This is a genomic window from Lelliottia sp. AC1 (assembly GCF_023278595.1).
In the GTDB taxonomy this organism is placed as follows: domain Bacteria; phylum Pseudomonadota; class Gammaproteobacteria; order Enterobacterales; family Enterobacteriaceae; genus Enterobacter; species Enterobacter nimipressuralis.
This window is the reverse complement of sequence record NZ_CP025699.1, coordinates 4,291,024-4,348,694: the sequence shown is the minus strand read 5'-3', so window position 1 is coordinate 4,348,694 and position 57,671 is coordinate 4,291,024. Positions and strand designations below refer to the sequence as shown.

Here is a 57,671-nt window from a genome sequence, read left to right as displayed (position 1 = left end):
TACAGCAGGGTGAACTCGGTGCCGGTCAGTTCCAGCGTCTGGCCGTCAAAGCTCGCTTCCTGGCGGCCCGGGTTCAGGCTCAGAGAGTCCACTTCTAACGTTGGAGAACTGTTGTCAGTATTCTGCTGCTGCTCGCTCCAGTGGGAACGGCGCAGGATTGCGCGAATACGGGCAACCAGCTCGCGGTCGTTAAACGGCTTGGGTAAATAGTCATCCGCGCCCAGCTCAAGGCCGAGAACGCGATCCAGTTCGCTGCCGCGCGCGGTCAGCATGATTACAGGTGTCTGGTGTGTCTGGCGTAATTCTTTCAGCGTATCAATACCGTTTTTCTTCGGCATCATCACGTCAAGCAAAAGCAAGTCGATGCTGTCATCAAGCAGGCTCAGCGCCTGTTCCCCATCGTGGGCAACCAGCACGTTAAAGCCTTCCATGTCGAGCAACTCTTTTAACAGGGATGTGAGCTCTCGGTCATCATCAACTAACAGGATTTTATTCATTGTTTAAATACCTCCGAGGCAGAAATTACGACATCAAGGCTATCTAATCCATGACTTTACGTTGTTTTACACCCCCTGACGCATGTTTGCAGCCCGAATCGTAAACTAGCTCTCGTTGAATCGCGACACGAAAGATTTTGGGAGCAAGTGATGCGCAAAGTTACCGCTGCCGTCATGGCCTCAACACTGGCGTTTAGTGCTCTTAGCCAGGCTGCTGGAGTCATCACCGGCGATAACGGTCCCTCGGCAGAGGGTATTACGCAGCACAGTGGCCAAAGCAATATGTTTGACGGCATAAGTTTAACCGAACATCAGCGTCAACAGATGCGAGATCTGATGCACAGGGCACGACACGATCGACTCCCTGTTAATGTTAGCGAAATGGAGACAATGCATCGCCTTGTCACCGCAGAAAATTTTGACGAAAGCGCTGTGCGCGCTCAGGCAGAAAAGATGGCGCAGGAACAAGTTGCCCGCCAGGTCGAAATGGCCAGGGTTCGCAACCAGATGTTCCACCTGCTATCGCCCGAGCAGCAAGCGGTTTTGAACGACAAACATCAGCAACGGATGGACCAGTTGCGTGAGGTTGCCCGGATGCAACAAAGCTCTGAGACAAAGTTTTTCAGTAGCAATACCCGTAGTAACCAGTAGACCCTGTTTTCCTTGCCATAGACACCATCCCTGTCTTCCCCCACATGATGTGGGGGTTTTTTTTGCCCTTCATTCAAGTTTGTTAACCGTTTATTCATCCTTTGACTCCTTTTCCATCCGTTATACTAGCGGCATGGCATGACAGGAGTGTTTATGAATCAATCCTATGGCAGGCTGGTAAGCCGTGCCGCAATCGCCGCGACGGTCATGGCGTCGTGTTTGCTGATCATCAAAATTTTTGCGTGGTGGTATACGGGCTCGGTCAGTATTCTGGCGGCACTGGTGGATTCTCTGGTGGATATCGCAGCATCCCTTACCAATCTTCTGGTGGTGCGCTATTCCCTGCAACCAGCGGATGAAGAGCACACGTTTGGCCACGGAAAAGCGGAATCGCTGGCGGCGCTGGCGCAAAGTATGTTTATTTCCGGCTCGGCGCTGTTCCTGTTTTTGACCGGTATCCAGCATCTGGCGTCACCAACGCCGATGAACGATCCGGGCGTTGGGGTTATCGTTACCGTTATCGCACTTATTAGCACAATTGTTCTGGTAACTTTCCAGCGTTGGGTGGTTCGCCGAACGCAAAGTCAGGCAGTACGGGCAGATATGCTTCATTATCAGTCTGATGTTATGATGAATGGCGCGATTCTTATTGCGCTCGGACTGGCGTGGTACGGATGGCATCGTGCCGACGCATTGTTCGCGTTAGGGATTGGGGTTTATATTTTATACAGCGCCTTACGCATGGGTTATGAAGCAGTGCAATCGCTTCTGGACCGCGCGCTGCCCGATGCCGAACGCGCAGAGATCTTTGAAATCGTGACCTCCTGGCCCGGCGTCAGTGGTGCTCACGATCTTCGTACGCGGCAGTCAGGGCCGACCCGCTTTATTCAGATTCATTTAGAAATGGAAGACAATTTACCGCTCGTTCAAGCGCATTTAGTGGCTGAGCAGGTAGAGCAGGCGATTTTGCAGCGTTTCCCGGGTTCGGACGTGATTATTCACCAGGACCCCTGCTCGGTCGTCCCCAGGGAAGGCAAAGGACATTTTGAGCTTTCGTAATTCGTTGTAAAAAAGTGAGCCAGGCCAGCATTTTGTGGATAAATTACCGCCATTGGGTCTGACCTGAATCAATTCAGCTGGAAGTGATTGATATACTATTTGCAGTATTGGTTGGTCGAATAGACGTCTTCCGGCAACAGATTTCATTTTTGCATTCCTAAGTTCAGAGGTAGTCATGATTAAGAAAATCGGTGTGTTGACAAGCGGCGGTGATGCGCCTGGCATGAACGCAGCCATTCGTGGGGTTGTTCGCGCGGCGTTGACGGAAGGTCTGGAAATTTTTGGCGTATATGACGGTTACCTGGGTCTGTACGAAGACCGCATGGTTCAGCTGGATCGCTATAGCGTATCCGACATGATTAACCGTGGCGGTACTTTCCTCGGTTCTGCGCGTTTCCCGGAGTTCCGTGAAGAGCACATCCGTGAAGTGGCTATCGAGAACATGAAAAAACGCGGCCTGGACGCGCTGGTTGTTATCGGCGGTGACGGCTCGTATATGGGTGCAAAACGTCTGACTGAAATGGGCTTCCCTTGCATCGGTCTGCCGGGCACCATCGACAACGACATCAAAGGCACCGACTACACCATCGGCTTCTTTACTGCCCTGGGTACTGTCGTTGAAGCAATTGACCGTCTGCGTGACACCTCTTCATCTCACCAGCGTATCTCTATCGTGGAAGTGATGGGCCGCTACTGTGGCGACCTGACCCTGGCGGCAGCGATTGCGGGCGGCTGCGAGTTCATCGTGGTGCCGGAAGTAGAATTCAGCCGCGAAGACCTGGTTAACGAAATCAAAGCAGGTATCGCGAAAGGGAAGAAACACGCGATCGTTGCTATCACCGAGCACATCTGTGACGTTGACGAGCTGGCGAAATACATCGAAACCGAAACCAAACGCGAAACCCGCGCTACGGTTCTGGGCCACATCCAGCGCGGTGGCTCCCCAGGGCCATACGACCGTATCCTGGCTTCCCGTATGGGCGCGTATGCGATCGATCTGCTGCTGCAGGGCCACGGCGGCCGTTGCGTCGGTATTCAGAACGAGAAACTGGTTCACCATGACATCATCGACGCGATTGAAAACATGAAGCGTCCGTTCAAAGGTGACTGGCTGGACTGCGCGAAAAAGCTGTATTAATCGCAGCTTGATGCCCGGTGGCGCTTCGCTTACCGGGCCTACGGTTCATGCATTTGTAGGCCGGGTAAGGCGAAGCCGCCACCCGGCATGTTTACGCCCACCGATTATTTTTTATTCCACTCCGTTATAGCCAATCTTTTTTTATTCTTTAATCATTGGTTCGCTTTCTGGCACGCTGCATTCATCAAACACAACACAATGAGAGTTGGAAGATGAATAAATGGGGCGTGGGGTTAACGTTATTGCTGGCATCAAGCAGCGTTCTGGCGAAGGATATCCAGCTACTGAACGTGTCGTACGATCCGACGCGTGAGCTTTACGATCAATACAACAAAGCCTTTGCGGCACACTACAAACAAGAAACCGGCGATAACGTGGCGATTCGCCAGTCTCACGGCGGCTCAGGCAAACAGGCGACTTCTGTCATCAACGGCATTGAAGCGGACGTGGTCACTCTGGCGCTGGCCTATGACGTCGATGCCATTGCTGAACGTGGTCGTATTGATAAGAACTGGATCAAACGCCTGCCGGACAACTCTGCGCCGTATACCTCCACCATTGTGTTCCTGGTGCGTAAAGGCAACCCGAAACAGATTCATGACTGGAATGATTTGATCAAACCGGGCGTGTCTGTCATCACCCCGAACCCGAAAAGCTCAGGCGGCGCACGCTGGAACTACCTGGCAGCGTGGGGCTACGCTCTGCATCACAACAACGGCGATCAGGCTAAAGCGCAGGATTTCGTCAAATCCCTGTTTAAAAACGTCGAAGTGCTGGACTCCGGTGCGCGCGGCTCGACCAATACCTTCGTTGAGCGCGGCATTGGCGACGTGCTGATTGCATGGGAAAACGAAGCGCTGCTGGCGACTAACGAGCTGGGCAAAGACAAGTTTGAAATCGTAACCCCGAGCGAATCGATTCTGGCTGAACCGACGGTTTCCATCGTCGACAAAGTGGTCGAGAAGAAAGATACCAAAGCGGTGGCAGAAGCTTACCTGAAGTATCTCTACTCCCCGGAAGGCCAGGAGATCGCCGCGAAGAACTTCTATCGTCCACGCGATGAGGCTGTGGCGAAGAAATATGACAGCGCGTTCCCGAAACTGAAGCTGTTCACCATCGACGAGGAGTTTGGCGGCTGGGCGAAAGCGCAGAAAGAGCACTTCTCTAACGGCGGCACTTTCGACCAGATCAGCAAACGCTAATCAACGCATGACACGATGGCCCGGCGCGAGAAATCCGCCGGGCTTTTTTATTTGGTCATGTTTTTGCGTTACTCTTTCGCCTCTGACGACAACAGGGAACGCGTAATGAAAAAACTGATGGTCTTGATGGCGGTCGCCATTCTCCTCGCCGCAGGCGGCTGGATCTGGATAAAATCCGGCAATCCCGACGCATTACGCCATATCGTTCTCGACCAGTGCCTGCCAAATCAGCTGAATAACCGTCAGCCAGTGCCCTGTGCGCAGGTGAAACCGGACGCCGGTTATGTGGTCTTCAAAGACCGCAACGGGCCGCTACAGTATCTCCTGATGCCCACCTACCGCATCAACGGCACCGAAAGCCCGCTGCTCACCGAGCCGCAAACGCCGAATTTCTTCTGGCTGGCGTGGCAGTCGCGCAATTTTATGAGCATGAAGCGCGGCGCGGATGTGCCTGACAGCGCCGTCTCCCTGACCATCAACTCCCCGACCGGGCGCACGCAAAATCATTTCCACATCCACATCTCCTGCCTGCGCCCCGATGTGCGTGAAAAGCTCAATGCGCATCAGGGGGAAATCAGCACTCAATGGCTGCCTTTCCCGGGTGGGCTGGAAGGGCATGAATATTTGGCGCGACGGGTGACAGAAAATGAGCTGGTGCAGCGCAGCCCGTTTATGATGCTGGCCGACGAACTGCCGCAAGCGCGCGAGCATATGGGCCGCTTTGCGCTGGCGATGGCCCAGCAGTCCGACGGGTCATTTGTGCTGCTGGCAACGGAGCGCAATCTGCTGACGCTTAACCGCGCTTCCGCTGAGGAATTGCAGGATCATCAATGTCATATCCTCCAGTGACCCCACCATAAATAGCGTTTACTCGCGCTGCCTGTCGCCGTAGACTTGCTGAAAAAATCTACAGGAGACAGGTATGTCGCTCTGGTTTGCTCACCCTCTGTTTCTGCCCTCGGCTATCGTTGGCGTCACCATCGTGCTGTGGGCCACCTCGCTCCTGCCGGAATTTATCACCGCGCTGCTGTTCTTCACGGCGGCGATGACTGCCAAAATCGCGCCACCGGACGTCATTTTCGGCGGCTTTGCCTCATCTGCATTTTGGCTGGTGTTCAGCGGCTTTGTGCTTGGCGTCGCGATCCGCAAAACCGGGCTGGCGGACAGGGCCGCGCGGGCGCTCTCGGCGAAACTCACCGACTCGTGGCCGCTGATGGTGGCAAGCGTGGTGTTGCTGAGCTATGCCCTGGCGTTCGTGATGCCATCAAACATGGGGCGCATCGCGCTGCTGATGCCGATTGTGGCGGCGATGGCGAAGCGGGCCAGTATTGCGGACGGCTCGCGGGCGTGGTTTGGCCTGGCCCTGGCGGTCGGATTCGGTACTTTTCAGCTTTCTGCGACCATCCTTCCCGCTAACGTGCCAAATCTGGTGATGAGCGGCGCGGCGGAAGGCTCTTATGGCATTCACCTGAACTATGTGCCTTACCTGCTGCTGCACACGCCGGTGCTCGGCATTCTCAAAGGACTGATTCTGATTGGCCTGATCTGCTGGCTGTTCCCTGGCTCGCCAAAACCCGCGCGGGATCTTGCGCCAGCCGCCCCAATGGGGCGCGATGAGAGGCGCCTGGCGTGGCTGCTGGCGGTAGTGCTGGTGATGTGGGTGACGGAGAGCTGGCACGGCGTAGGCCCGGCCTGGACGGGGCTGGCGGCGTCAGTGATCGTCATGCTGCCGCGCATTGGCTTTATTACCGGTGAAGAGTTTTCGGCCGGGGTGAATATGCGCACCTGTATCTATGTGGCGGGGATTCTGGGGCTGGCGATCACCGTGACGCAAACGGGCATCGGCAGCGCCGTCGGAGAGGCGTTGCTGCGCCTGATGCCGCTCGATGCGGATAAGCCGTTTACCAGTTTTATCGCCCTGACCGGCATCACCACGGCGCTCAATTTCATCATGACCGCCAACGGCGTTCCGGCGCTCTATACCACGCTTGCGCAGAGTTTCTCGGATGCGACGGGTTTCCCGCTGTTGTCGGTGATTATGATTCAGGTGCTGGGGTATTCCACGCCATTACTGCCGTATCAGGCGTCGCCGATTGTGGTGGCAATGGGGCTGGGGAAAGTGCCTGCGAAAGCGGGAATGTTGCTGTGTCTGGCGCTGGCGGTGGCAACCTGGCTGGTGCTACTGCCGCTGGATTATTTGTGGTTCAGCGTGCTGGGACAGCTGTAAAAAAGCCCGGTGGCGACGAGCGCTTACCGGGCCTGGCATTTTGTCGGGCGGATAGCGAAACGCCACCCGTCACAACGGCAATTACGCCTGTTTAGCGGCTTCTGCTGCTTTAACGATCACTGCGAAAGCGTCAGCTTTCAGGGATGCGCCGCCAACCAGTGCGCCGTCGATGTCAGGCTGGGTGAACAGCTCTGCCGCGTTAGATGCGTTGACGGAACCGCCGTACTGGATGATCACTTGCTCAGCCACTTTCGCGTCGGCTTTAGCAATGTGGTCACGGATAAATTTGTGAACAGCCTGTGCCTGCGCTGGGGTGGCAGATTTGCCGGTACCGATCGCCCAGACTGGCTCGTAAGCGATAACCACGCCTTCGAACGCTGCTGCGCCCTGCGTTTTCAGCACGGCGTCGATCTGACGTGCGCAAACTTCTTCCGTTTTGCCTGCTTCGTTTTCGGCTTCAGTTTCACCGATGCACAGAACCGGGGTCAGACCCTGCTCTTTCAGCACAGCGAATTTCTTGGCGATGAACTCGTCGGACTCTTTGTGGTAAGTACGACGCTCAGAGTGGCCGATGATGATGTACTGTGCGCCGATGTCTTTCAGCATTTCTGCAGAGGTTTCACCGGTGAATGCGCCAGACAGGTTAACGTCAACGTTCTGCGCGCCCAGCACGATGTGGCTGCCGTCAGCGGCGTGTTTAGCCAGATCCAGATAGATGTCTGGTGGAGCGATCGCTACCGCACAGCCGGTCACGCCAGCCAGCTCTTTACGCAGATTAGCAATCAGCTCGTTTACCATGTGGCGGCTGCCGTTCAGTTTCCAGTTACCCATCACTAAAGGATGTCGCATTTCAATTCTCCACGCTAAAAAAGCGAATTAAGGATTATGGCCGCCCGTGAGAGCAGCATGGTCTGTGAATCAGTATAGAGATTTTCCCTCGAAAGGCTTTGCTTTTTGTCATTAATTCGCCCCTCCGAGTGCGTCAGATAACGCCAGCTTAATCGGTTCAACAGCGAAGGTCAGTCCCTTTTCGCCGTTATCTGCGACCACATAGCGAATCGCGCCTTCCGTTTCGGCGTAGTAGCGCTTGTTTTTGCCGCTGGTCAGCAGTTTTTGCAGCTTTTGCTGGCTCTGCGCTTTGGTCAGGCTCGGGGTGAAGGCGCGCAAAATGGCGCTCATGTACTCCAGCGCTTTGGCTTTCGCGGCTTTTTGTTCTGGCCCCTGAATCGGCAGCCAGGTGATTTGCATGCTTTTGATTTTCAGCGTGCCGCGCTCCAGCGCCGTGGAGGCGTACAGGTTTTCGTTAATTTTGCTCGCGGCGCGCGTCAGGGTTGGCGTATCCCGCGCGCTGTCGATGGCGCGGAACTCGCCCAGCGCGAGCTTCGGGTTTTCTTTGTTGAAGGCTTCGCGAAACTGGCTGATCGACTGATCAAACGATGGCGCGCCCTGCAGAAGGTAGGGTGCCGTTGCGGGGGCATCGGCGGCGAACAGGGAAAAGCTGGCACTCAGCAGGGTGAAACACAGCCAAAAAGGATAAGCCCAACTTTTCATCAACATTGTCCCTGAACGTAACTGTTCATGATTAAAACGATATCTGGTCTGCTTGTCAAAAAGTCACCACTCCAGGGTAAACTACGCGGCATACGATAATAAGGAACCTTACATGACCATACAGCAGTGGTTGTTTTCATTCAAAGGGCGTATCGGACGCCGTGATTTTTGGATCTGGATTGGCACGTGGATTGTCGCGATGCTGGTGCTTTTCGGCCTCGCCTATAACAACTGGTTAGGCACCCAAACAGCGGCGTTTGCGCTGGTGTGTCTGCTCTGGCCGACGGCGTCGGTTATTGTCAAACGTCTGCACGATCGTGGCCGGTCCGGCCTATGGGCGTTGCTGGTGATTCTGGCGTGGATGCTGCTGGCGGGGAACTGGTCGATGTTGCCGTCAATTCTTCCGTGGGTGGTGGGAAAACTGATCCCGACCGTCATCTTTGTGATGACGATTATCGACCTGGGCGCGTTTGTTGGCACCCAGAGCGAGAATAAATACGGTAAAGACACGCTGGAAGTGAAGTTCCGCTGATTACCAGTAGTGTTCGGCAGTCATATGGCCCGGTCGGCGACGCAAGTGTTTGGTCATCTGCCGGGAGTCTTTCAGCAACTGCTGGGTGTCACGCACCATCTGCGGGTTACCGCACAGCATCACGTGGCTGTTTTCGGTGTTCATCGTCAGGCCGACAGCCGCTTCAAGCTCTCCGCTCTCAATCAGCGCCGGAACGCGTCCGGTCAGCGAACCTTCTGCCGTTTCGCGGCTCACCACGGTCTGGATTTTTAGCTTCCCTTCGTAACGCGTCTCCAGCGCCTGCATCAGCGGGAGATAGCTCAGGTCGGCGGCATACCGCGCGGCATGGACCAGCACGATGTTTTTGAAACGCTCCAGATCTCGCCCGTACTGCAAAATCGACAGATAAGGGCCGATGGCGGTGCCGGTCGCCAGCATCCACAGGGTGTCGCAGTCCGGGATTTCGTCCAGCACAAAGAAACCTGCTGCTTCGCTGACAATCTGAATTTCATCGCCCGGTTTCAGCGCCGCCAGTCGCGGGCTTAATTTGCCGTCTGGCACTGTGACCAGGTAAAACTCCAGATCCGGATTATCAGGCGCATTCACGTAAGAGTAGGCGCGCTGCACGCGCTCGCCGTCAATCTCCAGCCCCAGCTTGGCAAACTGCCCGGCTGTAAATGGGTGAATGGGAGCATGCACGGTGAGGCTAAATAGTGCATCGGTCCAGAATTCTACCTTTGTGACTTTTCCAGTTACCCACTCCGCCATGATGTTCTCCTGAGCTGTTTTCTTACGCTATCTTCCATTCTTGCGAGAGAGATTTCCAGCCTGCTGCGGCTGGAAAGCTCATTAGAACAAATTGTCCTACAGAATGTGCGTCTGTACGTTCGGGTCTTTGCGATCGAGATAGTGAATCGACTGAATGCGGCGGATGGTGCGTGATTTACCGCGAATCAGCAGGGTTTCGGTGGTCGCCATATTGCCCTTGCGGGTGATTCCGTCCAGCAGATCGCCTTTGGTGATACCAGTGGCCGAGAAGATCACGTTATCGCTGCGCGCCATTTCATCCAGACGCAGCACTTTATTGGCTTCGATGCCCATCGCTTTACAGCGCGCCAGTTCGTCTTCACCGATACGACGGTTCTCTGCGTTGTCGCCTTTGACATCGTGACGTGCCAGCAGGCGGCCCTGCATATCGCCATCCAGCGCGCGAATCACGGCGGCTGACACTACGCCTTCCGGTGCGCCGCCGATGCCGTAGAGGACATCCACTTCGCTGTCAGGCATACAGGTCAGAATCGACGCTGCCACGTCGCCATCCGGGATAGCAAACACGCGCACGCCCAGCTGCTGCATATGCGCGATGGTGGCGTCGTGGCGCGGCTTCGCCAGAATAGTGACCGTGAGTTCGCTCAGCGGTTTACCCAGCGCAGCGGCGACGTTACGCAGGTTATCTTCCAGCGGCAGGTTGAGATCGATAGCGCCTTTTGCGCCCGGACCGACAATCAGCTTTTCCATGTACATATCCGGCGCGTTAAGGAAACAGCCTTTGTCGCCGACGGCCAGGACTGCCAGCGCGTTAGCCTGGCCCATGGCGGTCATGCGCGTACCTTCGATCGGGTCGACGGCGATATCCACCGCGTCGCCATTGCCGGTACCGACTTTTTCGCCAATAAAGAGCATCGGCGCTTCGTCGATCTCGCCTTCGCCGATCACGATGGTGCCGTCAATGTTGACCTGGTTGAGCATAATGCGCATCGCGTGGACGGCAGCACCGTCAGCGATATTTTTATCGCCACGGCCTAACCATTTGTAGCCCGCCAGAGCGGCGGCTTCGGTTACGCGGGAAAATTCGATAGCAAGTTCACGTCTCATCAGATACTCATGCAGTCAAAAGGAATTGCACGAAGTTTATCACAGAGTGGGGGAGGGTGCGGTTTGATGCCCTCTCCGGGGGGAGAGGGCAGATAAGGCTTATTCGTCGTGATCTTCCCACGCCAGAGCGCGTTTTACCGCTTTTTTCCAGCCACTGTAGCGAACGTTACGCTCGGTGGTTTCGATGCCTGGGCGGAATTCACGTTCGATCACCGCTTTCTCTTGCAGTTCGTCCAGGTTCTGCCAGAAGCCAACCGCCAGACCGGCCAGATACGCCGCACCCAGCGCCGTCACTTCACGGACTTCCGGGCGCTCAACGCGGGTGCCCAGAATGTCGGACTGGAACTGCATCAGGAAGTTATTCGCAACAGCACCGCCATCCACGCGAAGGGCGTGCAGACGGATGCCGGAGTCAGCCTGCATCGCTTCCAGGACGTCGCGCGTCTGATAGGCGATGGATTCCAGCGTGGCGCGAATGATGTGGTTCGAGTTCACACCACGCGTCAGGCCGAAGATGGCACCACGAGCATACGGGTCCCAGTATGGTGCGCCGAGACCAGTGAACGCGGGCACCACGTACACGCCGTTGGTGTCTTTCACTTTGGTCGCGAAATATTCGGAATCGAACGCGTCGCTGATCAGCTTCATCTCGTCGCGCAGCCACTGAATGGACGCGCCCGCCATGAATACCGCGCCCTCAAGCGCATAGTTCACTTCACCTTTCGGACCGCAGGCGATGGTGGTCAGCAGGCCGTTGTCGGATTTCACCGCTTTCTCGCCGGTGTTCATCAGCATAAAGCAGCCGGTACCGTAGGTGTTTTTCGCCATCCCTTCTTTCACGCACAGCTGGCCAAACAGGGCCGCCTGCTGGTCGCCGGCGATACCGGAGATGGGAATACGCGTGCCGCCTTTACCGCCAATGTTGGTCTGACCGTAAACTTCGGAGGACTTGCGCACGTCCGGCAGCATGGCGCGAGGGATATCCAGCGCGTCCAGCATCTTGTCATCCCACTCAAGGGTGTTGATGTTGAACATCATGGTACGCGAGGCGTTAGTGTAGTCGGTGACGTGTACGCGTCCCTGGGTCATTTTCCAGATAAGCCAGGTGTCCACGGTGCCGAAAAGCAGTTCGCCGCGTTTTGCGCGCTCGCGGGAGCCTTCCACGTGGTCCAGAATCCACTTCACTTTGGTGCCGGAGAAGTACGGGTCCACCACCAGGCCGGTGGCGTTGCGGATGTACTCTTCCATGCCGTCGCGCTTGAGCTTCTCGCAGATCTCCGCTGTGCGGCGGCACTGCCAGACGATGGCGTTGTAAATCGGTTTGCCGGTTTCGCGTTCCCAGACAATCGCCGTTTCACGCTGGTTAGTGATACCAATTGCGGCAATTTCGTCGGAGCTGATGTCGGCTTTCGCCAGCACTTCGACCAGGGTGGAGCTTTGGGTGGCCCAGATTTCCATCGGGTCGTGCTCAACCCAGCCTGGCTTCGGATAAATTTGTTCGAATTCGCGCTGCGACACGCTGACGATATTCGCGTCATGATCCATTACGACAGCGCGGGAGCTGGTAGTGCCCTGGTCGAGCGCAACGATATATTTTTTGTCGGTCATAGTATGTGTCCCGTAGTCAGATTACAGCGAAGCATTTTGTTGTGTGGCAGAGGTCGTTTCCTTCTCTTCTTCCACACAGGTGTCGCACGGTAAGTGGCGACCAATTAATTTACGATAGCCGAATGCACCCAGCGCAGCCCCTACAATCGGGCCAAACAGCGGCACCAGGAAGTAAGGAATATCTTTCCCACCGGTGAAGGCAACGTCGCCCCAGCCAGCGAAGAACGCGAAGGTTTTCGGTCCAAGGTCACGCGCCGGGTTCATCGCAAAGCCGGTCAGCGGCCCCATGGATGCGCCGATTACCGCAATCAGCAGGCCGATCAGCAGCGGTGCCAGCGGGCCACGCGGAATGCCGTTGCCGTCATCGCCCAGCGCCATAATGACGCCCATCAGAATAGCGGTAATCACCATTTCAACCGCGAACGCCTGCACAAAATTGATATGTGGGTTCGGATACGTGGAGAAGATACCGGCCAGATCAAGACTTTCGACGCTGCCGCGCACCATATGATGCGTCTGTTCGAAGTCGATGAAAAGATTGTAATAAAGCCCGTAAACTAACGCCGCTGCGCAAAAGGCGCCGGCAAATTGCGAAATGATGAAAGGGATAACTTTGCGTTTGTCGAAGCACGCGAACAGCCACAGCGCGATGGTCACCGCCGGGTTAAGATGTGCGCCGGAAACCCCTGCGGTCAGGTAGATGGCCATCGCCACACCCAGACCCCAGATAATGCTGATTTCCCACTGGCCAAACGTGGCACCCGCCACTTTCAGTGCAGCGACACAGCCTACCCCGAAGAAAATCAACAACCCGGTACCAAGGAACTCGGCGATGCACTGGCCTTTTAAGGTTGATGTCTGACTCATAATCGGAATCCTGAAGAAAGATGAATGTTATTGTTAGCGCAGCGACTGAGCGGCCACGATGTCCTGTAGACATGGTGTTAATTTATCGTTAACGAGCAAAAACGAGAAATATCGAAATCAAAATGTGTGTGCTGCGTCAATAAAATGAGCGTTATCGCGCCATAAAGCGCATTTTTGCATCATTTTGCAAATGAGAGCTGAATCATTTCATTAACTAAAGTATTAACAATTTAGGGGTATATGCAGCGAACGCACCAGGACCAGGCCGAAAAGTGTTGCAAACCGCAATCTGCGCGGTGTGCCGCTGGACAGGGACGGCGGCGCTCCATACAATCGACAACTATATGTCGTGCGCGTTTTCGTTAAAGCGTCGCCTTGCAATTCAGGAGAGGTATGACCATGTCATTAGAAGTGTTTGAGAAACTGGAATCGAAAGTACAGCAGGCGATTGACACCATCACGCTGCTGCAGATGGAAATTGAAGAGCTGAAAGAGAAAAACAATTCGCTGTCGCAGGAAGTGCAGGCTGCACAACATGGCCGTGAAGAGCTCGAGCGCGAAAACAGCCAGCTGCGTGAGCAGCAGAACGGCTGGCAGGATCGTCTGCAGGCGCTGTTAGGGCGTATGGAAGAAGTTTAATTCCCCGTCCTCTTTCGCGCCGTAGCAGCCTTGCTATCGCGCGAAATCATCAGGGGAAGGGTGACGCAGAAAAGTAGGCCGGGTAAGCGTAAACGCCACCCGGCTTTTTTATTACTCGATATCCAGCGGATCTTCGGAAAGGATAATGCCGGTATTGTCGGCGTAGAGATGGTCGCCAGAGAAGAAGGTTACGCCACCGAAGTTGACGCGCACGTCGCTTTCGCCGATGCCGTCACCCGCCGCGCCGACCGGAATCGCCGCGATGGCCTGGATGCCTAAATCCAGCTCTTCGAGATCGTCCACCTGACGCACCGCGCCATACACCACCAGTCCTTCCCACTCGTTTTGCACGGCGAGACGGGCAAGGTCGGCATCGATTAACGCACGACGCATAGAACCCCCGCCATCGACCAGCAGAATGCGACCACGGCCGTTCTGTTCGAGAAGTTCATACAGCAACCCATTATCCTCGAAACATTTTACCGTGATGATCTGTCCGCCAAACGATGACCGTCCTCCAAAGTTGGAGAACAGCGGTTCCACGACGTTGACATCTTCCTGGTAGATGTCACAAAGCTCGGAAGTATCGTATTTCATAGGTTTAATGTCTGGTTGCTGCGAATGTGTTCAGTATATCGCGCGAAACGCATTGTTGGCAAAATCATCAATTGTTAATTGATATTTGTCAGTTAACCGATCGTCTGGCTTAACACAATTCCGATGACAAACAACAGGTTAGTCAGCAGCGCGCCTTTTACCGTGCGTTCGAGCATCGGCGGCATCGCGGCAGGACTCATCTCGCGCATCACGAAACGGGCCTGTTTAATCAGCAGCGGCGCGGCCAGGACGAACAGCCAGCCCCAGATGCTGTGCAGTGAAATCAGGTTAAACAATGCCAGGCAGACCAGTGCACCCATCAGCAGAGCGGCGTGATAGCGACGCGCGTTGACCGGGCCTAAGCGCACTGCGAGGGTGTTTTTGCCGTTCAGACGGTCGCTGTCGATATCGCGCAGATTATTGATGTTCAACACTGCCGTCGCCAGTAAACCGCAGGCGGTGGCCGGCAGGAAAATGGCCGGAATCAGCGTGTGTGCCTGCAGATACCAGCTCCCCATGACGCTCAGCCAGCCGAAGAACACCAGCACGGAGATATCACCCAAACCAATGTAACCGTAGGGGCGCGTACCCACGGTGTAAGTGATTGCCGCCACGATAGCCAGCCCGCCCAGCACCATAAAGCCGATGAAATCCGCGGTGGTTTTACAGGCCACTGACACCAGCGACAGACCCGACAGACAGATCAGCACCACGGTGATAACCAGCGCGCGCTTCATCTGCGCCTGAGTAATCACCCCTTTTTGCATTCCGCGCAGCGGCCCGATACGGTCGGGTTTGTCACTGCCTTTTACCGCATCGCCATAGTCATTGGCGAGGTTTGAGAGGATTTGCAGCAAACCGGCCGTGATAAGCGCCAGCCCGGCGACCAGCGGATCGAAATACCCCTGCCACCATGCCAGTGCGGAGCCAACGACGATGGCAGCGAATGCCAAAGGTAAGGTCTTAGGACGCAGGCTTTCCAGCCACGCCTGAGTACGGCTGATATCAGTCATAGTATTTAGCCAATAAAAATGGGGGCAGTAGCCCCCATCAATGATGATGAAATTACATTAAGCGCGATTATAGGATAAAACGGCTCAGATCTTCATCTGCCACTAACGCATCCAGATGTTTACTCACATAATCTGCATCAATGGTAATACTCTGACCGTTCAGATCGCTGGCTTCATAAGAGATATCTTCCACCAGACGCTCCAGCACCGTATGCAGACGACGTGCACCGATGTTCTCGGTGGTTTCGTTCACCTGCCACGCGGCCTGTGCGATGCGTTTGATACCGTCTTCGGTGAACTCAATGTTCACGCCTTCGGTCGCCATCAGCGCTTTGTACTGCACGGTAATGGAGGCATTTGGCTCGGTCAGGATGCGCTCGAAATCTTCGGTGGTCAGCGCCTGCAGCTCAACGCGAATTGGCAGACGGCCCTGCAGTTCCGGGATTAAATCGGAAGGCTTAGCCACCTGGAATGCACCAGATGCGATAAACAGGATGTGGTCGGTTTTGACCATGCCATGTTTGGTCGACACGGTGCAGCCCTCAACCAGCGGCAACAGGTCGCGCTGAACGCCTTCGCGGGACACGTCCGGACCGTTGGATTCGCCGCGCTTACAGATTTTGTCGATTTCGTCGATGAACACGATACCGTGCTGTTCAACGGCGTCGATAGCGTCTTGTTTCAGCTCTTCCGGATTCACCAGTTTTGCCGCTTCTTCTTCGATCAGCAGCTTCATCGCGTCTTTGATTTTCAGCTTACGCGGTTTTTGCTTCTGGCCGCCCAGGTTCTGGAACATGGACTGCAGCTGGCTGGTCATCTCTTCCATGCCCGGAGGGGACATGATTTCAACACCCATAGGTGCCGCGGCGAGATCGATTTCAATCTCTTTGTCGTCCAGCTCTCCTTCACGCAGTTTTTTGCGGAAGGACTGGCGCGCCGCAGAAGGCTCAGCCGGTTGCTCGGACTGTCCCCAGTTATTTTTCGCCGGTGGGATCAGCACGTCGAGAATACGCTCTTCCGCCATCTCTTCAGCGCGGTAGCGGTTTTTCTCGATCGACTGAATGCGCACCATTTTAATCGCAGAGTCGGTCAGATCGCGGATGATGGAATCCACTTCTTTCCCCACGTAGCCCACTTCGGTGAACTTAGTGGCTTCGACTTTGATGAACGGCGCGTTGGCGAGTTTCGCCAGACGACGGGCGATTTCGGTTTTACCGACACCGGTCGGGCCGATCATCAGAATGTTTTTTGGCGTCACTTCATGGCGCAGCTCTTCGTCGAGCTGCATGCGGCGCCAGCGGTTACGCAGGGCAATGGCAACGGAGCGTTTCGCGTTATCCTGGCCAATGATGTGCTTGTTCAGCTCGCTGACAATTTCGCGTGGGGTCATTTCAGACATGGGAGATCCTTACGCTTTAGAGTTCAATTCTTCGATGGTATGGAAGTGGTTGGTGTAGATGCAGATATCACCTGCAATACCCAACGCCTTCTCGGCAATTTCGCGGGCGCTCAGTTCGGTATTTTCCAGCAGAGCGCGCGCTGCGGCCTGGGCGTAAGGACCGCCGGAGCCGATAGCAATCAGATCGTTTTCTGGCTGAACGACGTCACCATTACCGGTAATGATCAGCGACGCGTTTTCATCGGCAACGGCCAGCAGCGCTTCAAGTTTGCGCAGCATGCGGTCGGTACGCCAGTCTTTCGCCAGCTCAACGGCGGCTTTGACCAGATGGCCCTGATGCATTTCCAGTTTACGTTCAAACAGTTCAAACAGCGTAAAGGCGTCAGCGGTGCCGCCAGCGAAACCGGCGATCACTTTGTCGTTATACAGACGGCGAACTTTCTTCACGTTGCCTTTCATGACGGTATTACCCAGCGTGGCCTGGCCGTCGCCGGCAATTACCACATGGCCGTTACGGCGTACACTTACAATTGTTGTCACGAGCAGACCCCCTGGTTACAAATTGGGAACAGATACCCCGAGCCTGTGCTCGGGGCTGAATAGAATGATAGATGGGGGGGATTTTGGGGGTTTCAACCCCCGGAAGCGAGTCGAATGCAGTTTGTGTGGCCGGCGATCTTCAGACGGCTAATGGTCCCATCGGCATTATCTTTGCCTTTGACCGGGCCAATGACCACGCGATTCCAGCCGTTATTGGTGGTAATGCGTGAATCAAATCCTTCGAACGCGAGCTGGGCGCGCACGGTTTCGGCCTGCTCGGCACCTTTAAACGAACCGCATTGAACCATCCAGCGGCGCTCATCTTTTTTCTCTGCCGTCTGCTTCGGCGCCTCGGTTGCCTGTGCCACCGGTGCGCTCTGCTGTGGCTGCGCTTTAGGCTGCTGCGCGGCGGTATGCGCAGGCGTTTGCAGCAGATCCTGATACGGCTGAGTCGACGTCGCCGGTTTTTGCGTCTGCGTTTTCGGCGGCTGTTGAACTGGCTGAGTCTGCACCGTACGCGTCTGTTGCTGCGGCTGCTGATACGGTTGTTCCGTCACGCGCGGCTGCGTACGAGGCTGTTGCACTGGCTGCGTTTGCGTCCACTGCTGCTGTTGTTGCTGTTGCACTTGCTGCTGAACCTGGCGCTGACGTTGCAGGGTTTGCTGGCGCTGCTGCGGCGTCTGTTCATTCCACGGTACTTCGTTCAGCTGAGTCGGCTGCTGGCGCATGTCGGCCTGCATCTGGGCCAGCAGCTGGCGTTGTTCGTTGGTCAGCTGATCGGCGTTTTTCACTTCGCCACCGGCGGAAGGCTCAGTGGGCGCACGCACACCCGGCTGACGGCTCTCCAGCTCTTTGATATAGCGCCAGCGCTCTTCCGGTTTTGGCGGCAAACCATTGCCTACGACCTTGTTCCCCTGAAGGGCTTCAGCATCTTCTTTCTTGTGGTGAGTAATAAAGTACAGACCACCGATGAAGGCCACCAGAACGGCGGCAGCAATCGCGACCATTGCTGGCGAGACAGAGGGCAGGCTACGCTGCTTGCTCCGTGAGGTGCTCTTTTTGCGTCGCGAAGGTGCCGGCTGGCCGCGACGTACATAATCTCGTTGTGCCACTATCGTTTCGCTGTATTTATTCGTTCGTCAGCCCGCCATGTTACTTAAGCGGCGGGCCTTTGACCAGATAAGGGAGTCTGAAAGACATTTACTTTAAGTAAGCGCCTGTGTGGAGCCTCGAATGATCAGCTCGCAATCGAGTAAACGCGAGCCGCTGCTGACCGTTTGACCGTGCAGCTGATCGAGAAGCAAGAGCATCGCTTCGCGGCCAATGTCGTAGCGCGGCTGTGCGACCGTCGAGAGCGGCGGATCGCAAAACTCGGAGAGCGAAATGTTATCGAAGCCAATGATCGACAAGTCTTTTGGCACCCGCAGCCCGCGACGTTTGGCATAGGACAACGCGCCCAGCGCCATCACATCGCTGTGACAGAACACGGCGGTTGGCGGCTCTGGTTGCGCGAGTAATTTTTCCAGCGCGAGGCCACCGGCTTCGAGGGTGAAATCGCCACGGGCGATGTAATGTGGATCAACCGTCACACCCGCGCGACGCAGCGCCTGAACGTAACCCTGCAGGCGATAGTGGCACAGCGGCATCTCTTCCGGCCCGGCGATACAGCCAATGCGCTTATGCCCCAGCTCCTGAAGATAATTCACGGCGTTAAAGGCGGCGGTGAGGTTATCGATGTGGACGGTCGGCAGCTCCAGTTCTGGCGCGAACTCGTTCGCCATTACCATCGGCGGCAGATTGCGCTGTTCTTCGATACTGGCATCAAACGGCAGGCGCGAGCCGAGCAGCAGCATGCCGTCGATCTGCTTGGTGATAATCAGGTCAATAAAGGTTTTTTCTTGCTGATTCTGGTGGGCACAATCGCCGATCAGCACCAGATAGCCTTGTTCCGCAGCGGTCACTTCAATGCCACGGATAATTTCGCTGAAGAAGGGATCGCAAATATCCGGCACGATAACCAGAATTGTACGCGATTCGTTACGCTTTACATTACGCCCCATGGCTTGCGGCAAATAGCCCACTTCCAGCGCCGCCTGCTCGACGCGATTGCGCGTCGCCTGAGAGACTTTATCCGGGTTCATTAATGCGCGGGACACCGTTGCCGTGGATACTTTGGCTCTCTGGGCAACGTCTTTCATGGTCGCCGAAGCAACCTCTTTCCTGGACTTCAACGTCTTCTCCTCGCAGGACCACCGAACTTCTGACGCATCCATTTTTACAGATAGTTTGTGGAAGCGGTTACAGAATTTTCATAAAAAGTGTGAGGTGCGTTAAATTTTTCGATCACTCTCGCAGCAATCGTTAACCTTCAATCGGATCGACGTCGAGAACCCACTTCACTTTGCGCGCCTCGGGCAGGGTATTGATCAGCGCCAGCGTGCCGCTGATGACGTGTTGCAGACGTACACGCGACGGGTGCTGGAGCAGAATCTGCCAGCGATAGCGGCCACCGCGTTTAGGGGCCAGCGCCGGGACCGGGCCTAATATCCACAGCTGATTGTCCACCAGCGGGCTGGCCTGCAGCAGATTGCGAAGCTGCTGCAGGAAAAGCGGGGCCTGCTGATTGTTATGATCTTCGGCGCGGATAATCACATGGCTGGTCCACGGCGGCAGCTGCAGGGTCTGACGCTCGGCCAGCGCCTGCTCGGCAAACGCGTCGTAGCCTTTATGCAGCAAGGTTTGCAGCAGCGGATGTTCAGGATGATGGGTTTGCAACACCACTTCGCCCTGTTTTCCGGCACGTCCGGCGCGCCCTGCAACCTGGGTATAGAGCTGGGCAAAGCGCTCGGCGGAACGGAAATCGGCGGAGAACAGTGCGCCATCGACATCCAGCAATGCCACCAGCGTCACGTCCGGGAAGTGATGGCCTTTGGCCAGCATCTGCGTACCAATCAGAATACGCGCGCCGCCGCGATGCACTTCGGCCAACTGTTGTTCAAGTGCCCCTTTACGACTGGTGGTATCGCGATCGATACGCGACAGCGGTACGCCGGGGAAGAACGGCGCGAGCGCCTGTTCAAGCTGCTCGGTACCCAGACCCACAGGCACCATATGCGTGGAGCCGCACGACGGGCACTGGCGCGGCACCGGGCGCTGGCTGTCACAATGGTGGCAGCGCAGATGATGCTGCGCCTGGTGCAGGGTGTAGTAGTGATCGCAGCGCGGGCACTCGGCAATCCAGCCGCAGTCGTGGCACAGCAGCGTCGGCGCGAACCCGCGGCGGTTCAGGAACAGAATCACCTGATTGTCGGCCTGTAAATGCTGACGCATACGGCTGATGAGCGCGGGAGCCAGCCCCGCCTGCACCGGCTGACCTTTTAGATCCAGCACGTGCTGCGTCGCCGGGCGTGCATTTCCCGCGCGGCGCGTCAGACGCAGCATGTGATATTTGCGCTGACGCACGTTGTGCAGCGTTTCCAGCGCAGGGGTTGCTGAGCCAAGAATAATCGGAATCTGCTCGCTGTGCGCCCGATACACCGCCAGATCGCGAGCGTGATAACGCCAGCCTTCCTGCTGCTTATAGGAGCTGTCGTGCTCTTCGTCGATCACGATGACGCCAAGATTTTTAAAGGGTGTAAAAAGCGATGAACGGGTGCCAATCACAATTGCGGCCTCACCGTTTTTGGCTTTCAGCCAGGCGCTGAGGCGCTCGGTGTCGTTTAAACCGGAGTGCAGCACCTCCACCGGGGCGTTAAAGCGTTCGCGAAAACGGGCGATAGTTTGTGGCGTGAGGCCGATTTCCGGCACCATCACCAGCGCCTGTTTGCCCTGAGCGAGCACGTTTTCGAGAATGCTCAGATAGACTTCAGTCTTACCGGACCCGGTGACGCCCGCGAGTAACCAGGCAGAGAAACGGTCGGAGGCGCTATGAATGGCCCCTACGGCGGTGGCCTGCTCGGTGTTAAGACGCAGGCGGTCGCCCGCCACGGAAAACCCGGTGCGCCAGTCCACCAGCGCCGGGGATTCGCTGGCCAGCTCGCACAGACCTTTCTTGCGTAACCCTTGCAGCGCCGCGTCATTAAAATCCAGGTCAGTCACCTGATGACGCCAAATCCTTCCCTGACGCAGCGCGGCAAGCGCCTGCTGCTGTTTAGGAGAGCGCTTAAGGCTGTTGATATCCACGGCCTGGCCCTGCTCGGTGGCAAACCAGTACCACATCGGCGCGTGGCTAGCGCTTTTGCCCTGACGCAGCAGAATCGGCAGGGCGTGGAACAGCACGTCGCCAATCGGGTGATGATAATAATCTGCGGCCCACAGCAGCAGCCGCCAGACACTGGACGAGTAAACCGGCTCGTCGTCCAGAACTTCGACCACGGCTTTCAGTTCATTAAGGGGCAGCTCGCTTTTATCGCTTACTGATACTACGATCCCGACGCGCTGCTGCTTACCAAAGGGCACGCTCACGCGACAGCCCGCTTTGACGCTCATGCTGTCGGGCAGCAGATAGTCAAAGGTGCGGGGAAGCGGAACGGGCAGGGCAACGTGAGCGACGGGCATCGAATCTTCCTGACTTGAAAAGTGGCGCGTTAGTATACACATTAGTTGCTGTAGGCGTGCGGATCAGTTTGCATACGCTGGTTGAATTCTGTATGATTCGCCGCCTTTGGTGTAGGTTTATCCGCATCAAAATAGCTATTACCCGAAGATTTCGCGCTGCTGGAATGCAGCTAACGCAGAAGCGGCGAGGAAGGCTACGGGCAATTATTAACATCGCGTGGTGTCTGGCGTTAGGGCTGGAAGAGCGACGCGGCCTTAACTGAGGTTCTCCCCATGAAAAAAGATATTCACCCGAAATACGATTTTATTACTGCAAACTGCTCTTGCGGTAACGCGATCAAAATCCGCTCTACAGTGGGTCACGATCTGAACCTGGACGTTTGTGGTCAATGCCACCCGTTCTACACTGGTAAGCAGCGTGATGTTGCAACCGGTGGCCGTGTTGACCGCTTCAACAAGCGTTTCAGCATCCCGGGCGCTAAATAAGCTACCCGAAAAAAAAGCGCCGAAAGGCGCTTTTTTTGTGCCTGTAATATCCGTCCTGAATAAATCCGCATTTAATATTTATCTTAAAAATAAATAACCAGGTACTGTTGTATTTAATATATTCGTCTGGTGTATTCTTTAACGGTTAGTGAACTGCATCTTCGTATTCTTTAATTCTTTGCCATTGTTTTTCTTTGTGTGTCAAAAAATAAAAGGTTTCCCTCATTGCGTAAAATTACACTTCGCTCGACATAAATTCTTATTTGCCATTTCATCTGCAATGGCTTTCAGGGCGCGTTTATTTCGAGGGAACTGTTATGAAAATGAAGCAACTGTTATTTGTGCTGCCATTATTATCTTGTGCGGCGCAAGCGGGATACGTTGATTACCGACACGAGTATTATGACGACGGGCGTAACTACGACCGTGTGTACATGTCACATCGCTTTGGCACTGGATTTGGCGTGGCTGTGGAGGCGGTATCTCGCTCCGATGAGAAGCAGTCTAACGACGCGCTTAATAATATGGAAAGTAACAGCAACGAATATACCGCCAGCTATCAGTTCACCTGGCAAAATTTTATCTGGCAACCGGGCGTCGCTGTAGAAATGGGTGACGACATGACCATTTATAAGCCTTATCTGCGCGTGCAATATAATATTAATGACAGCTGGTGGACGGCTTTCCGCTATCGTACAGAATACACCCGCCGTAACGCGGATGGTAAAGATGACCGTATGGTTTATCGCCCGGAAATGTGGCTGGGTTATAATATTGATAACTGGATGTTCGAACTGAACGGAATTTATAAGTTCGCCGACAACGAAGATCTGTATAACAATAAAAAAGAAGATTACGAATATAACTTCCGCGTGGCTTATAACATCGACTCATGGATCCCGTTTATCGAAGTGGGCAACGTCTCTTCAGGCTATAACACGGCCACCAGCGACGATCGCCAGACGCGTCTGCGTGTCGGCCTGGGCTACAACTTCTAAGAAACCATCCCGCTGAGTCACCTCAGCGGGATCACACCGCAGTTAGTATTCCCACGTATCCGGGTCGATACCCAGTTCACGCATGATCACTTTCGCCGCTTCCGGGATTTCATCGCTACGCTCTTTGCGCAGGTCTTCATCGTTCGGCAACGGCTGACCAGTAAACGCATGCAGAAATGCTTCGCACAGCAGTTCGCTGTTGGTCGCGTGACGCAGGTTGTTCACCTGACGACGCGTGCGTTCATCGGTGAGGATCTTCAACACCTTCAGAGGAATGGAAACCGTAATTTTCTTTACTTGTTCACTCTTCTTACCGTGCTCAGCGTATGGGCTGATATATTCGCCGCTCCATTCAGCCATGAGACCTTTAATCCTCTTTGTCATTAATAAAGGCTAAAACCTTACCTTTGATAAGGCTTTTAACCGTAATCTCGCGTAGTTTACCGTAAGGACGATACCGTGACACGGATATTGCGTCGGCGGCGTGTCCTAAAGCATGTAATTTTAACGGCTATTCTCGCATTGCTCAATCTATACGCAAAGAAGTTTAGATGTCCAGATGTATTGACGTCTATAGTTTCAGTGTTTACTCTGGTGCCTGACTTTTCACCTCTTTCGCCAGGAAGCCTTCACCATGACGCGTAAACAGGCCACTATCGCAGTGCGTAGCGGATTAAATGATGACGAGCAGTACGGCTGCGTTGTCCCGCCGATTCATCTTTCCAGTACTTACAATTTCACCGGATTTAATGAACCCCGTGCGCATGACTACTCGCGTCGTGGCAACCCTACGCGTGACGTGACCCAGCGCGCGCTGGCGGAGCTGGAAGGCGGTGCAGGCGCGGTACTGACCAATACCGGTATGTCAGCCATTCACCTGGTAACGACCGTGTTCCTGAAACCTGGCGATCTGCTGGTAGCTCCGCACGACTGTTACGGCGGCAGCTACCGTCTGTTCGACAGCCTGGAAAAACGCGGCTGTTACCGTGTTTTATTCGTCGATCAGAATGACGAAAAAGCGCTACAACAGGCGCTGGCCCAAAAGCCAAAGCTGGTTCTGGTGGAAAGTCCAAGCAATCCATTACTGCGCGTTGTCGATATTGCGAAAATTTGTCAGCTCGCAAGGGATGCGGGAGCGATAAGTGTAGTGGATAATACGTTCCTCAGTCCGGCGCTTCAGAACCCGCTTTCGCTGGGTGCGGATCTGGTATTGCATTCATGCACCAAATATTTGAACGGCCACTCGGATGTGGTCGCCGGGGTGGTGATTGCAAAAGATCCGGAGGTTGTCACTGAACTGGCATGGTGGGCCAATAACATTGGCGTCACCGGCAGCGCGTTCGACAGCTATCTGCTGCTGCGCGGTCTGCGTACGCTGTTGCCGCGCATGGAAGTGGCACAGCGTAATGCCCAGGCGATTGTCGAGTTCCTGAAAAACCAGCCGCTGGTGAAAAAGTTATATCACCCGTCGCTGCCGGAAAATCAGGGCCATGAGATTGCCGCGCGTCAGCAGAAAGGTTTTGGCGCGATGTTAAGTTTTGAACTGGATGGCGATGAGCAAACGCTGCGTCGCTTCCTGAGCGGGTTGTCACTGTTTACGCTGGCGGAATCCTTAGGGGGAGTCGAAAGCTTGATCTCCCACGCCGCGACAATGACGCACGCAGGCATGGCGCCAGAGGCGCGTGCCGCCGCCGGAATTTCCGAGACGCTGTTACGCATCTCAACCGGTATTGAAGACTGTGAAGATTTAATTGCCGATCTGGAAAATGCCTTCCGGGTCGCAGCCAAGGGGTAATCATGAGTGTGATAGCGCAGGCAGGGGCGAAGGGTCGCCAGCTGCACAAGTTTGGTGGTAGTAGTCTTGCTGATGTGAAATGTTACCTGCGTGTCGCAGGGATCATGGCGGAGTATTCGATGCCGGGCGACATGATGGTTGTCTCGGCGGCAGGCAGCACTACCAACCAGTTGATTAGCTGGCTGAAATTAAGCCAGACCGATCGCCTTTCTGCGCATCAGGTTCAACAAACGTTACGCCGCTATCAGAGCGATCTGATCGCCGGCCTGCTGCCTGCGGACGCGGCAGACAGCCTCATCAGCGCATTTGTTCACGATCTGGAGCGTCTGGCCGGATTACTGGACAGCGGCGTGACCGAAGCGGTTTACGCTGAAGTGGTCGGCCACGGTGAAGTCTGGTCTGCGCGCCTGATGGCGGCAGTCCTGGAGCAGCAAGGGCTGGAGGCCGCCTGGCTGGACGCGCGCGATTTCCTGCGCGCTGAGCGTGCGGCGCAACCGCAGGTCGACGAGGGCCTCTCTTATCCTCTGCTGCAACAGCTGCTGGTGCAGCATCCGGGCAAACGCATCGTCGTGACGGGCTTTATCAGCCGCAGCAACGCGGGCGAAACCGTGCTGCTGGGCCGTAACGGCTCGGACTACTCGGCAACGCAAATCGGTGCGTTGGCGGGGGCGTCTCGCGTCACTATCTGGAGCGATGTGGCCGGGGTGTATAGCGCCGACCCGCGCAAAGTAAAAGATGCCTGTCTGCTGCCGCTGCTGCGTCTGGACGAAGCCAGTGAGCTGGCGCGTCTGGCAGCACCGGTGCTGCACGCCCGTACCTTACAGCCTGTTTCGGGCAGCGATATCGACCTGCAGCTGCGCTGTAGCTACACCCCAGATAAAGGTTCGACCCGTATCGAACGCGTACTGGCTTCGGGCACAGGCGCGCGCATCGTGACCAGTCACGATGATATTTGCCTGATCGAATTCCAGGTGCCTGCCGGACAAGATTTCAAACTGGCGCACAAAGATATCGACCTGATCCTCAAGCGCGCCCAGGTGCGCCCTCTGGCCGTTGGCGTGCACAACGACCGCCAGCTGCTGCAGTTCTGCTACACCGCCGAAGTGGCTGACAGCGCGCTGAAAATCCTTGATGAAGCCGGATTACCGGGCGAACTTCGCCTGCGTCAGGGGCTGGCGCTGGTCGCGATGGTCGGCGCGGGTGTCACCCGTAACCCGCTCCATTGCCACCGTTTCTGGCAACAGCTGAAAGGCCAGCCGGTAGAGTTCACCTGGCAGTCGGAAGAGGGCATCAGCCTGGTCGCCGTGCTGCGTAAAGGCCCAACCGAGAGCCTGATTCAGGGGCTGCACACTACCCTGTTCCGCGCGGAAAAACGTATCGGCCTGGTGCTGTTCGGGAAGGGAAACATCGGTTCCCGCTGGCTGGAGCTGTTTGCCCGCGAGCAAACGACGCTCTCTGCACGCACCGGTTTTGAATTTGTATTAGCAGGCGTGGTGGACAGCCGCCGCAGCCTGCTGAACTACGACGGGCTGGACGCCAGCCGCGCGCTCGCATTTTTCAACGATGAAGCGGTCGAACAGGACGAAGAATCCCTCTTCCTGTGGATGCGCGCGCACCCGTACGACGATCTGGTCGTGCTGGACGTCACTGCCAGCGAGCAACTGGCCGATCAGTACCTCGATTTTGCCAGCCACGGTTTCCACGTCATCAGCGCGAACAAACTGGCCGGCGCAAGCAGCACCGATAAATACCGCCAGATCCACGACGCGTTTGAAAAAACCGGTCGTCACTGGCTGTATAACGCCACCGTGGGTGCCGGTCTGCCGGTGAACCACACCGTGCGCGACCTGATCGACAGCGGCGACAGCATTCTGGCAATCAGCGGTATCTTCTCCGGTACCCTCTCCTGGCTGTTCCTGCAGTTTGACGGCACCGTTCCGTTTACGGACCTGGTGGACCAGGCGTGGCAGCAGGGGCTGACGGAGCCGGATCCGCGCGTGGATCTCGCCGGAAAAGACGTGATGCGCAAGCTGGTCATTCTGGCGCGTGAAGCGGGTTACGACATTGAGCCCGGCCAGGTGCGTGTGGAGTCGCTGGTTCCGGCCGGTTGCGAAGAGGGGTCAGTCGATCACTTCTTCGAGAACGGTGAGGAGCTGAACGAACAGATGGTGTTACGCCTGGAAGCGGCACGCGAAATGGGGCTGGTTCTGCGCTATGTGGCCCGTTTTGACGCTAACGGTAAAGCCCGCGTGGGTGTTGAGGCCGTTCGCCCTGAGCATCCTCTGGCGGCGTTGCTGCCGTGCGATAACGTCTTCGCCATTGAAAGCCGCTGGTACCGTGATAACCCGCTGGTGATTCGTGGGCCAGGCGCGGGGCGCGACGTCACCGCCGGGGCGATTCAGTCAGACATTAATCGCCTGGCGCAGCTGCTGTAGTCTTTTTGTTTCCCTCTCTCGTAAGGGAGAGGGTAAGGGTGAGGGTGCCAGAGCGCGCTCACCCTGCACTTCTCCCCGCCATCATGAACGTTCTTCATCTTTCCTGAACATTCCTCACCGTTAATGCCGATGATTTCTGTTGACGTCATCCCGCTTTTCCGTCATTTTTACATCCAGACGTCTAAATGGATAGATGTTTATAAACAGCAATAATTATCACGCGATTGATGAGGTAAGGTATGAGCTTTTTTCACGCCAACCAGCGGGAAGCCCTGAATCAGAGCCTGGCTGAAGTGCAGGGCCAGATTAACGTCTCTTTTGAATTCTTTCCGCCGCGCACCAGTGAAATGGAGCAAACCCTGTGGAGCTCTATCGATCGCCTGAGCAGTCTGAAGCCGAAATTCGTCTCTGTGACTTACGGCGCCAACTCCGGTGAGCGCGACCGTACGCACAGCATTATTAAAGGCATTAAGGATCGCACCGGTCTGGAAGCGGCACCGCATCTGACCTGTATCGACGCGACCCGCGACGAACTGCGCACTATCGCCAAGGACTACTGGGACAACGGTATTCGCCATATCGTCGCCCTGCGCGGCGACCTGCCACCGGGCAGCGGTAAACCGGACATGTACGCCACCGACCTGGTGGCGCTCCTGAAAGAGGTCGGCGATTTTGATATCTCTGTGGCGGCGTATCCGGAAGTGCATCCGGAAGCGAAAAGCGCGCAGGCCGATCTGCTCAACCTGAAACGCAAAGTGGATGCCGGTGCAAACCGTGCGATCACACAGTTCTTCTTCGACGTGGAAAGTTATCTGCGTTTCCGCGACCGCTGCATCACGGCGGGCATTGATGTTGAGATCATTCCAGGTATCCTGCCGGTGTCCAACTTCAAGCAGGCGAAGAAATTCGCCGACATGACCAACGTGCGCATCCCGCTGTGGATGTCAAAAATGTACGAAGGGCTGGACGATGATGCCGAAACACGCAAGCTGGTCGGTGCCAATATCGCGATGGACATGGTGAAGATTTTAAGCCGTGAAGGGGTCAAAGACTTCCATTTCTACACCCTGAATCGCGCCGAAATGAGTTACGCCATCTGTCACACCCTCGGCGTTCGCCCGGGTCTGTAAGCGACAAACCCTCTTCGGAGGGTTTTTTGTTTTCTTCTCCCTCCGCTTCCCCCGTCATATCAACGCCATCGCCCCTGCACACAATAGGCATATAATTTCCAGGGTCAATTAAACGGAAATAACTATCGAATCCGTGCGTTATCTCAACTATACCTTCTAAGCAGAGGTGTATATCTTTAAGCTAAATACTGTAGAGGGAGCATGAGAGATGAGCACAGACGATACCCATAACACGTTATCAACCGGACAGTGCCCTTTTCATAAAGGCGGGCCTGACCAAAGCGCGGGCGCTGGCACGAACAGCCGCGACTGGTGGCCCAAGCAACTTCGCGTCGATCTTTTGAATCAACATTCCAACCGTTCTAACCCGCTGGGTGAAGACTTCGACTACCGCAAAGAATTCAGCAAACTTGATTACTCCGCCCTCAAAGGCGATCTCAAAGCCCTTCTGACCGATTCTCAACCGTGGTGGCCTGCCGACTGGGGCAGCTACGCGGGCCTGTTTATTCGTATGGCATGGCATGGCGCAGGCACCTACCGTTCCGTTGACGGTCGCGGCGGTGCAGGGCGCGGTCAACAGCGTTTTGCACCTTTAAACTCCTGGCCGGACAACGTCAGCCTTGATAAAGCGCGCCGTTTGTTATGGCCGATTAAGCAAAAATACGGACAGAAAATCTCCTGGGCCGACCTGTTTATCCTGGCCGGTAACGTGGCGCTGGAAAACTCCGGCTTCCGTACCTTTGGTTTTGGTGCCGGGCGTGAAGATGTCTGGGAACCGGATCTGGATGTGAACTGGGGTGATGAAAAAACCTGGCTGGCTCATCGTGATCCGGAAGCGCTGGCGAAACGTCCTTTAGCCGCGACTGAAATGGGGCTGATTTACGTCAACCCGGAAGGGCCAAATGCCAGCGGTGAACCGCTGTCTGCGGCGGCGGCTATTCGCGCCACCTTCGGCAACATGGGTATGAACGACGAAGAGACCGTGGCCCTGATCGCGGGCGGTCACACGCTGGGTAAAACTCACGGCGCCGCAGAAGCGACGCATGTTGGCGTTGATCCTGAAGCCGCACCGATTGAAGCCCAAGGTTTAGGTTGGGCCAGCACCCACGGCAGCGGCGTGGGCGCAGACGCTATTACTTCCGGTCTGGAAGTGGTCTGGACGCAAACTCCAACTCAGTGGAGCAACTACTTCTTCGAGAACCTGTTCAAATTCGAATGGGTGCAGACGCGCAGTCCGGCAGGCGCAATTCAATTCGAAGCTGTCGACGCGCCAGAGATGATTCCTGATCCGTTCGACCCGTCGAAAAAACGTAAGCCAACCATGCTGGTCACCGACCTGACCCTGCGTATGGACCCGGAATTCGAGAAGATTTCTCGTCGTTTCCTCAACGACCCGCAGGCGTTCAACGAAGCCTTTGCCCGCGCGTGGTTCAAACTGACGCACCGTGATATGGGGCCAAAAGCGCGGTACATCGGTCCGGAAGTCCCGAAAGAAGATCTGATCTGGCAGGACCCGCTGCCGCAGGCATTCTTCCAGCCAACGGCTGCGGACATTGAAAGCCTGAAAGCAGAAATTGCAGCTTCCGGGCTGTCCGTTAGCGAACTGGTGTCGGTTGCCTGGGCGTCGGCCTCCACCTTCCGTGGTGGCGATAAACGCGGGGGTGCCAACGGGGCGCGTCTGGCGTTGGCACCGCAGCGCGACTGGGATGTTAACGCCGCTGCAGCGCGCGCGTTGCCAACCCTGGAGGGCATCTATAAGTCTGCCCATAAAGCGTCGCTGGCCGACATCATCGTGCTGGCCGGTGTGGTGGGTGTTGAACAGGCTGCGAAAGCGGCAGGGGTTTACATCACCGTACCGTTCACGCCGGGCCGCGTGGATGCGCGTCAGGATCAGACGGATATCGAAATGTTTGAGCTGCTCAAGCCGGTTGCCGATGGTTTCCGTAACTATCGCGCTCAGCAGGACAGTGCGACGACAGAATCTCTGCTGATCGACAAAGCCCAGCAGCTGACGCTCACTGCGCCAGAAATGACTGCGCTGGTGGGTGGGATGCGTGTTCTGGGGGCCAACTTTGACGGCAGTCAGAACGGCGTCTTCACCGAACGCGTGGGTGTGCTCAGCAACGATTTCTTCGTCAATCTGCTGGATATGAACACCCAATGGAAAGCCACCGATGACTCAAATGAGCTGTTCGCTGGCAGCGATCGTCAAAGCGGAGAGGTGAAATACACCGCAACGCGTGCCGATCTGGTGTTCGGTTCCAACGCGGTTCTGCGTGCACTGGCAGAAGTGTATGCCAGCCAGGATGCCGGTGAGAAGTTCGTGAAGGACTTTGTCGCCGCCTGGGTGAAAGTGATGAATCTGGACCGTTTCGACCTGCTGTAATTCAGTACAGATGAAAATCCCCGCTCTGGCGGGGATTTTTTTATTCTGCGGTGGCTGCGCTTGTGTGCTCCTAAGCAATTAGTAGGCCGGGTTAGCGCAGTGCCATCCGGCGACAGGAATTACTCCCACTCATGTAAAAAACGCTGCCCGTACTGATCGGCAACCAGCAGTGCTGCGTACACCTGATCCGGCGTTACACCGCCAGGCATGTTGTGAATCGTCTCGCCTTCTGCGCATGACGCTTCTGCCACCAGACGCATTTTGCCCGGAATATCCTCTTTGATATCCAGCTGCGCCAGCGTGATCGGCAATCCGACGCTATGGCACAGCGCGGCCACCGTTTCGATCTCCTCAACCGGGGCATTTTCCAGCACCAGCTGGGTGAGGGTGCCAAACGCGACTTTTTCACCGTGGTAATAGTGGTGCGCATCAGGGATGGCCGTCAGACCGTTGTGGATCGCATGTGCTGCGGCTAATCCGCCGCTCTCAAAGCCTACGCCGCTCAGATAGGTGTTGGCTTCAATCACGCGCTCAAGGGCGGGGGTCACGACATGCTGTTCGGCGGCGAGCATCGCTTTTTCGCCTTCCTGAATAAGCGTGTTGTAGCACAGCTCGGCCAGAGCCAATGCGGCCTGGGTACATTTCCCGCCCGCCATAGTGGTGGCGCCGCTGCGGGAGCAGGCGCGTGCTTCAAACCAGGTTGCCAGCGCATCGCCGATCCCTGCCGCTAACAGGCGGGCAGGCGCACCGGCCACGATTTTGGTGTCGACGATAACCATATTCGGGTTGTGCGGCAGCATCAGGTAACGATCGAACTCGCCGCTGTCGGTGTAGATGACTGAAAGGGCGCTGCACGGTGCATCCGTTGAGGCAATGGTCGGCGCGATAGCAACCGGCACATCCATAAAGTGGGCGAGCGCCTTGGCCGTATCCAGCGTCTTCCCGCCGCCAATACCTAAAACGGCCTGGCAATCGGCGCTTTTTGCCAGCTTGCGCAGACGATCGATTTCAGTCTGGGAGCATTCGCCGCCAAACGGGGCGATTTCGACATGCAGTTCAGCATTTTTGAAGCTTTCACGCAGCGTCTCTTCGGCAAAGCCGAGAACGAATTTATCACCGACGACCAGCCAGCGCGCGGCCAGCGGTTTCAGGTAGTCACCAAGGCGGCTGAGAACATCCGCGCCCTGAATGTATTTTCCCGGTGATTGAATGATACGGTCCATAACGTTTCTCCTTTAGAGATTGAGGTTACCAAACGCGTTTTTCCAGTCGTGCTCGAACTTCTCTATTGCTGACTCTACCGCTGGCGTGCCGAGCATTTGTTGCGCTACATCTAAAGGAAGTGTGATCGCCTCACATCCGGCGAGCAGGCAGTCGAGAGCCTGACGCGGCGTTTTGAAGCTGGCGGCCAGCACTTTGCTGTCGGGGACATGCCGTTCCAGCAGGGACTGCAGCTCCTGCACCATGCGAATCCCGTCGCCGCCCTGGGCATCGACGCGGTTAACGTATGGCGCGACATATTTCGCTCCAGCCAGCGCGGCCAATAAACCCTGCGCCGCGCTGTAAACGGCGGTGCCGAGCGTCGTAATACCTTCTTTTTTCAACGCGTTGATTGCGACCAGCCCTTCCGCGGTGACAGGGATTTTGACCACGATATCCGGCAGTACGTTGCTCAGACGTTTGGCTTCGGCCACCATGGTTTCGGCATCACGGCCCATCGTTTGTGCAAACAGGGTGCCCTCCGGCCCGATGGCTTTTTGCAGGCGCGGCAGCACATCCCAGAGAGACTCGCGGCTGGCGGCGACAATGCTGGGATTGGTGGTCACGCCAGCAATCGGAAAAATACGGGCCAGACGTTCAACTTCCGCCACGTTGGCGGTATCAAGATACAGTTCCATGACTCTTCCTCTGTTTACAGTTCTAATTCACGTTGCAGGAGGACCGCGATGGCCTCTTCGGAGCTGGCATTAACCAGCGCGTTGCGGAAATCTTCGTGCATGATGCGGCGCGCCAGACGCGAGAAAATACGCATGTGCTGATCGCCCGCGGCGTGTTTGTTGAGGGTCAGCATAATGATGAACTGCGCCTCTTCATCGCCCCACTGGACGGGGGCTTTCAGCCGCGCGACGCTGATGGTGGATTGCTCAATGTGCTCAGATTTGCTGTGCGGAATGGCAAAGCTGAAACCAAGACCGGTCGAGAAAACGGCTTCCCGCGCCCATAAATCGGCTTCCAGCTTGCGCGGATAGCGGCAACGTCCGGCCAGCAGTAGCTTGTCGGTCATGCCTTTCATGACCTCTTCTTTGCTGATCCAGTCGTTATCGAGAGAAATACAGCGCGGCGTGACCAGCGGGGTGTCCTGCTGATTCATACGGAACTGCGCTAACAGATGCTCCACTTCAAGAGACGTGCGGCATGCCATCGCCTGATTGAGTAACTGACGACACGCGCGGCTGTCCAGCTGTGCCAGACGCGCTTTGGTCGCCGGAATCGACGGCGAGCCCATGCTAAGTTCATCCAGCCCCAGCCCGACCAGCAGCGGCAGCACAGAGCCTTTTGCCCCGAGTTCACCGCAAAGACCAATCCATTTCCCCTGACGATGCACGGCCTGCACGGCGAAATCGAGCGCCCGCAGAAATGCCGGATTCAGGCTGTTGTAATGGCGGGTCACTTTGGCATTATCCCTGTCGACCGCCAGCAGGTACTGCGTCAGGTCATTACTGCCAATGCTAAAGAAATCAATCTCTTCGCAGCACTGGTCGATGATGAACATCACTGACGGCACTTCCAGCATGATGCCGAGGGGGATTTTCTCCTCAAACGGAATATGTTCGGCACGTAGCTGCTGTTTGGCTTCAGCAAGTTTTTCCTTCACCCACAGGATCTCTTCCATCGAGGAGATCATCGGGATCATGATCTTCAGGCTGCCATGCGCAGACGCGCGAAGGATCGCCCTGAGCTGAGTGGTAAACAGCGCGGAATATTCTTCGTAAATACGGACGGCGCGATAGCCGAGGAACGGGTTGTTCTCCGCCGGGATATTCAGATACTCAACGGGTTTATCACCGCCGATATCCATGGTGCGCACAATGATGCTCCGCCCGTTTGCACTTTCCAGAGCCTGACAAAAAATGTTGTACAGCTCGTTTTCACAGGGCGCGCAGGCGCGATCCATGTACAGCATTTCGGTGCGGAACAGGCCTACGCCCTCAGCGCCGTTGCCAAAGGCGGCCTGCGCTTCTGCCGAATGGGCAATATTGGCGGCAATTTCAATGCGCAAACCATCCGCGGTTCTCGCTTCGCGATCGAGCCAGACGCTCTGTTGTTCGCGAAGCTGCTCCTGCACGGCCTTTTCCTGCTGGTAATAACGGGCAACCGCCTCGCTGGCATTCACCACGATGGCACCGGCATTGCCGTCAATAAACACCGATTGATCGCGCCATGACAGCAGGCTATCGCTGTCGACGCCCACCAGCGTTGGGATGTTAAACGAACGCGCCAGAATCACAGTGTGGGAAGTGGTGCCGCCGCTTTTCAGCAGCAGGCCTTTCAGCAGGGTTTTATCCAGCTCCAGGAACTGGCCCGGCGTGAGGTCGTCTGCCAGACAAACGGACGGTTGCGTCAGCTGACCCGGAGCCGGGAAGCGCTCCTCGCCGTAAATCTGCTGTAAGAGTTGATAGCAGACATCGCGTACGTCCAGTACGCGCTCCTGTAAATAACTGCTGCTGGAGCGCGAAAACTCAGCGCAGAAATGATTTGCCGTGGCGATAACCGCCTGCGCACAACTTAGCCCCTGATTGACGCCTGCCAGAAGATGCTGACGCAGTGAGGTGTCCGTCGCCAGCGAGCGATGGGCTTCCAGAATGGCGCTTGCGGTGCTGTCGCTATCCAGCGCGCGCAGCTCAATGCTTTTCACCAGCAGCGTCAGACCTTTATCCAGTGAAGATTGTTCTTCCTCCGCGCCTCGGGTGTGAGGGAGTGACGTTAACGCGTTGAGATCGAGCGAAGTCAGCAGTGTAAGCACGCCGCGATCGCTGCCGCTGCATACGGGCAGGGCGCGAAAGAGCGTCGGGTTGAGGCGAGTCAGGGATTCCGGTAACGGGTCGAGGTCGGTGCTAATCGTGGCGGCGAGGGGAGCGTCACAGTGGGGAAACTCCTCTTTTAGCCACTGGGCCAGGCGCTGATAGGCATGTTGTTCATCTGCACCGGTAATCACCAGGCGACAGGCATCACCCGTCAGAGTATCGGTGCCGATCAGGGCGAGCGCGCTTTTGGCATCGCCTTTCCGATCGCTGCGCAGATTGTGCCACTCAATCTGCGAGGTAAAAGTATTGCACAGCGTTTCAACATGACTTGCCGGGCGTGCATGTACGCCATTGGGCAAATCACAGACAAAATCCACAACCTGGGTCATACGCACACTCCTGAAAACCAAAATCACTATTAGTGGAAAGCATACGAGCGCGACAGTGAGACGCGCCATGTGACAAAACTGCCAAACGCTGGACAAATGTAATGTCCGGCGAAAAGTGAGATTTGACTCACAGGTTCACTGTTTTTGCGCTTTTTGAAGGAGGGTGGAAATTTCGAGGCGGATCGCATTTTTCTTTCTGTATTACAAAAATCCAGCAAATGCCCTTTTTGTCCACTGTCAGCCCGCTTTCCGATTGCCTATTGTTGCCACAACATCTTTATGGATATAGGCGAGCGAAAGCCCGGGAGCGACACATGAAAGAGTTGATGCATATTCTCAAGAACACGCGGCAGCATCTGATGACAGGGGTGTCGCACATGATCCCCTTCGTCGTCGCAGGCGGTATTTTGCTGGCCGTTTCGGTCATGCTCTATGGCAAAGGCGCCGTTCCGGACGCGGCCACCGATCCCAATCTGAAAAAACTGTTCGATCTTGGCGTGGCGGGCTTAACGCTGATGGTGCCTTTCCTGGCGGCCTATATCGGTTATTCCATTGCCGAACGCGCGGCGCTCGCACCCTGCGCTATCGCAGCATGGGTCGGTAACAGCTTCGGCGCAGGGTTCTTCGGCGCCATCATCGCCGGGATCCTCGGCGGTATCGTCGTCTTCTACCTGAAAAAACTGCCAGTGCCGAAAGTGCTTCGCTCGGTCATGCCAATTTTCATCATCCCTATCATCGGCACCTTTATCACCGCCGGCATCATGATGTGGGGTCTCGGTGAACCTGTCGGCGCACTCACCACAGGATTAACGCAGTGGCTGCAAGGCATGCAGCAGGGCAGCATCGTGGTACTCGCCGTCATCATGGGACTCATGCTGGCCTTCGACATGGGCGGCCCTATCAACAAGGTGGCCTACGCGTTCATGCTGATTTGCGTGGCGCAGGGGGTTTATACCGTGGTGGCTATCGCGGCGGTTGGGATCTGCGTACCGCCATTAGGACTGGGGCTGGCGACGCTGATCAACCGCAAGAATTTCAACGCAGAAGAACGCGAAGCGGGTAAAGCCGCGCTGGTCATGGGCTGCGTGGGTGTGACGGAAGGGGCAATACCTTTTGCCGCTGCCGATCCGCTGCGCGTCATTCCTTCCATCATGCTTGGCTCAGCCTGCGGTGCAGTCACAGCAGCCGTATTTGGTGCGCAATGTTATGCCGGATGGGGCGGCCTGATTGTGCTGCCCGTAGTGGAAGGCAAGCTCGGGTATATCGCGGCCGTTGCCGTGGGGGCCGTGGTCACGGCGGTCAGCGTCAACGTACTGAAAAGCATTGCGCGTAAGAACGCGAAACAGGTCGAAGAGAAGGAAGACGACCTGGATCTGGATTTCGAAATTAACTGAGTGAGGAAGAAAACATGGCCCGAATTATTGCAGTCACCGCGTGTCCGTCTGGCGTTGCCCACACCTACATGGCCGCCGAAGCGCTGGAAAGCGCCGCTAAAGCCAAAGGCTGGGAAGTCAAAGTCGAAACCCAGGGGTCTATCGGCCTCGAAAACGAACTGACGGCTGAAGACGTCGCCGCAGCGGATATGGTCATCCTGACCAAAGATATCGGCATTAAGTTTGAAGAGCGCTTCGCCGGAAAAACCATTGTGCGCGTCAACATCAGTGATGCGGTCAAACGCGCAGAAGCCATCATGAACAAAATTGATGCCCATTTGGCGCAAACCGCCTGACCTCTTCCCGCCCTTCGGGGCGGGCTTGTTTTCAGTTACTGGAGTTTAATCATGACGAATCGTATTCAGCGCCTGAAAGACGCATTGTTCGCCAGCCCGCGTGAAATCTCGCTTGAACGTGCGCTGCTCTACACCGAAAGCCATCAGCAGACGGAAGGCGAACCGGTCATTCTGCGTCGAGCGAAAGCGACGGCGTATATTCTCGACCACGTTGAGATCGCGATTCGTGATGATGAACTGATTGCCGGTAACCGCACGGTGAAACCGCGCGCCGGGATTATGTCGCCCGAAATGGACCCGTACTGGCTGCTGAAAGAGCTGGAGCAGTTCTCCACCCGCCCGCAGGATCGCTTTAATATCAGCGAAGAAGACAAACGCCTCTACCGCGACGTGCTTTATCCGTACTGGGAAAAGCGGTCGATGAAGGACTTCATCAATAGCCAGATGACGGAAGAGGTCAAAGCGGCGGTAAGCACGCAGATTTTCAGCGTTAACCAGACGGATAAAGGCCAGGGGCACATCATCATTGATTACCCGCGTCTGTTGAACAACGGGCTGGGTGCGCTGGTGGCTGAGATGAACGAGCACTGTCAGTGCGAGCCGCAGAATGCATTTTACCAGGCCGCGCTACTGCTGCTTGAAGCCTCGCAACGCCATATCCTGCGCTACGCGGCGCTGGCGGAAGAGATGGCTGAACGCTATGACGAACCGCGTCGGCAGGAGCTGTTGGCCATCGCTGTAAACTCGCGCCACAACGCCCAATACAAGCCGCAAAGCTTCTGGCAGGCATGTCAGCTGTTCTGGTACATGAACGTCATTTTGCAGTATGAATCTAACGCCAGTTCGCTCTCTATTGGCCGCTTCGATCAGTACATGCTGCCGTTTTATCAGGCCTCGCTGAGCCAGGGCGAAGATGCGGCGTTCCTTAAAGAGTTATTAGAATCTCTGTGGGTGAAATGCAACGACGTGGTGCTGTTGCGCTCGACCAGCAGCGCCCGCTATTTTGCCGGATTCCCGACGGGCTACACCGCGTTGCTGGGCGGCCTGACGGAAAATGGCCGCAGCGCGGTAAACGTGCTCTCATTCCTCTGCCTCGATGCCTATCAGAGTATCCAGTTACCGCAGCCGAATCTGGGCGTTCGCGTCAATGAGTTTATCGACAGGCCGTTCCTGCTCAAAACGGCGGAAACTATTCGTCTGGGCACCGGTATTCCGCAGATTTTCAATGACGAGGTGGTAGTGCCCGCTTTCCTGAATCGCGGGGTGTCGCTGGAAGATGCGCGCGATTACGCGGTTGTCGGCTGCGTTGAGTTATCGATTCCGGGTAAAACCTACGGTCTGCACGATATCGCCATGTTTAACCTGCTGAAGGTAATGGAAATTGCGATGCAGGAGAACGAAGGCAATACGACGCTGAGTTATGACCAATTGCTGGAACATATCCGCACCAAAATTAACCACTACATTGCGTTAATGGTCGAAGGCAGCAATATATGCGACATTGGCCATCGCGACTGGGCACCGGTTCCGCTGCTCTCTTCCTTTATCAGCGACTGTCTTGATAACGGCAAGGACATCACCGAAGGCGGGGCACGGTATAACTTCTCTGGCGTGCAGGGTATTGGGATCGCCAATCTGAGTGATTCGCTTCATGCCTTAAAAGGGCTGGTGTTTGAGCAGCAGCGCTTAAGTTTTGATGAACTACTGGCGGTACTCAAAGCGAACTTCGCGACGCCCGAGGGTGAAAAGGTCCGTGCGCGGCTTATCCATCGCTTCGAAAAATACGGCAATGATATCGATGAGGTCGACAATATCAGCGCTGAACTCCTGCGCCACTACTGCAAAGAGGTCGAAAAGTATCGTAATCCGCGTGGGGGGCAATTCACGCCGGGTTCCTATACCGTCTCAGCCCACGTGCCGCTCGGCGCTGTTGTCGGAGCCACGCCGGATGGGCGTTTTGCCGGTGAGCAGCTGGCGGACGGCGGCCTGTCGCCGATGCTCGGCCAGGACATGCAGGGCCCGACGGCGGTGCTGAAATCTGTGAGTAAGCTGGATAACTATCTGCTCTCTAATGGCACGCTGCTGAATGTGAAATTCACGCCAGCCACCCTCGAAGGTGACGCCGGGTTACAAAAACTGGCCGATTTCCTGCTTGCATTCACCCAGCTGAAATTACAGCATGTTCAGTTCAACGTGGTGAATGCGGATACGCTTCGCGAAGCGCAACAACGCCCGCAGGATTTTGCCGGGCTGGTGGTCCGCGTCGCCGGGTACAGTGCCTTCTTTGTTGAGCTGTCGAAGGAGATTCAGGATGACATTATCCGCCGTACCGCGCATCAGCTGTGAAATGATAGAAACACGCGCTGACCAGGCGCGTATTTTTAACATCCAGCGCTACTCCCTGAATGATGGGCAGGGCATCCGCACGGTGGTCTTTTTCAAAGGCTGTCCCCACTCCTGCCCGTGGTGCGCGAATCCGGAATCCATCTCGCCAAAGATCGAGACCGTGCGCAGGGAGAGCAAATGTCTGCACTGCGCACCCTGCTTGCGAGATGTTGCCGAATGCCCTTCCGGTGCGTTTGAGCACATTGGTCGCGATGTTACGCTTGAAGAACTTGAACGCGAGGTGATGAAAGATGAGGTCTTCTTTCGCTCCTCCGGCGGCGGAGTGACGCTCTCCGGCGGTGAGGTGTTGATGCAGGCGCCTTTTGCCACTCAGCTATTGCAACGGCTGCGTCGGTGGGGAGTTCATACCGCCATTGAAACCGCAGGCGATGCGCCGCTTTCCCGCCTTTTACCCCTGGCGAAGCAGTGCGATGAAGTGCTGTTCGATCTGAAAATCATGGATTCAGACCAGGCGAAAACCGTGATAAATATGAATTTACCGAGGGTGCTGGATAATCTGCTGCGTCTGGTGGAAGAGGGCATCAACGTGATCCCACGCGTGCCGCTCATCCCCGGCTATACGCTGAGTGAGACGAATATGAATCGCTTACTGGCATTTCTGATACCCTCAAAAATACGGCAACTGCATTTGTTGCCCTTCCATCAGTACGGCGAGCCGAAATATCGGCTGCTCGGACACGCGTGGACCATGAGCCAGGTGGCTGTACCGACGGAAGAGGACATCGCCCGGGTGCGACAGATGGCCGAGCGTGCAGGATTTTTGGTAACCGTTGGAGGTTAATATGGCCGCTATCGCGGAACACCGAATTGTCGCAGTGACTGCCTGTGTGAGCGGTGTCGCCCATACTTACATGGCAGCGGAACGGCTGGAAAAGCTCTGCCACCAGGAAAAGTGGAACATTCGAATCGAAACCCAGGGTGCTCTGGGCATTGAATGCGAACTGACAGAAGAGGACATTCGTCAGGCGGAAGTGGTTCTGCTCATTACGGATATTGAACTGGCTGGCGTGGAGCGATTCGAGCAGTGTCGCTATGTGAAATGCGGCATCAATGCGTTCTTGCGCGATCCGCAAAAGGTGATGGTTGCCGTCCGTAAACTGCTGTCTGCCCCGCAACATACCCAGCTTATTCTGGATTAACCGACTTTCCGGTGAGCTGGCTGTGGTACTGGCGGCGATACTCAGACGGCGAGCGTTCCGTATTTTTGCGGAACAGTCGGCAAAAATAGTTACTGTCAATAAACCCACAGCTGTGTGCGATCTCTTTGACCTTCAAATCATACCCCTTCAGCAACCGGCGAGCATGTTCGAGCCGGGTATGCGTCAGATATTCGTTAAATCCCACCGCGCCTGTCTTCTGGAAAAGATGCGAAAGATAGTTGGGTGAGATGTAGAACGCTTTCGCGACGGATTCACGGGTCAGCGGCGACGCGTAGTGCTCATCAATATAGTCGCGAATGGCGCCAAACAGGGCCTGGCTGCGTGAAGCGGTCTGGATCTGGCTGCCGAGCAGGTCGGTGCAATGGCTGAGCAGGCTTAAGGTAATCAGCCTGGCGGTTTGCTGCTCCTGTGGCTGCATCTGCATTTCATGCAATGTTTGCAGCAGGAATGAGCCAATACGCGGGCCTCGGCGTGCAACGTGCTGTTTCGCCAGATTGCGCAGGGCTATGCCATCCCACTGCACCAGACTAAAACCAAGCTGTTGTTTGCCAAACAGAATGCTTAACGCGGTAGCGGGTTGTTGCCATTGCGGCGAGTTCCAGCCGCCTGCCGGGACATATAAGACATCCTGAGCCTGCAAAACTCCGGTCGATACGTCTTTCACGGAGCCTTCCAGCACAATCTCCAGACGTGGGAAATCAACCTGCAGCGCCAGCTCTGGTGCGGGAGTCGCGGGGTTAGCAAAATGCACTTTCCGCAGGGATGCCGGGCCTTCAATCAATTCGGCCAGGATCAGGTTGATATCTTGCTGCATGGCATTTCCTTCCGTGTCGACCAAAGAGAAAACCTTACCTGCAAGCATAAAAAAAGGCCACACATGGTGTGGCCTGATGAGCGCAAAACAGAGATTAGCCCGTGTTACGCATGCCCGCAGCGACGCCCGCGATGGTGACCATCAGCGCTTGTTCCACGCGCGGGTCTGGCTCTTTGCCGGCTTCTTCCGCCTGACGGGAACGGTGCAGCAGTTCTGCCTGCAATACGTTCAGTGGGTCTGTGTAGATGTTGCGCAGCTGGATGGACTCGGCAATCCACGGTAAATCTTCCATCAGGTGCGAGTCGTTGGCGATATCCAGCACGACTTTAATGTCGCCTTCCAGCAGCTCGCGCAGCTCTTTACCCAGGCCCCATAGCTCCGGTTTGACCAGGCGCTGATCGTAGTATTCCGCCAGCCACAGGTCGGCTTTGGAGAACACCATCTCCAGCATTCCCAGACGGGTGGAGAAGAAAGGCCAGTCGCGGCACATGGTTTCCAGCTCGCTTTGCTTGCCGTCTTCGACCACTTTTTGCAGCGCGGCACCGGCACCCAGCCAGGCAGGCAGCATCAGACGGTTTTGCGTCCAGGCGAAGATCCATGGAATAGCGCGCAGAGACTCCACACCACCGGTTGGGCGGCGTTTCGCAGGACGTGAACCGAGCGGCAGTTTGCCCAGCTCCTGTTCCGGCGTTGCCGAGCGGAAGTACGGGACGAAATCTTTGTTTTCACGTACATAGCCACGGTACAGATCGCAGGAGATATCCGACAGTTCGTCCATGATATGACGCCATGCGTCTTTTGGCTCCGGTGGTGGCAGCAGGTTCGCTTCCAGAATCGCGCTGGTGTAGAGCGACAGGCTGCTGATGGTCACTTCCGGCAAGCCATATTTAAAGCGGATCATCTCGCCCTGCTCGGTGACACGCAGGCCGCCTTTCAGGCTGCCCGGCGGCTGCGAAAGCAGTGCCGCGTGCGCTGGTGCGCCGCCGCGACCGATAGAGCCGCCGCGTCCGTGGAACAGCGTTAATTCGATACCCGCTTTTTCGCAGGTTTTGATCAGCGCGTCCTGCGCCTGGTACTGCGCCCAGGAGGCCGCCATTACGCCCGCATCTTTCGCAGAGTCGGAATAGCCAATCATCACCATCTGTTTGCCCTGAATAAAGCCGCGATACCAGTCGATATTTAGCAACTGGGTCATCACGTCGTTGGCGTTGTTCAGGTCGTCGAGGGTTTCAAACAGCGGAGCCACCGGCAGCGCAAAGCTAATACCGGCTTCTTTTAACAGCAAATGTACGGCCAGCACGTCGGACGGGGTCTTCGCCATGGAGATCACATAGGCGGCGACAGATCCTTTTGGCGCATCAACGATCGCTTTACAGGTGTTGAGCACTTCGCTGGTCTCTTCGCTCGGCTCCCAGCTGCGCGGGAGAAGAGGGCGTTTTGAGTTCAGCTCGCGGATCAGGAAGGCCTGTTTGTCGGCTTCAGACCAGCTTTCGTAGTCGCCAATGCCGAGATAGCGGGTCAGCTCGCCCAGCGCTTCGGTGTGGCGGGTGCTTTCCTGACGCACGTCGATTCGTACCAGCGGCACGCCGAAACACTTCACGCGGCGCAGGGTGTCGAGCAGCTCGCCGTTGGCGATGATGCCCATTCCGCATGCCTGTAGTGATTTATAGCAGGCGTAGAGCGGGTCCCACAGCTGTTCGTTTTGGCTGAGCAGTCCCGCCGGTTTCGGCAGACGCTGGCCTTTCAGGCGCGCTTCCAGCCAGGCTTGGGTCGCCATCAGCTGACTGCGCAGGTTTTTCATCAGGTAACGATACGGCTCGCTGGCGCCCGCTTCGCCGACCAGTTCCAGCAGCTCTGGCGTCGCTTCGACCATCGACAGTTCAGAAATCAGGATTTGAATATCTTTCAGGAACAGGTCGGTGGCTTTCCAGCGGCTCAGCAGCAGGACGTGGCGGGTGATTTCAGCGGTGACGTTTGGGTTGCCGTCGCGGTCGCCACCCATCCAGGAGGTGAAGCGCACCGGCACGAAATCCACCGGCAGGCGGTAGCCCAGATTCTCTTCGAGCTGTTCGTTTAGCTCGCGAAGGTAGTTTGGCACTCCTTCCCACAGGCTGTTTTCCACGACCGCGAAGCCCCATTTGGCTTCATCAACCGGGCTTGGACGGTACTTACGGATTTCATCCGTGTGCCAGGACTGGGCAATCAGCTGGCGAAGACGACGCATCAGCTGGTTGCGTTCGTAATCGACAATGTCTTTGTTATCAAGCTGCTTCAGGCAGTTGTTCACTTCCACCATTTTGTGGATAAGCGTACGACGGGTGATCTCGGTCGGGTGCGCGGTAAGCACCAGTTCCAGGGAGAGGGATTCCACCGCTTTTTTGATGGTCTCTTCGTTGAGATCGGGCTGGTCTTTGAGTTTTCTGAGCGTGCGGGCAATCACTTCCGGGTTGCTGGCAGCTTCGCCCTTCGGCGAAATACTGTGGTATTGCTCGGCGGTGTTAGCCAGGTTCAGGAACTGGCTGAACGCGCGCGCGACGGGCAGCAGTTCGTCGTTGGACAGGTTCTGCAAGGTGGTGAGCAGCTCCTGGCGGTTCGCTTCATTTCCTGCTCGGGAGGATTTGGACAGCTTACGGATGGTTTCAACGCGGTCGAGAATGTTCTCTCCCAGCGCGTCCTTGATGGTATCTCCCAGCACTTTGCCGAGCATACTGACATTACTACGCAACGCGGAATATTGTTCGTTCATAAAAACCCAGTCACCCCATCATTTTTGTTTATGCCCATTCAGAAATCTTTTGGACATTTATTTGTCATCTCCCTTTATAAAGCCACGTAAACCCCCTGCCGTCAATTGCTGCGAAAACGGTTCAGCAAACGAATAAATGTGGGCAATTTACGAAATTTAATTCGCTTCGCGTCAGATAAGAGATGCTTATGAGAATGTGACGAGGATCATGCGTTTTGGTGCCCTCTCCTGGCGGAAGAGGGCACTCAAAAAGAATTGTTAGTGCCAGCAGAAATGATGCACAACCTGGGTAATTAATTCGCGTGTCGGCTTAATAAAGCGGGTTTCCAGGTATTCGTCCGGCTGGTGAGCCTGATTAATGGAACCCGGGCCAAGCACCAGTGTCGGGCACAGCGTCTGGATAAACGGCGCTTCGGTGCAGTAGTTCACTACATCGGTTTGCGCGCCGAGCAGTTTTTCGACCACCTGCACCAGCTGGTGGTCCGGCGGGCATTCGTAGCCAGGGATCGGCGGGTGCAGCTCGGAAATGGTCAGACGGCCCGGCCAGCGCTCGCTCACAGGGGCCAGTGCTTCCGTCAACAGCCCATCCAGATCGCTTAAGGTCATGCCCGGCAGCGGGCGGATATCCATATGCAGTTCGCAGCAAGCGCAGATGCGGTTGGAGGCGTCACCACCGTGCAGACTGCCCAGGTTCAGCGTTGGGTACGGCACGGTAAACGAGTCGTGGTGATAGCGCTCTTTCAGGGAGTCGCGCAGCTGCATGATACGGCCAATCGCATCATGCATCAGTTCGATGGCGTTGACGCCACGAGCGGGATCGCTGGAGTGGCCGGACTGGCCCATCACGCGTACGGCGGTAGAGATATGGCCTTTGTGGGCGCGAATCGGTTGCAGTGAAGTCGGTTCACCGATAATGGCGCAATCCGGGCGCAGGGCGGTATTCTCCGAAAAATAGCGCGCACCCGCCATGCTGGTCTCTTCATCGGCGGTGGCCAGAATATAGAGCGGCTTTTTCAGGGTTTTCACATCCACGTCACGCAGGGCATCAAGAATAAAGGCGAAGAAGCCTTTCATATCCGCCGTGCCCAGACCGTAGAGCTTGTTGTCGTGCTCGGTCAGGGTGAAGGGATCGCGCGTCCAGCGGCCATCATCAAAGGGAACGGTATCCGTATGTCCGGCCAGCAGCAGGCCGCCAGCACCCTCGCCGGTACTGGCGAGCAGATTGAATTTATTGCGGGTTCCTGGAACGGGTTGAACTTCCACCTTAAACCCGAGTTCGCTAAACCAGCCAGCCAGTAAATTGATTAAAGACTCATTGCTCTGGTCGAGCGCTTCTTCGGTCGCACTGATGGACGGCGTGGCAATCAGGGCGCGGTAAATCTCGATAAAGGGTGGTAAATTCATTTTCATTGTTGACATACCTTAGGTCGTGATAGTATCAATATTCATGCACTAAATATGAATAAAAATACACTAACGTTGATCGTAAAGGAACCCGATGTTGAATACGCTGATTGTGGGCGCTAGCGGTTATGCGGGCGCAGAGCTTGTGAGCTACGTGAATCGCCATCCTCATATGACCATAACCGCTTTGACCGTATCAGCGCAAAGCAATGATGCGGGAAAATTAATTTCTGATTTGCATCCGCAGCTTAAGGGAGTCGTGGATTTGCCGTTGCAGCCGATGTCCGACATCAGCGAGTTTACCGACGGTGTGGATGTGGTGTTTTTGGCCACCGCCCACGAAGTTAGCCACGACCTGGCACCGCAGTTCCTGGCGGCCGGCTGTGTGGTTTTCGATCTCTCCGGCGCGTTCCGCGTTAACGACAGTGCGTTTTATGAAAAATATTACGGCTTTACTCACCAGCATCTGGATCTGCTTAAAAAAGCGGTTTATGGTCTGGCGGAGTGGAGCGCGGATAAGCTGAAAGAAGCCAATTTGATTGCCGTTCCGGGATGCTATCCAACGGCGGCGCAGCTTTCTCTTAAGCCTTTGATCGACGCGGGCCTGCTGGATCTTAACCAGTGGCCTGTGATCAACGCCACCAGTGGCGTCAGCGGTGCCGGGCGTAAGGCGGCCATTTCTAACAGCTTCTGCGAAGTGAGCCTGCAACCGTATGGCGTATTCAACCACCGTCATCACCCGGAAATCACTACACACCTGGGCGCGGAAGTGATTTTCACCCCGCATCTGGGCAACTTCCCGCGCGGGATTCTGGAAACCATCACCTGCCGTCTGAAACCGGGCGTGACCAAAGATCAGGTAGCCGAAGCCTTTAATCAGGCGTATGCCGATAAACCGTTGGTGCGTCTGTATGACAAAGGTGTCCCGGCACTGAAAAACGTGGTCGGCCTGCCGTTCTGCGATATCGGTTTTGCCGTTCAGGGCGAGCACCTGATCGTGGTGGCTGCAGAAGATAACCTTCTCAAAGGCGCTGCCGCCCAGGCGGTGCAGTGCGCAAACATTCGTTTTGGCTTCGCCGAAACGCAGTCTCTTATTTAAGGTGTGATGATGAATCCATTAATTATCAAACTCGGTGGTGTACTGCTGGACAGCGAAGAAGCGCTGGAGCGTCTGTTTACTGCACTGGTGAACTATCGTGAATCACACCAACGTCCGCTGGTGATTGTACACGGCGGCGGCTGCGTGGTGGATGAGCTGATGAAAGGGCTGAATCTGCCGGTGAAAAAGAAAAACGGCCTGCGTGTGACGCCTGCCGATCAGATCGACATCATTACCGGCGCGCTGGCGGGAACTGCAAACAAAACGCTGCTGGCGTGGGCAAAGAAACACCATATCGCCTCCGTGGGCCTGTATCTGGGCGACGGTGATAGCGTAAATGTGACCCAGCTCGACGAAGAACTGGGCCATGTTGGACTGGCGCAGCCGGGTTCACCTAAGCTGATTAACACCCTGCTGGAAGGCGGTTTCCTGCCGGTTGTAAGCTCTATCGGGGTGACCGAAGAGGGACAACTGATGAACGTGAATGCCGACCAGGCGGCCACGGCGCTGGCGGCGACGCTGGGCGCGGATCTGATTCTGCTCTCCGATGTGAGCGGGATTCTGGATGGAAAAGGCCAGCGCATTGCCGAGATGACGGCGGCGAAGGCTGAGCAGTTAATCGACCAGGGCATTATTACCGACGGCATGATTGTGAAGGTGAATGCCGCGCTGGATGCCGCTCGCACTTTGGGTCGCCCGGTCGATATCGCCTCTTGGCGTCACGCGGAACAATTGCCCGCGCTGTTTAACGGCACGCCGATTGGTACACGTATTCTGGCCTAATATTTTGTGCATGTAAGTACAGCGTTATCGGGCAAAAAAAGAGTATTGATGATTGCAGGTCGGGTAAGCGCAGCGCGACCCGACAGAACTAACCGAATTTAAGGAAGCATGTTATGGCACTTTGGGGTGGGCGTTTTACACAGGCAGCGGATCAGCGTTTCAAACAGTTCAATGACTCTTTGCGCTTCGACTACCGCCTGGCCGAACAGGATATCGTCGGCTCTGTGGCCTGGTCTAAAGCGCTGGTTACCGTTGGCGTGCTGACGGCAGACGAACAAGTGCAGCTCGAAGAGGCGCTGAATAATCTGCTGGAAGAGGTGCGCCTGAATCCGCAGCAGATCCTCGAGAGCGATGCTGAAGATATTCATAGCTGGGTGGAAGGCAAACTGATCGACAAAGTCGGCCAGTTGGGTAAAAAGCTGCACACCGGGCGTAGCCGTAACGATCAGGTCGCAACTGACCTGAAGCTGTGGTGTAAAGACACTGTTGTGGAGCTGCTGTCGGCGAATCGCCAGCTGCAGAGTGCGCTGGTGGAAACCGCGCATCACAATCAGGACGCGGTGATGCCGGGTTATACCCACCTGCAGCGCGCGCAGCCGGTGACGTTTGCTCACTGGTGTCTGGCCTATGTTGAAATGCTGGCGCGCGATGAGAGCCGTTTGCAGGATACCCTGAAGCGTCTGGACGTCAGCCCGCTGGGCAGCGGTGCGCTGGCCGGCACGGCGTATGAAATCGACCGTGAACAGCTGGCCGGCTGGCTGGGCTTTGCTTCTGCCACCCGTAACAGCCTGGACAGCGTTTCCGATCGCGACCACGTGCTGGAGCTGCTGTCGAATGCGTCCATTGGCATGGTGCATCTGTCGCGCTTTGCCGAAGATCTGATTTTCTTCAATTCCGGTGAAGCCGGTTTTGTTGAGCTGTCTGACCGCGTGACGTCCGGTTCTTCCCTCATGCCGCAGAAGAAAAACCCGGATGCGCTGGAGCTGATCAGGGGTAAATGTGGCCGCGTGCAGGGCGCGCTGACCGGCATGATGATGACGCTGAAAGGGCTGCCACTGGCCTACAACAAAGACATGCAGGAAGATAAAGAGGGGCTGTTCGATGCTCTCGACACCTGGCTCGACTGCCTGCACATGGGCGCGCTGGTGCTGGACGGTATTCAGGTGAAACGTCCACGTTGCCAGGAAGCGGCGCAGCAGGGCTATGCGAACTCTACGGAGCTGGCGGACTATCTGGTCGCGAAAGGCGTGCCGTTCCGTGAGGCGCACCATATTGTGGGCGAAGCGGTGGTTGAGGCGATTCGTCAGGGCAAGCCGCTGGAAGATCTTACGCTTGCCGATCTGCAAAAATTCAGTGCGGTGATTGGCGATGACGTCTATCCGATTCTGGCGCTGCAATCCTGCCTGGATAAGCGTGCGGCGAAAGGCGGTGTGTCGCCGAAGCAGGTGGCGCAGGCAATTGCGGATGCGAAGGATCGACTGATTTAAGTCGGTACATTGCCGGGTGGCGCAGCGCTTACCCGGCCAATAAAAATCAGGCCTGGCGTTTGCCGGGCTTTTTTATGCAAAAAAAAGCGGACACAGGGTCCGCAAAAGTTCACGTTGGCTTTAGTTGTTCGAGTTTTGAGAGAAACTCGTATAACGCGGCAGTGCTTCAAGGGTCAAACAGTCACCGCCTCGTCTATGTGGTGTATTATTCAACAGAATGCTTGATAGGGATAATCGTTCGTTGCTATGCTATCTATCGCCATGAACTATCGTGGCGACGGAGGATGAATAATGAATATTCGTGATCTTGAATACCTGGTAGCGTTAGCCGAGCATCGTCATTTTCGCCGCGCGGCAGATTCCTGCCACGTCAGCCAGCCGACCCTGAGCGGTCAGATTCGCAAGCTGGAAGATGAGCTGGGCGTGATGCTGCTGGAACGTACCAGTCGTAAAGTGCTGTTCACCCAGGCCGGTTTGCTGCTGGTGGATCAGGCGCGCACCGTGCTGCGCGAGGTCAAAGTGCTCAAGGAAATGGCAAGCCAGCAGGGGGAAGCCATGTCCGGCCCGCTGCACATTGGCCTGATCCCTACCGTTGGCCCCTATTTGTTGCCGCAAATTATCCCGATGCTGCACCAGACCTTCCCGAAACTCGAAATGTATCTGCACGAAGCCCAGACCCATCAACTGCTGGCGCAGCTGGATAGCGGTAAGCTCGACTGTGCGATTCTGGCGCTGGTCAAAGAGAGCGAAGCCTTTATCGAAGTGCCGCTGTTTGATGAGCCGATGATGCTGGCGATCTATGAGGATCACCCGTGGGCGAACCGCGATCGCGTGCCGATGTCCGATCTGGCGGGTGAAAAGCTGCTGATGCTCGAAGACGGTCACTGTCTGCGCGATCAGGCGATGGGTTTTTGCTTTGAAGCGGGTGCGGATGAAGATACCCATTTCCGTGCAACCAGCCTGGAAACGCTGCGCAATATGGTGGCGGCGGGAAGCGGTATTACACTGCTGCCTGCGCTGGCCGTACCGCGCGAGCGCAAACGCGATGGTGTGGTTTATCTGCCGTGCATTAAGCCTGAGCCGCGTCGTACCATTGGTCTGGTCTATCGTCCAGGATCACCGCTGCGCAGCCGCTATGAGCAGCTGGCAGAGGCCATCCGCAGTTCGATGGATGGCCACTTTGACGGTGCGTTAAAACAGGCGGTTTAAGCCGTTCAGCGCTGCTACCCGATAGGCTTCCGCCATCGTCGGGTAGTTAAAGGTGGTGTTCACGAAGTACTCAATCGTGTTACCGCCACCTTTTTGCTCCATGATGGCCTGACCGATATGAATGATTTCCGCCGCGCGTTCACCGAAGCAGTGAATCCCGAGGATCTCTTTCGTCTCGCGATGGAACAAAATCTTCAGCGTTCCCACGCTCATTCCCACGATTTGCGCCCGCGCCAGATGCTTGAACTGCGCACGACCCACCTCGTAAGGCACCTTCATTGACGTCAGCTGCTGTTCGGTTTTGCCCACCGAGCTGATCTCCGGAATGGTGTAAATCCCGGTTGGAATATCTTCGATCAGATGCGCAGTCGCTTCGCCTTTCACCAGCGCCTGGGCAGCGATGCGGCCCTGGTCGTAAGCGGCGGAAGCCAGGCTCGGATAACCAATCACATCCCCCACCGCGTAGATATGCGGTAAGGCAGTCTGGTACATGCTGTTGACCTTCAGCTGACCGCGGCTGTCCGTTTCAAGACCGATGTTTTCCAGCGCCAGCGAATCGGTGTTACCCGTACGCCCGTTGGCATACAGCAGGCAGTCGGCTTTGAGCTTTTTCCCGGATTTCAGGTGCATGATCACACCGTCATCGCAGCCTTCGATTTTCTCGTACTCTTCGTTGTGGCGAATAACCACGCCGCTGTTCCAGAAGTGGTAGGAGAGGGAGTCGGACATCTCCTGATCGAGAAACGCCAGCAGACGGTCACGGGTGTTGATCAGGTCGACTTTCACGTCCATTCCACGGAAGATCGACGCATATTCGCAGCCAATCACCCCTGCGCCGTAGATGAGCACGTGGCGCGGTTCGTGGTGCAGGCTCAGAATCGAGTCGCTGTCGTAGACGCGCGGATGAGAGAAATCGACGTCAGTCGGATGGTACGGGCGTGAGCCGCAGGCGATGACAAATTTCTCGGCGGTAATCGTCTCGACGGAACCGTCATGACACTTCAGCGCCAGCGTGTGTTCATCAACAAAGTGCGCGTCGCCCTGCAAAATTTCGCAGTGATTGCGCTCGTAAAACCCCTGGCGCATCCGCGTTTGCTGATTAATGACGTTATCAGCATGGTTGAGGATGTCGGCAAAGGAAGAACGAAGTAGTCGGGAATGGTCGCTGTAAAGAGGGTTCTGGTTAAATTCAATAATGCGGCTAACGGCGTGGCGGAGGGCTTTAGAAGGGATGGTGCCCCAGTGGGTGCAACCGCCGCCAACATTATGGTAGCGCTCGATGACCGCTACTCTGGCTCCCTGTTTCACCAGTCCCATAGCAGCGCCTTCGCCGCCGGGGCCGGAACCAATAACTATTGCGTCGTAATCGTAGGTGTGTGGCATGGCAAGGCTTACCTGTTCTTATACATAAAAGCAACAGAATAGTAACATCATTAGCAGGATAACCCAATTATCGTTGTGCTCTTTTCGAGCTGTGGAGCACAAACCTCGCGTAAACAATCATTCACAAAGTGATGCAAACAGATTAATTTTATTCTCTGGTATAGTGCCTGAAGGCCTTTGGAAGGATTCAACTATTGTGATGGGCGTAAGAGCACAACAAAAAGAGAAAACCCGGCGTTCGCTGGTGGAAGCGGCATTTAGTCAACTGAGTGCTGAGCGAAGTTTTGCCAGTTTGAGCCTGCGCGAAGTCGCACGCGAGGCCGGGATTGCGCCAACGTCCTTTTATCGTCATTTTCGTGATGTGGATGAGCTGGGTCTGACCATGGTGGATGAGAGCGGCCTGATGCTGCGCCAGCTTATGCGCCAGGCGCGTCAGCGTATCGCCAAAGGCGGCAGCGTGATCCGCACGTCCGTTTCAACGTTTATGGAATTTATCGGCAACAATCCCAACGCGTTTCGACTGTTATTGCGCGAACGTTCGGGGACATCTGCCGCGTTTCGTGCCGCCGTTGCGCGTGAAATTCAGCATTTTATTGCGGAACTTGCCGACTATCTCGAAATCGAAAACCATATGCCACGCGCCTTCACGGAAGCGCAGGCCGAGGCGATGGTGACCATTGTTTTCAGTGCGGGTGCCGAAGCACTGGATGTTGGCGTTGAACAACGCAAGCAACTCGAAGAGCGACTGGTATTACAGCTGAGGATGATTTCCAAAGGAGCGTATTACTGGTACCGCCGGGAACAAGAAAAGTCGGCGCATCAAATCGACGAAGGTGAGTAATGAAACAGTCAGGTCAGGATAAAGGTACGTTGTTGCTGGCATTGATCGCTGGCTTATCTATTAACGGAACATTTGCAGCCGTGTTCAGCTCCATTGTGCCGTTTTCGATCTTCCCGCTTATCGCTCTGGTGCTGACGGTTTACTGCCTGCATCAGCGCTATCAGAACCGTACCATGCCGGTAGGTTTACCGGGCCTGGCTGCCGCGTTCTTTATCCTGGGCGTTCTGTTGTATAGCACCGTGGTGCGCGCGGAATATCCGGATATCGGCTCTAACTTCCTGCCTGCGGTGCTGTCAGTGGCGCTGGTGTTCTGGATTGGTATTAAGATGCGTAACCGTAAGCATCAAATCCATGAATAACGGGATGTTGCAGGGCAGACAGGCGTAGCGCCACCTGTCGAAAAAAAGCCGGATGGCGTTTCGCTTATCCGGCCTACAAGATTTTACTTCGCCGTTAACAGTACGCCGCACTCCATGTGGTGCGTGTACGGGAACTGATCGAACAACGCCAGACGTTCAACCTTGTGCGTCTGGCTTAATGTTTCCAGATTCTTACACAGCGTCTCCGGATTGCAGGAGATGTAAAGAATACGTGGATAAGCCTGCACCATCTTCTCGGTTTCGCTGTCCAGCCCGCTGCGCGGTGGATCGACGAAAATCGTCTCGCACTGGTAGCTCTTCAGATCGATTCCCTGCAAGCGGTTGAATTCACGCACGCCGTTCATCGCCTGCGTAAACTCTTCGGCCGCCATGCGAATAATTTGCACATTATCAATGTGGTTCGCCGCGATGTTGTACTGCGCTGCCGCGACGGAGGGTTTGGCAATTTCGGTGGCCAGAACGCGTTCAAAGTTGCGCGCCAGCGCGAGGGAGAAGTTGCCGTTCCCGCAGTATAGTTCGAGCAAATCACCCGTTGCCCCTTCGGTGGCGTTCAGCGCCCACTCCAGCATCTGCACGTTCATCGCCGCATTCGGCTGCGTGAAGCTGTTTTCGACCTGGCGATAGATCATCTCTTTCCCGGCCACTGGCAGACGTTCATCCACATAGTCCTGATCGAGCATGATTTTAGTTTTGGTGGCGCGGCCAATCAGATGCACATTGATATTCTGGGCACGCAGCGCATCGCGCAGCGCTTCCGCTTCCTGACGCCATTCATCATTCAGGGTTTTGTGATAGAGCAGTGAGACGATCGCCTGGTTGCTTTGCGTGGTCAGGTAATCAATCTGGAACAATTTGTGGCGCAGAATCGGGTTTTCACGTACGCCTTCAATCATCAGCGTCATTAATTGGTTAATTAATTCACTCGCGGCCGGGAAGCTGTTTACGCGGATGCGGGACTTGGTCTGCTGATCGAAAATGATGTGGTACAGATCGTCGCCGTCATGCCAGATACGGAATTCAGCGCGCATGCGATAGTGACTGACCGGCGAGCGGAACACCTCGGGAACGGGCGCCGCAAAAGGCGTCATCATACTTTGCAGGCGGACCACTTTTTCTGCCAGCTGCGCGTCGTACTGTTCTGTCGGGAGGTGTTCGGGGGTCATGATGCATCCTGAGTGGTAAACAATTTCGCGGGGATTGTAAGCACTGTACAGGGGATGTCCAGATTTAATCATGCATAGCTGTCTGGACATCCATACGTTTCTAATTGTAGCATTCTGTTTCCGGTCTCCTGTAAGTGAAAAGGGAATCCAGTGTAAATCTGGAGCTGACGCGCAGCGGTAAAGACTGGCGGGATGAATGTTGTAGACACTGCTTTCGAGTGGGAAGTCTTCATCCACACACGCCACCAAGCCCGAAGACCTGCCGGTGTTACGTCGCATTTGGTTTCATCATCGCGTGCTATAGATGACGCCTGCGGCATCCTTCTTATATTGTGGATGCTTTAACAATGATTAAAAAAGTATCGCTGATGACGGCGCTTTCCGTCACGGCTTTTTCGGGCTGGGCGCAGGAAAGCGCTGACTCGTTGGTGGTGACAGCAAACCGTTTTGAGCAACCGGCAAATACCGTTCTGGCGCCGACGTCGGTGGTGACCCGTGAAGATATCGAACGCTGGCAGGCCAAGAGCGTCGTGGAAGTCATGCAGCGCCTGCCGGGTGTGGATATCGCCCAAAGCGGCGGCATGGGGGCAAACGCTTCTACTTTTATACGCGGTACAGAATCACGTCACGTTCTGGTGCTGATTGACGGCATCCCGCTGAACAACGCCGGGATCAGTAATGTCGCCGATCTTAGCCAAATCCCTACTTCTCTTATCCAGCGTCTTGAGTACATTCGCGGTCCACGGTCTGCGCTGTATGGTTCCGATGCGATTGGCGGCGTAATCAACATTATCACCGGACGCGATCAGCCTGGCGGTGAGATTTCTGCGGGTGTGGGGTCGAAGGGCTATCAGTCTTACGACGGTTCATTCCAGCAGCTCTTCGATAAAACCAAAGTCACCCTTGCGGGCAACTATACCTATACCCGCGGTTTTGATATTGATGCGCAGGATGCACCGCGTCAGCCGGATCGCGACGGTTTTATGAGTAAGTCTCTGTACGGCTCCGTGGAGCAGCAAATCACCGACAGCGTGAGCGGCTTCTTCCGTGGCTTTGGCTATGACAACCGTACCGCGTATGACGGTTATGATAGCTATGACGATAACTACAACATGACCGGCACGCCAGACATGCGGCAGCTGTATAGCCAGAATTGGGATACCGGGCTGCGCTACAACCAAGGGATTTATCATTCACAGTTGGTGGCCGGTTATGGTCGCAGCAAAGATCTGAACTACGATCCGAGTAAAGGGCGCTATGCGGCATCGTCCAGTATGGATGATGTGAAACAATACACCACGCAATGGATGAACACCTTCACTGTTGGCCAAGGCAACATTGGAGCGGGTCTGGACTGGCAGAAGCAGAAAACCGAAGCAGGAACAGCTAGCCTGAAAAGTGGTTATGAACAGCGTAACACTGGCGTGTTTCTCTCCGCGATGCAGCAGTTTAATAGCGTAACGCTGGAAGCGGCTGCTCGTAACGACGATAACTCTAATTTTGGCAACCACAGCACATGGCAAACCAGCGCCGCGTGGGAGTTTGTCGAAGGGTATCGCATTATTGGTTCTTACGGCACTGCGTATAAAGCGCCAACCATGAGCCAGATTCATAGCGAGAAGTATGGCAACCCGGATCTGAAACCTGAAGAGAGCAAACAGTGGGAAGGGGGCTTTGAAGGTCTGACGGGACCGGTGAGCTGGCGCGTGAGCGCGTATCGTAATGATGTCGATAATCTGGTGGGCTACGATGCGAACAACCGCCCTTATAACGTCAACAAAGCTCGTATTGAGGGTATTGAAGCGACGGCACAGTTTGATACCGGTCCAGTTGGTCATCAGATTTCTTATGATTATGTAGATCCGCGTAATGCGAAAACCAACGAAGTGCTGAAGCGTCGCTCCAAACAGCAGGTGAAATACCAGCTGGATACTCAGGTATGGGATTTCGACTGGAATCTTGCCTACCGTTATTTGGGAACTCGTTACGACGACGATTTCAGCAGTTTTCCGTCTCGTGAAGTGAAAATGGGTGGCGTAAGTCTGTGGGATGTCGCAGTTTCATATCCTGTCACCTCACATCTGACAGTTCGTGGTAAAATAGCTAACCTGTTCGATAAAGATTACGAGACAGTTTATGGCTACCAAACTGCAGGACGGGAATACACCTTGTCTGGCAGCTACACCTTCTGATCCACGTCCCACCGTGCTGGTGTTTGACTCCGGCGTCGGTGGGCTTTCGGTCTACGATGAGATTCGGCATCTTCTGCCGGATCTTCATTACATCTATGCTTTCGATAACGTCGCTTTTCCTTATGGGGAAAAGAGCGAAGACTTTATCGTTGAGCGTGTCCTGGAAATCGTCACTGCCGTCCAACAGCGTTATCCCTTAGCGCTGGCCGTGATTGCCTGTAATACCGCAAGCACCGTTTCCCTTCCTGCATTACGCGAAAAATTCCCGTTCCCCGTTGTGGGCGTGGTGCCGGCGATTAAGCCTGCGGCTCGTCTGACGGCGAACGGTATCGTCGGCTTGCTGGCGACGCGCGGGACCGTAAAGCGTCCTTATACGCGTGAGCTGATCGACCGCTTCGCTAACGAATGCTCGATTGCCATGCTCGGCTCAGCCGAACTGGTGGAGATGGCCGAAGCGAAGTTGCATGGGCATCCGGTGCCGCTGGAGGAGCTGCGTCGCATTTTGCGTCCATGGCTACGAATGGCTGAACCACCGGATACGGTTGTGCTGGGCTGCACGCATTTCCCGCTATTACAGGACGAGCTGCTTGAGGTCTTGCCGGAAGGCACACGTCTGGTCGACTCCGGTGCCGCGATTGCCCGGCGCACCGCCTGGCTTCTTGAACATGAAGCGCCAGATGCCAAATCCAGTGACAAGAATATTGCTTTCTGTATGGCGCTCACCCCTGAGACTGAGCAACTTTTACCCGTCTTACGCCGATATGGCTTTGAAACGCTCGAAAAACTGGCGCTGTAGCACGGTTTTGAACAAAAAAAAGGCGGTTGAAAGTTTTTTTTAAAAGAGGGGTTGTCAACGTCTGAGAACTCCCTATAATGCGCCTCCACTGACACGGAGCAATGGCACGCAAGCCGCCGGGACAGCAGGGGTTCAGCGATGAACGTCGACAGCGAAAAGCGAAATTAAACGCTTGACTCTGAATGAGGAAAACGTATTATACGGGACCTCGCAACGGTGAGCGAAAGCCGCGTTGCACTGCTCTTTAACAATTTATCAGACAATCTGTGTGGGCACTCAAAGTGACATGGATTCTAACGTCGCAAGACGCTAAATGAATACCAAAGTCTCTGAGTGAACATACGTAATTCATTACGAAGTTTAATTCACGAGCATCAAACTTAAATTGAAGAGTTTGATCATGGCTCAGATTGAACGCTGGCGGCAGGCCTAACACATGCAAGTCGAGCGGTAGCACAGAGAGCTTGCTCTCGGGTGACGAGCGGCGGACGGGTGAGTAATGTC

The 57,671-nt window shown here is 55.6% G+C and carries 50 protein-coding genes and 1 riboswitch (1 of these 51 running past the window's edge); of the genes, 27 read left to right on the top strand and 23 right to left on the bottom strand.

Going from position 1 to position 57,671, the window contains the following annotated elements; all coding sequences use genetic code 11:
• Positions 1-497: the 5' portion of an envelope stress response regulator transcription factor CpxR gene (cpxR, locus tag C0560_RS20660; protein ID WP_006179159.1), read on the bottom strand. The gene continues 202 nt to the left of window position 1, outside the view; 497 of the gene's 699 nt are visible here — the first part of the coding sequence; the start codon lies at positions 495-497; its stop codon lies off the left edge, out of view.
• Between the two features lie 150 nt (positions 498-647).
• Between cpxR and cpxP the strand changes: the two genes are divergently transcribed.
• The 6 genes from cpxP to C0560_RS20630 all read left to right on the top strand — a co-directional run bounded on the left by cpxP (position 648) and on the right by C0560_RS20630 (position 6,774).
• Positions 648-1,148, top strand: a complete 501-nt coding sequence (gene cpxP / locus C0560_RS20655; RefSeq protein WP_248859345.1) for a cell-envelope stress modulator CpxP — start codon at positions 648-650, stop codon at positions 1,146-1,148.
• A gap of 153 nt (positions 1,149-1,301) precedes the next feature.
• Positions 1,302-2,207 carry a CDF family cation-efflux transporter FieF gene (fieF, locus tag C0560_RS20650; RefSeq protein WP_102105683.1) on the top strand — a complete coding sequence of 302 codons (906 nt, stop codon included), beginning with the start codon at positions 1,302-1,304 and terminating at the stop codon, positions 2,205-2,207.
• Positions 2,208-2,382: 175 nt separating this feature from the next.
• Positions 2,383-3,345: a 6-phosphofructokinase gene (pfkA, locus tag C0560_RS20645; RefSeq protein WP_100778363.1), complete on the top strand. Its 963-nt coding sequence runs from the start codon at positions 2,383-2,385 to the stop codon at positions 3,343-3,345.
• Positions 3,346-3,557: 212 nt separating this feature from the next.
• Positions 3,558-4,547: a sulfate ABC transporter substrate-binding protein gene (locus tag C0560_RS20640; protein WP_248859344.1), complete on the top strand. Its 990-nt coding sequence runs from the start codon at positions 3,558-3,560 to the stop codon at positions 4,545-4,547.
• A gap of 105 nt (positions 4,548-4,652) precedes the next feature.
• A complete protein-coding gene (locus tag C0560_RS20635) occupies positions 4,653-5,396 on the top strand; it encodes a CDP-diacylglycerol diphosphatase (protein ID WP_248859342.1) in 744 nt (247 codons plus the stop codon).
• Between the two features lie 73 nt (positions 5,397-5,469).
• A complete protein-coding gene (locus C0560_RS20630) occupies positions 5,470-6,774 on the top strand; it encodes an SLC13 family permease (protein ID WP_248859340.1) in 1,305 nt (434 codons plus the stop codon).
• An 81-nt stretch (positions 6,775-6,855) separates the two neighbouring features.
• Here C0560_RS20630 and tpiA read toward each other — a convergent pair whose 3' ends face one another.
• Together tpiA and C0560_RS20620 are read right to left on the bottom strand one after the other, a co-directional pair.
• The gene (tpiA, locus tag C0560_RS20625; RefSeq protein ID WP_100778367.1) at positions 6,856-7,623 is read right to left on the bottom strand and encodes a triose-phosphate isomerase; all 768 of its coding nucleotides are present in this window, start codon (positions 7,621-7,623) and stop codon (positions 6,856-6,858) included.
• Between the two features lie 111 nt (positions 7,624-7,734).
• The gene (locus C0560_RS20620) at positions 7,735-8,325 is read right to left on the bottom strand and encodes a DUF1454 family protein (protein WP_100778368.1); all 591 of its coding nucleotides are present in this window, start codon (positions 8,323-8,325) and stop codon (positions 7,735-7,737) included.
• A 112-nt stretch (positions 8,326-8,437) separates the two neighbouring features.
• Between C0560_RS20620 and C0560_RS20615 the strand changes: the two genes are divergently transcribed.
• Positions 8,438-8,857: a DUF805 domain-containing protein gene (locus C0560_RS20615; protein WP_100778369.1), complete on the top strand. Its 420-nt coding sequence runs from the start codon at positions 8,438-8,440 to the stop codon at positions 8,855-8,857.
• On the opposite strand, the gene fpr is transcribed toward C0560_RS20615, so the two are convergent.
• The 4 genes from fpr to C0560_RS20595 all read right to left on the bottom strand — a co-directional run bounded on the left by fpr (position 8,858) and on the right by C0560_RS20595 (position 13,186).
• Positions 8,858-9,604 (bottom strand): ferredoxin--NADP(+) reductase, encoded by a 747-nt coding sequence (gene fpr / locus C0560_RS20610; protein WP_123429945.1) that lies wholly within the window; start codon positions 9,602-9,604, stop codon positions 8,858-8,860. It lies immediately after the preceding gene.
• 96 nt (positions 9,605-9,700) lie between these two features.
• Complete coding sequence (gene glpX / locus C0560_RS20605) at positions 9,701-10,711, bottom strand: class II fructose-bisphosphatase (protein ID WP_181827030.1); 1,011 nt, start codon at positions 10,709-10,711, stop codon at positions 9,701-9,703.
• Between the two features lie 99 nt (positions 10,712-10,810).
• On the bottom strand, positions 10,811-12,319 hold the full coding sequence (gene glpK, locus C0560_RS20600; protein WP_100778372.1) for a glycerol kinase GlpK: 1,509 nt from the start codon (positions 12,317-12,319) through the stop codon (positions 10,811-10,813).
• 21 nt (positions 12,320-12,340) lie between these two features.
• A complete protein-coding gene (locus tag C0560_RS20595; RefSeq protein WP_107702616.1) occupies positions 12,341-13,186 on the bottom strand; it encodes an MIP/aquaporin family protein in 846 nt (281 codons plus the stop codon).
• Positions 13,187-13,579: 393 nt separating this feature from the next.
• Here C0560_RS20595 and zapB point away from each other — a divergent pair, with 393 nt between their 5' ends.
• Positions 13,580-13,825: a septal ring assembly protein ZapB gene (gene zapB, locus C0560_RS20590; RefSeq protein ID WP_100778374.1), complete on the top strand. Its 246-nt coding sequence runs from the start codon at positions 13,580-13,582 to the stop codon at positions 13,823-13,825.
• 111 nt (positions 13,826-13,936) lie between these two features.
• Here zapB and rraA read toward each other — a convergent pair whose 3' ends face one another.
• The 7 genes from rraA to priA form a co-directional block, all read right to left on the bottom strand.
• Entirely contained in the window at positions 13,937-14,422 is a 486-nt protein-coding gene (gene rraA / locus C0560_RS20585; protein WP_100778375.1) for a ribonuclease E activity regulator RraA, read from the bottom strand.
• Positions 14,423-14,514: 92 nt separating this feature from the next.
• Positions 14,515-15,435: a 1,4-dihydroxy-2-naphthoate polyprenyltransferase gene (menA, locus tag C0560_RS20580; protein WP_107702617.1), complete on the bottom strand. Its 921-nt coding sequence runs from the start codon at positions 15,433-15,435 to the stop codon at positions 14,515-14,517.
• A gap of 67 nt (positions 15,436-15,502) precedes the next feature.
• The gene (gene hslU / locus C0560_RS20575; RefSeq protein WP_100778377.1) at positions 15,503-16,834 is read right to left on the bottom strand and encodes an HslU--HslV peptidase ATPase subunit; all 1,332 of its coding nucleotides are present in this window, start codon (positions 16,832-16,834) and stop codon (positions 15,503-15,505) included.
• Between the two features lie 9 nt (positions 16,835-16,843).
• Positions 16,844-17,374, bottom strand: a complete 531-nt coding sequence (gene hslV, locus C0560_RS20570; protein WP_100778378.1) for an ATP-dependent protease subunit HslV — start codon at positions 17,372-17,374, stop codon at positions 16,844-16,846.
• Between the two features lie 92 nt (positions 17,375-17,466).
• Positions 17,467-18,486: a cell division protein FtsN gene (ftsN, locus tag C0560_RS20565; RefSeq protein ID WP_100778379.1), complete on the bottom strand. Its 1,020-nt coding sequence runs from the start codon at positions 18,484-18,486 to the stop codon at positions 17,467-17,469.
• Positions 18,487-18,579: 93 nt separating this feature from the next.
• A complete protein-coding gene (gene cytR / locus C0560_RS20560; RefSeq protein WP_100778380.1) occupies positions 18,580-19,605 on the bottom strand; it encodes a DNA-binding transcriptional regulator CytR in 1,026 nt (341 codons plus the stop codon).
• A gap of 130 nt (positions 19,606-19,735) precedes the next feature.
• Positions 19,736-21,931 (bottom strand): primosomal protein N', encoded by a 2,196-nt coding sequence (gene priA, locus C0560_RS20555; protein WP_231275194.1) that lies wholly within the window; start codon positions 21,929-21,931, stop codon positions 19,736-19,738.
• 273 nt (positions 21,932-22,204) lie between these two features.
• On the opposite strand from priA, the gene rpmE reads away from it, so the two are divergent.
• Entirely contained in the window at positions 22,205-22,417 is a 213-nt protein-coding gene (gene rpmE, locus C0560_RS20550) for a 50S ribosomal protein L31 (protein ID WP_015960996.1), read from the top strand.
• A 317-nt stretch (positions 22,418-22,734) separates the two neighbouring features.
• Positions 22,735-23,415 (top strand): oligogalacturonate-specific porin KdgM family protein, encoded by a 681-nt coding sequence (locus C0560_RS20545; RefSeq protein WP_102105676.1) that lies wholly within the window; start codon positions 22,735-22,737, stop codon positions 23,413-23,415.
• Positions 23,416-23,457: 42 nt separating this feature from the next.
• Here C0560_RS20545 and metJ read toward each other — a convergent pair whose 3' ends face one another.
• The gene (gene metJ, locus C0560_RS20540; protein WP_015960995.1) at positions 23,458-23,775 is read right to left on the bottom strand and encodes a met regulon transcriptional regulator MetJ; all 318 of its coding nucleotides are present in this window, start codon (positions 23,773-23,775) and stop codon (positions 23,458-23,460) included.
• Between the two features lie 274 nt (positions 23,776-24,049).
• On the opposite strand from metJ, the gene metB reads away from it, so the two are divergent.
• From metB to katG, 4 genes are all read left to right on the top strand, one after another.
• On the top strand, positions 24,050-25,210 hold the full coding sequence (metB, locus tag C0560_RS20535; RefSeq protein WP_248859339.1) for a cystathionine gamma-synthase: 1,161 nt from the start codon (positions 24,050-24,052) through the stop codon (positions 25,208-25,210).
• Between the two features lie 2 nt (positions 25,211-25,212).
• Positions 25,213-27,645: a bifunctional aspartate kinase/homoserine dehydrogenase II gene (locus C0560_RS20530; protein ID WP_248859338.1), complete on the top strand. Its 2,433-nt coding sequence runs from the start codon at positions 25,213-25,215 to the stop codon at positions 27,643-27,645.
• A 239-nt stretch (positions 27,646-27,884) separates the two neighbouring features.
• Positions 27,885-28,775: a methylenetetrahydrofolate reductase gene (gene metF / locus C0560_RS20525; RefSeq protein ID WP_181827028.1), complete on the top strand. Its 891-nt coding sequence runs from the start codon at positions 27,885-27,887 to the stop codon at positions 28,773-28,775.
• 208 nt (positions 28,776-28,983) lie between these two features.
• On the top strand, positions 28,984-31,161 hold the full coding sequence (katG, locus tag C0560_RS20520; RefSeq protein WP_248859337.1) for a catalase/peroxidase HPI: 2,178 nt from the start codon (positions 28,984-28,986) through the stop codon (positions 31,159-31,161).
• A gap of 119 nt (positions 31,162-31,280) precedes the next feature.
• Here katG and C0560_RS20515 read toward each other — a convergent pair whose 3' ends face one another.
• The 3 genes from C0560_RS20515 to ptsP are packed head-to-tail and all read right to left on the bottom strand — an operon-like array spanning position 31,281 to position 35,575.
• Entirely contained in the window at positions 31,281-32,384 is a 1,104-nt protein-coding gene (locus tag C0560_RS20515) for a glycerol dehydrogenase (protein ID WP_248859336.1), read from the bottom strand.
• A 12-nt stretch (positions 32,385-32,396) separates the two neighbouring features.
• Entirely contained in the window at positions 32,397-33,059 is a 663-nt protein-coding gene (gene fsa / locus C0560_RS20510) for a fructose-6-phosphate aldolase (protein WP_248859335.1), read from the bottom strand.
• A 14-nt stretch (positions 33,060-33,073) separates the two neighbouring features.
• Positions 33,074-35,575, bottom strand: a complete 2,502-nt coding sequence (gene ptsP / locus C0560_RS20505) for a phosphoenolpyruvate--protein phosphotransferase (RefSeq protein WP_248859334.1) — start codon at positions 35,573-35,575, stop codon at positions 33,074-33,076.
• A 314-nt stretch (positions 35,576-35,889) separates the two neighbouring features.
• Here ptsP and C0560_RS20500 point away from each other — a divergent pair, with 314 nt between their 5' ends.
• From C0560_RS20500 to C0560_RS20480, 5 genes are read left to right on the top strand one after another with little or no spacing between them, the layout of a single operon-like run.
• Positions 35,890-36,969: a PTS fructose transporter subunit EIIC gene (locus tag C0560_RS20500; RefSeq protein ID WP_100778391.1), complete on the top strand. Its 1,080-nt coding sequence runs from the start codon at positions 35,890-35,892 to the stop codon at positions 36,967-36,969.
• A 14-nt stretch (positions 36,970-36,983) separates the two neighbouring features.
• The gene (locus C0560_RS20495; RefSeq protein ID WP_100778392.1) at positions 36,984-37,304 is read left to right on the top strand and encodes a PTS fructose-like transporter subunit IIB; all 321 of its coding nucleotides are present in this window, start codon (positions 36,984-36,986) and stop codon (positions 37,302-37,304) included.
• A 51-nt stretch (positions 37,305-37,355) separates the two neighbouring features.
• A complete protein-coding gene (locus tag C0560_RS20490) occupies positions 37,356-39,650 on the top strand; it encodes a formate C-acetyltransferase (RefSeq protein WP_248859332.1) in 2,295 nt (764 codons plus the stop codon).
• A complete protein-coding gene (locus C0560_RS20485) occupies positions 39,616-40,491 on the top strand; it encodes a [formate-C-acetyltransferase]-activating enzyme (RefSeq protein WP_248859331.1) in 876 nt (291 codons plus the stop codon). Before C0560_RS20490 ends, C0560_RS20485 begins: the two co-directional genes overlap by 35 nt.
• Before the next feature lies 1 nt (position 40,492).
• Positions 40,493-40,849 carry a PTS fructose-like transporter subunit IIB gene (locus tag C0560_RS20480; RefSeq protein ID WP_100778395.1) on the top strand — a complete coding sequence of 119 codons (357 nt, stop codon included), beginning with the start codon at positions 40,493-40,495 and terminating at the stop codon, positions 40,847-40,849.
• Here C0560_RS20480 and C0560_RS20475 read toward each other — a convergent pair.
• The 3 genes from C0560_RS20475 to argE all read right to left on the bottom strand — a co-directional run bounded on the left by C0560_RS20475 (position 40,836) and on the right by argE (position 45,840).
• The gene (locus C0560_RS20475; protein WP_248859330.1) at positions 40,836-41,684 is read right to left on the bottom strand and encodes an AraC family transcriptional regulator; all 849 of its coding nucleotides are present in this window, start codon (positions 41,682-41,684) and stop codon (positions 40,836-40,838) included. The genes C0560_RS20480 and C0560_RS20475 overlap by 14 nt on opposite strands.
• A 94-nt stretch (positions 41,685-41,778) precedes the next feature.
• The gene (gene ppc, locus C0560_RS20470) at positions 41,779-44,430 is read right to left on the bottom strand and encodes a phosphoenolpyruvate carboxylase (RefSeq protein WP_100778397.1); all 2,652 of its coding nucleotides are present in this window, start codon (positions 44,428-44,430) and stop codon (positions 41,779-41,781) included.
• A gap of 258 nt (positions 44,431-44,688) precedes the next feature.
• Positions 44,689-45,840 carry an acetylornithine deacetylase gene (gene argE / locus C0560_RS20465; protein WP_100778398.1) on the bottom strand — a complete coding sequence of 384 codons (1,152 nt, stop codon included), beginning with the start codon at positions 45,838-45,840 and terminating at the stop codon, positions 44,689-44,691.
• A gap of 88 nt (positions 45,841-45,928) precedes the next feature.
• Here argE and argC point away from each other — a divergent pair, with 88 nt between their 5' ends.
• The 4 genes from argC to oxyR all read left to right on the top strand — a co-directional run bounded on the left by argC (position 45,929) and on the right by oxyR (position 50,412).
• Positions 45,929-46,933 (top strand): N-acetyl-gamma-glutamyl-phosphate reductase, encoded by a 1,005-nt coding sequence (gene argC / locus C0560_RS20460; protein ID WP_248859329.1) that lies wholly within the window; start codon positions 45,929-45,931, stop codon positions 46,931-46,933.
• Positions 46,934-46,939: 6 nt separating this feature from the next.
• Positions 46,940-47,716, top strand: a complete 777-nt coding sequence (argB, locus tag C0560_RS20455) for an acetylglutamate kinase (RefSeq protein ID WP_095283929.1) — start codon at positions 46,940-46,942, stop codon at positions 47,714-47,716.
• A 113-nt stretch (positions 47,717-47,829) separates the two neighbouring features.
• On the top strand, positions 47,830-49,203 hold the full coding sequence (argH, locus tag C0560_RS20450; RefSeq protein ID WP_100778400.1) for an argininosuccinate lyase: 1,374 nt from the start codon (positions 47,830-47,832) through the stop codon (positions 49,201-49,203).
• Positions 49,204-49,494: 291 nt separating this feature from the next.
• A complete protein-coding gene (oxyR, locus tag C0560_RS20445; protein ID WP_095283927.1) occupies positions 49,495-50,412 on the top strand; it encodes a DNA-binding transcriptional regulator OxyR in 918 nt (305 codons plus the stop codon).
• Here oxyR and sthA read toward each other — a convergent pair.
• Complete coding sequence (gene sthA / locus C0560_RS20440) at positions 50,395-51,795, bottom strand: Si-specific NAD(P)(+) transhydrogenase (RefSeq protein WP_100778401.1); 1,401 nt, start codon at positions 51,793-51,795, stop codon at positions 50,395-50,397. The genes oxyR and sthA overlap by 18 nt on opposite strands.
• A gap of 196 nt (positions 51,796-51,991) precedes the next feature.
• Here sthA and fabR point away from each other — a divergent pair, with 196 nt between their 5' ends.
• Positions 51,992-52,636, top strand: coding sequence for an HTH-type transcriptional repressor FabR (gene fabR / locus C0560_RS20435; protein WP_129035629.1), 645 nt, complete (start codon positions 51,992-51,994; stop codon positions 52,634-52,636).
• A complete protein-coding gene (locus C0560_RS20430) occupies positions 52,636-52,995 on the top strand; it encodes a YijD family membrane protein (RefSeq protein ID WP_100778403.1) in 360 nt (119 codons plus the stop codon). The genes fabR and C0560_RS20430 overlap by 1 nt, the downstream gene beginning before the upstream one ends.
• An 83-nt stretch (positions 52,996-53,078) precedes the next feature.
• Here C0560_RS20430 and trmA read toward each other — a convergent pair whose 3' ends face one another.
• The gene (gene trmA / locus C0560_RS20425) at positions 53,079-54,179 is read right to left on the bottom strand and encodes a tRNA (uridine(54)-C5)-methyltransferase TrmA (RefSeq protein ID WP_100778404.1); all 1,101 of its coding nucleotides are present in this window, start codon (positions 54,177-54,179) and stop codon (positions 53,079-53,081) included.
• 104 nt (positions 54,180-54,283) lie between these two features.
• A riboswitch (cobalamin riboswitch) is annotated at positions 54,284-54,461 on the top strand.
• A 65-nt stretch (positions 54,462-54,526) separates the two neighbouring features.
• Here trmA and btuB point away from each other — a divergent pair.
• Both btuB and murI read left to right on the top strand, forming a co-directional pair.
• Positions 54,527-56,371 carry a TonB-dependent vitamin B12 receptor BtuB gene (btuB, locus tag C0560_RS20420; protein WP_123429960.1) on the top strand — a complete coding sequence of 615 codons (1,845 nt, stop codon included), beginning with the start codon at positions 54,527-54,529 and terminating at the stop codon, positions 56,369-56,371.
• The gene (gene murI, locus C0560_RS20415) at positions 56,316-57,167 is read left to right on the top strand and encodes a glutamate racemase (protein ID WP_102105806.1); all 852 of its coding nucleotides are present in this window, start codon (positions 56,316-56,318) and stop codon (positions 57,165-57,167) included. The genes btuB and murI overlap by 56 nt, the downstream gene beginning before the upstream one ends.
• The last annotated feature ends 504 nt before the right edge of the window (positions 57,168-57,671 follow it).

Coding starts and splice junctions, on each gene's coding strand:
- cpxP (WP_248859345.1), top strand. CDS start 648: ATGCGCAAAGTTACCGCTGCCGTCATGGCCTCAACACTGGCGTTTAGT.
- fieF (WP_102105683.1), top strand. CDS start 1,302: ATGAATCAATCCTATGGCAGGCTGGTAAGCCGTGCCGCAATCGCCGCG.
- pfkA (WP_100778363.1), top strand. CDS start 2,383: ATGATTAAGAAAATCGGTGTGTTGACAAGCGGCGGTGATGCGCCTGGC.
- C0560_RS20640 (WP_248859344.1), top strand. CDS start 3,558: ATGAATAAATGGGGCGTGGGGTTAACGTTATTGCTGGCATCAAGCAGC.
- C0560_RS20635 (WP_248859342.1), top strand. CDS start 4,653: ATGAAAAAACTGATGGTCTTGATGGCGGTCGCCATTCTCCTCGCCGCA.
- C0560_RS20630 (WP_248859340.1), top strand. CDS start 5,470: ATGTCGCTCTGGTTTGCTCACCCTCTGTTTCTGCCCTCGGCTATCGTT.
- tpiA (WP_100778367.1), bottom strand. CDS start 7,623: ATGCGACATCCTTTAGTGATGGGTAACTGGAAACTGAACGGCAGCCGC.
- C0560_RS20620 (WP_100778368.1), bottom strand. CDS start 8,325: ATGAAAAGTTGGGCTTATCCTTTTTGGCTGTGTTTCACCCTGCTGAGT.
- C0560_RS20615 (WP_100778369.1), top strand. CDS start 8,438: ATGACCATACAGCAGTGGTTGTTTTCATTCAAAGGGCGTATCGGACGC.
- fpr (WP_123429945.1), bottom strand. CDS start 9,604: ATGGCGGAGTGGGTAACTGGAAAAGTCACAAAGGTAGAATTCTGGACC.
- glpX (WP_181827030.1), bottom strand. CDS start 10,711: ATGAGACGTGAACTTGCTATCGAATTTTCCCGCGTAACCGAAGCCGCC.
- glpK (WP_100778372.1), bottom strand. CDS start 12,319: ATGACCGACAAAAAATATATCGTTGCGCTCGACCAGGGCACTACCAGC.
- C0560_RS20595 (WP_107702616.1), bottom strand. CDS start 13,186: ATGAGTCAGACATCAACCTTAAAAGGCCAGTGCATCGCCGAGTTCCTT.
- zapB (WP_100778374.1), top strand. CDS start 13,580: ATGACCATGTCATTAGAAGTGTTTGAGAAACTGGAATCGAAAGTACAG.
- rraA (WP_100778375.1), bottom strand. CDS start 14,422: ATGAAATACGATACTTCCGAGCTTTGTGACATCTACCAGGAAGATGTC.
- menA (WP_107702617.1), bottom strand. CDS start 15,435: ATGACTGATATCAGCCGTACTCAGGCGTGGCTGGAAAGCCTGCGTCCT.
- hslU (WP_100778377.1), bottom strand. CDS start 16,834: ATGTCTGAAATGACCCCACGCGAAATTGTCAGCGAGCTGAACAAGCAC.
- priA (WP_231275194.1), bottom strand. CDS start 21,931: ATGCCCGTCGCTCACGTTGCCCTGCCCGTTCCGCTTCCCCGCACCTTT.
- rpmE (WP_015960996.1), top strand. CDS start 22,205: ATGAAAAAAGATATTCACCCGAAATACGATTTTATTACTGCAAACTGC.
- C0560_RS20545 (WP_102105676.1), top strand. CDS start 22,735: ATGAAAATGAAGCAACTGTTATTTGTGCTGCCATTATTATCTTGTGCG.
- metJ (WP_015960995.1), bottom strand. CDS start 23,775: ATGGCTGAATGGAGCGGCGAATATATCAGCCCATACGCTGAGCACGGT.
- metB (WP_248859339.1), top strand. CDS start 24,050: ATGACGCGTAAACAGGCCACTATCGCAGTGCGTAGCGGATTAAATGAT.
- C0560_RS20530 (WP_248859338.1), top strand. CDS start 25,213: ATGAGTGTGATAGCGCAGGCAGGGGCGAAGGGTCGCCAGCTGCACAAG.
- metF (WP_181827028.1), top strand. CDS start 27,885: ATGAGCTTTTTTCACGCCAACCAGCGGGAAGCCCTGAATCAGAGCCTG.
- katG (WP_248859337.1), top strand. CDS start 28,984: ATGAGCACAGACGATACCCATAACACGTTATCAACCGGACAGTGCCCT.
- C0560_RS20515 (WP_248859336.1), bottom strand. CDS start 32,384: ATGGACCGTATCATTCAATCACCGGGAAAATACATTCAGGGCGCGGAT.
- fsa (WP_248859335.1), bottom strand. CDS start 33,059: ATGGAACTGTATCTTGATACCGCCAACGTGGCGGAAGTTGAACGTCTG.
- ptsP (WP_248859334.1), bottom strand. CDS start 35,575: ATGACCCAGGTTGTGGATTTTGTCTGTGATTTGCCCAATGGCGTACAT.
- C0560_RS20500 (WP_100778391.1), top strand. CDS start 35,890: ATGAAAGAGTTGATGCATATTCTCAAGAACACGCGGCAGCATCTGATG.
- C0560_RS20495 (WP_100778392.1), top strand. CDS start 36,984: ATGGCCCGAATTATTGCAGTCACCGCGTGTCCGTCTGGCGTTGCCCAC.
- C0560_RS20490 (WP_248859332.1), top strand. CDS start 37,356: ATGACGAATCGTATTCAGCGCCTGAAAGACGCATTGTTCGCCAGCCCG.
- C0560_RS20485 (WP_248859331.1), top strand. CDS start 39,616: ATGACATTATCCGCCGTACCGCGCATCAGCTGTGAAATGATAGAAACA.
- C0560_RS20480 (WP_100778395.1), top strand. CDS start 40,493: ATGGCCGCTATCGCGGAACACCGAATTGTCGCAGTGACTGCCTGTGTG.
- C0560_RS20475 (WP_248859330.1), bottom strand. CDS start 41,684: ATGCAGCAAGATATCAACCTGATCCTGGCCGAATTGATTGAAGGCCCG.
- ppc (WP_100778397.1), bottom strand. CDS start 44,430: ATGAACGAACAATATTCCGCGTTGCGTAGTAATGTCAGTATGCTCGGC.
- argE (WP_100778398.1), bottom strand. CDS start 45,840: ATGAAAATGAATTTACCACCCTTTATCGAGATTTACCGCGCCCTGATT.
- argC (WP_248859329.1), top strand. CDS start 45,929: ATGTTGAATACGCTGATTGTGGGCGCTAGCGGTTATGCGGGCGCAGAG.
- argB (WP_095283929.1), top strand. CDS start 46,940: ATGATGAATCCATTAATTATCAAACTCGGTGGTGTACTGCTGGACAGC.
- argH (WP_100778400.1), top strand. CDS start 47,830: ATGGCACTTTGGGGTGGGCGTTTTACACAGGCAGCGGATCAGCGTTTC.
- oxyR (WP_095283927.1), top strand. CDS start 49,495: ATGAATATTCGTGATCTTGAATACCTGGTAGCGTTAGCCGAGCATCGT.
- sthA (WP_100778401.1), bottom strand. CDS start 51,795: ATGCCACACACCTACGATTACGACGCAATAGTTATTGGTTCCGGCCCC.
- C0560_RS20430 (WP_100778403.1), top strand. CDS start 52,636: ATGAAACAGTCAGGTCAGGATAAAGGTACGTTGTTGCTGGCATTGATC.
- trmA (WP_100778404.1), bottom strand. CDS start 54,179: ATGACCCCCGAACACCTCCCGACAGAACAGTACGACGCGCAGCTGGCA.
- btuB (WP_123429960.1), top strand. CDS start 54,527: ATGATTAAAAAAGTATCGCTGATGACGGCGCTTTCCGTCACGGCTTTT.
- murI (WP_102105806.1), top strand. CDS start 56,316: ATGGCTACCAAACTGCAGGACGGGAATACACCTTGTCTGGCAGCTACA.